The organism is Spongiactinospora rosea (assembly GCF_003315795.1).
GTDB lineage: Bacteria > Actinomycetota > Actinomycetes > Streptosporangiales > Streptosporangiaceae > Spongiactinospora > Spongiactinospora rosea.
Window position 1 is genome coordinate 499,026 of the sequence record NZ_QMEY01000001.1, and the last position, 56,721, is coordinate 555,746.

Here is a 56,721-nt window from a genome sequence, read left to right on the forward strand (position 1 = left end):
CGCGGGCGCGCTCGCCGGATTAGGTTCGGCGGCGGCCCGCATCGGTGCCGCCGCCGCGAGCGCCGGGGTGGCGATCGGCGCGCTGGCGGCTGCGGCATCGGCGGCGACGACGGGGGTTGCGGGCCTGGTCGCGGCGCTGGCTCCGGCGGCCGGCGCGCTGGCGGCGCTGCCTGGGGCCGCGCTGCTGTGGAGCGCGGCTCTGGGCACGTTGAAGCTGGGCCTCAGCGGGATCGCGGATGGCTTCGCCGCGGCGATCAGTGGCGACTACCTGAAATTCATGGAGGGCACCAAAGACCTCAGTCAGGCGGCCTCTGAGGTGGCCTACGAGCTCTTCCAGATGGCGCCGGCGTTCCAGCGGTTGAGGGACACGGCTCAGGACGGGATCTTCGGTCCGCTGGTCGGCCAGATGTGGTCGCTGTTGCCGTTGTTGAACGTCTTGAACGCTGGCATTGGCGAGGTGGCCGCCCAGTTCGGCCAGGCGGCGCTGGCCATCTTGGAGTTCATCAGGGCCGCCGAGACCGTCCGCGCGGTCGAGATCGTTTTTCGCGCGACCCGCGATGCCATCGCGGCTCTGATACCGGCGATCCGGCCGGTGCTGGACGGGCTGCGTGATCTCGGCGTGGTCGGCGCGGTCTGGCTGTCGGGGCTGGCGCCCGGGATCGCGGACGTCGCCAGCCGCTTTGGTCAGTGGATGTCCGCGATCGCGGCATCAGGACAGGCCCTGGCCTGGATGGACGGTGCGCTGGTCGTGCTGCGCCAGCTCGGCGCGCTCCTGGCCGATCTCGGCGGGATCGTCGTCGGCGTCCTCCGCGCGGTCCAGGCGTCGGGGAACGGGGTGCTCGGCGTCCTGGGCCAGCTCGTTGATGCGGCGCACGCGTGGGTGGACTCGACAGCCGGCCAAGAGGCGCTGGTCGCCGTGTTCAAGGCATTGGCGCAGATCGGAGCCACGCTCGTCCCGGTCGTCACCCTGATCGCAGCCGGAATCGCGCAGCTTGCGCCGTTGGTTGCTGAGCTGGCGGTCGCGGTCGGCCCGCTGCTCACCGCGGCGATCTCCGGGCTCATCCCCGCGCTGGCCGCCGTCGCACCGGGGGTCCTCGCGCTGGTCGGCGCCTTGACGGCCGCGGTGCAGATGATCGGCCCTGCCTTGGCCCCGCTGGGAGCCGCGCTCGCCAGCGGCCTCGCCTCAGCTGCACCCCTGCTGGTCACGCTCGGAGCCGCGGTCACCGCACTGCTGCCCCACCTCCAGGCGTTCATCGTCGCCGTCGGCAGCGTGTTGAGCCAGCTCAGACCCGCTGTATCCGCTCTGCTGCCCGCCGTGGCCACTGCATTGGACGCGATCGGGGAGGCGCTGGCCATCGCGGCGCGGGCGGCGCTGCCGCTCGCGCAGGCCGTGGCGGGGATCGTGTCGGCCGCCGCGCCGCTGGTCTCCCTGCTCGCGCAGGTCGCGGTGGCCGCCGTGTCGGCTTTCGGGCCGGTGGTCGTCGCCGCAGCGAACGGGCTGGCCGGAGCGATCTCCGCTCTGGCGCCCGGGGTCCTGGCGGTGATCGACGGGATCGCGGCCGGAGCGCGGGCGATCGTGCCGGCGCTGGCTCCGCTCGGGCAGGTACTGGGCGGCATCCTGTCGGCCGCCGGGCCCCTGCTCGCCCAGATCGGCGGGGCGATCGCCGCCCTGCTGCCCGGCATCCAGGCCCTGGGGAGCGCCCTGGCGGCCGGGATCGGCGCGATCGGCCCGGCCCTGGCTCCGATCGCGGGCGCCTTGACCAGCGTGGCCACAGCAGCCGCCCCGCTCGTCCCGCTGCTGGCGGAGGTGGCCGTTCTCCTGATCGGCAGTCTGGCCTCCGGCATCCAGACGATCATGCCTGCGGTCGTCGCGCTCGGCCAGGGGATCGCCGCCCTGCTGCCCGGAGCGCAGGCCCTCCTGTCGGGGCTGGCGACCGGGATCGCTGCTCTCAGCCCTGCCCTCCAGCCACTCGGGGAGGCGATCAGCGGCGTCCTCGTCGCGCTCGCGCCGCTTCTGCCGATCGCCGGGGAGCTCGCAGCGGTGATCACCACGGCGCTCACCGGCGCGATCCAGACCCTGACGCCCGCCTTGGTGCCCGTGGTGGACGGGATCGGCCTGCTCGCAGCCGCGATCGGGCCGCTAATCGGGCAGGTGCTGCAACTCGCCGCCCAATTCCTGAGCGCGCTGCTACCCGCCTTGGCGCCACTTCTGCCGACACTGGGCCAGCTCGCCCAGGCCGCCCTTCCCGTCCTAGTGGCGATCGTCCAGGCCGGCACCCCGCTGCTCGGCCAGCTCAGCGACATCCTGCGTGCGGTCCTCCAGGCGATGTCGCCACTGCTGCCGGTGATCGGCCAAGTAGCCCGCATCCTGGGCGAAGCACTGATCGGCGCGATCAGCACACTCCTGGAGGCCGTGCGCCCGCTCATCCCGCTGATCTCGGATCTCGCGAACACGGTCGGAGCACAGCTACTGTCTGTCGCGGTCGCGGCGGCGCCGGTGCTCACTCAGCTTGCCGAGGTGGTCGCCGGGCTCGTCACCGCGGCCATGCCGCTGCTGCCGATCTTGGTCAAGATTGCAGCGGTGATCGGGACCACCGTGCTCACGGTCCTGTCCACCCTGCTCAAGGCGATCGTTCCGCTGCTGCCGTCGATCGGCCGGCTCGCCGAAGTGGTCGGCAACTTGCTCCTCATGGCCGTCCAGACCGTCGCGCCGTTCATCATCAGGATCGCGGAGGCGATCGCCCAGCTCCTCCCGATCTTGACCCCGGTGATCGACCTGGTGGCCAAGGTCGCAGGGCAGATCGGCGAGATCCTGGTGACAGCGGTCGGCCAGCTCCTCAACGCTCTGACGCCACTACTGCCTGTGATCGTCGATGTCGTCACCACGCTCGGGACGAGCCTGACCGACGCCCTGACCGCCCTTGCACCCCTGATCATCAAGGTCGTCGAGGCATTCGTCGGATTGCTGCCCATCGTGACGCCTTTGATTCAAATTGTGGCCGATTTGGTGCAGGCTTTCATGCCGCTCATCCAGGCGATTCTGCCCGTGATCGTCGATCTCGCAAAGGCGCTATCGCCATTGATCGAGACGGTCGCCAAACTTTTCGGCGACCTGCTGAACGCCGTGATGCCGCTTGTCAAATCGCTTGCGGACCTGATCGTCGCGATCCTGCCTATCCTTGACCCGCTGATCCAGCTAATCAATACAATTCTCCCGTTCCTTATCGACCTCGTCGTGAAGCTCGCGGACTTCCTGGTCAAGATCCTGGTTCCGGCTTTCGAGCTTATCGTGAACATCGTGAAATGGGTCGTTGATGTCGTCGCCGGTGCATTCAGATGGCTCTATGATGTTCTGGTCGGAAATTCGATCATTCCCGATATGATCACGGCGATAAAGAGCTGGTTCGACAAGGCCCTCCAGTGGATCACCTCGATCGTCACCGGTATCCGGGACGTCATCGTCCGGGTGGTCACGGCGATCTCGGACTGGTGGGGCCGCACTTGGGAATCCATCGTCGCATTCGTAACGCGGACCTGGGATCGCATTAAAACAGCGGTCAGCAACGCGATCGAAAACGTGCGGACGATCATCTCGACCATCATGGGCAATGTCCGGGATCGATGGTCTGAGGCGTGGGAGCGTGTGACCGGCGCGCTCGGCCAGGCGTGGGAGGCGATCCGGCGCTCCGTGTCGGACGGCATAAATACCGTGCTGAACTTCTTTCGTAATCTTCCGGGCCAGATCGCCGGGGCTCTGGGCAATCTCGGTGGAACTCTATTCAATGCGGGCCGTGACCTCATTAATGGGCTCTGGAATGGGCTTGTCTCGATGTGGGAATGGTTCAAGAACGCCATTTACAACTTCTTTTCCTCGATCATGCCGCAATGGGTCAAGGACGCGCTGGGAATCAAGTCGCCCTCGAAGCTGTTCGCGGAGATCGGGAAGATGCTGCCCGCCGGGCTCGTCGCCGGTATGGACGGCGCGCTCGGCATGGTCACCGCGGCGGCCGACCGCATGGCCGCCGCGGCGACGGTCGGCATCACCGGGACCATGGCCATGGCCGCCGCGACACCCGCCACGATGTTCGCCGGCGCCGTCCCAGCGCCCGTGGCGGTCGGCGGCGGCCGGGCAGGGGGGAACGTCATCGAGAACCTCAATCTGACCGTGAACGGCGCTGACCTCGATTTCCGGAACGTCAGCGGCACGGCCCGGAAGCTCCTCATCGAGGTCCGCGAGGGCCTGCGGCAGCTCGACAAGGAGCAGGAGTGATCGTCGGCCGTACGGTGCTGACCGAGCCGCACGCCGTGGACGAGACCGGCGAGGCGGCGATGACCCTGTCGGGCCGTGAGGCGTGGCCGATCATCACGCGCGGGGCGGTGCTGGCCCGGCACGAGGCGGTGCTGGGCCTGCGCGGCGCGCTGGTCGCCGTGCGGTTCGGCCAGAAGTGCGAGCGCGACGGCTACTACATGGTGGTGAGCAGCTCGTCGAACCTGACCGACCTCGCCGGGTACTCCGGCTGGGCGGACTGGTCGCTGTCGCTCCTGCGGCACGGCCCCGACAACGTGGTGGACCTGGAATCCCGGCTGACCGGCGCGGTGCGGGCGAACGACTTCTCGCTGAGCGGCGAGCGCTGGCACGCGCCGGCCATCGGCGCGTACGGCTACTACACCGGATCGACGACGCCGAGCACGGTGACCCGCACCGGGGAGGACGGCCCGATCATCGTCTACCGGCAGGTGCCCGCCGGGGTGTCGCCGCGGTGGGGGTGCGCGGTCGCGGACTACCTGCGCGGCCGGGTCCGGATCCGGACCGGCTACCCGCCACGCGAGCTGACCGGGCTGACCGCCGCGGTGGACGCCGACCAGTGGGAGCTGTCCAACGGGCTCGTGCGGGCCAGGCGCTCCTACACCGCCGGGTCGATCGAGGTCGGCAGCTACACCGGCGGCTGGAAGCCGAAGGTCTGGCACATCGACATCGGATCGGGGCCGATCACCTCATGGGAGTCGGCGACGATCCTCCGAAACGACCCGGAGGCGGCGACGCTGCGGCTCACCGAGTCGCGCGCGCCGGGCCGGGTCGCCGTAGACCTCACGGTGCGCAGGGGGTCTCGCACCGTCGAGGTCTACGTGCAGCGTGGAGACAGCGGGACGATCAGCGTCTACTTGGCCAGCGCCGAAACGATGATCGACAACGCGTCGTACGTGGTCCGCTCGACGAACGACGGCGACGGGAACCGGGCGATCGCCGGGTCGGCGAGGAACTTCGACCCGCACGTCAACGGCGGGATCACCCGCACAAGCACGACGGTGCTGGACTGCTGGCTCGGGGTGGTGGCGGGAGGGGGGAGCGCGGTGTCCGGCGACCAGGCCGCCCACCTGCGCGACCAGTACATCGGCGCGCTGCCGGAGGTTGTCGCCGCGGTGCGGCGGTGACCCGCGGCGCAGCGGGTCACTCGTCCTCGCCTGGAGTGGGCTCGCCCGTGGTGAGTTCGAGGGACTTGCGCCCGCGCATGATCGTGGCGATCGCCCGCCGGTCGATCTCCTCGCTGGGCATGTTCTTGTTCTCTTCCGCGATGCGGACCCATACGCCCATCACGGTCTCCTGATCGACGCCGTACTCTTTTGCGACCGCGAAGAGCCCGACGCGGCTCATGTGATGGGCGGCGATGCCGCCGCCGCGCCCGAGTTGCTTCGAAACCTTGTCCAGGGTTCGCGACAAAGATTGAGGTGATCGTGTGGCGGTGACGGAGGTCGTCCAAGGGCTCGGCTCCTGGGCCCTCACCCTCGACGGATCCCCGCGAGAGATCACCGACACCCTGCTCTACTTCGGCCACGTGGCGATCGTCCCCGGCCGCGTCGCGCCCGCGCAGTACGGCGACCAGCTCCTCACCATGGCCCGCTACGTCGGCGTCCTCACCAAGCGCGACAGCGACGACGACCGCATGGCCATCGCCGGCCAGGGCATGGAGGTCTGGCTCGGCGATGGCGACGACAAGGGCGAGATCTTCGAGTCGCCGCTGAATATCACGGGCCAGTCCTTCGCGAACAGCATCAGGGCGATCCTCGGCTCAGGTACGGCGGTCGTCGAGGGCACCCTGCACTCGGTCCCTGGCGCGTACACCGGCCGGCACCAATGGGAGTCACGCCGGTCGGCGATCCGCTACGTGTGCTCGACCTTCGGGGCCGAATACCGCGTCAACGGCAACGGCACACTCGACGCGGGCACCCAGGCGCAGCTCTACGCCGCGACACCGACGTGCGTGATCGTACGGCGGGGAGCCGAGGGCCGGGATCTGGCGCTGACGGCTCTGCCGGGGGAGATGCAGCTCTCTCGCGACGTCGAGGACTTCACCACGCGGGTCGTGCTGCTCGCCGAGGGCGAGGGGGCCGCCACCGCCACCGGCGCGGCGAACATCGCCTCGAACCCGTATCTCGACCTGCGCGGCCAGGCCGTCAAGCGTACGCGACTCGTCTCCGAGTCCGGCACGGTGACCGGCAACGCCCAAAGCCGCGCGCAGCTCCAGCTCAACCGCTTCACGGGCACGCGCAACGCGCTGAGGCTGGGCGCCGAGGACTTCGAGGTCCGCGGCAGCTTCCGGCCGGGCGACATGGTGTACGTCTACGACCCGGACGCTGGCCTGTACGACCCTGCGAACGAGGTGACCTTCCGCGGCCAGCGGATCAACCCGATCGCCCTGCGCAGCGTCGAGGCGAGTTGGCCGATCGTCGAGGGCATGACGGTCGCCTACCGGCATCAGTCCGGGGCCTGGCTGGACTTGACCGACTTCGTGCGGTGGGAGACCGGCTCGACGACGGTCGGCGTGGGAGAGCTGGGCCGGTCGCTCACTTCGACCGGGTTCGAGCCGGTCGGGCCGCGGCCGATCCCGGACAGCACGATCCCAGACGTGGTGAGCTGGGTCCTGCCGTTCCAGAGCAGCGTGTACGTGGACGCCGAGGGCAACACGAGGGCGAGCATGCTTCTGGCGTGGGACCTGCCGCTCAACGCCGACGGCAGTACGATCCTGGACGGCCACCACTACGAGATCGCGTACGGCGTGAGCCCGGCGGCCGAGTGGCAGACGGCCTACGCGCCGTGGGGTGAGCTCCAGGCGGTCGTCAACGACCTGTCGCCGGGCGTGGTCTATGACTTCCGGATCCGCGCGGTGGACACCTCGGCTAACGTCGGCGCGTGGTCGGTCACGGAATCGGCGCTGGCCGAAGCCGACACGATCCCGCCGAGCACGCCCGCGCCGCCGGTCGTCGCGGCGAGCCTGATCGCCATCCAGATCACGCATACCCTCGGCAAGGCGTCCGGTGGCGAATGGAACCTCGAACTGGACCTCGACCACCTGGAGGTTCACGTCGGTGCGAGTTCGGGCTTCGCGCCGGATGCCACCACGCTGCGAGGCAAGGTCCCGGCGAACGCCGGGATGATCCAGGCCGAAATCGCCGCCGTTGGTACGGTGCCCGAGCCGGACACGACGCTCCGGCACGTCAAGGTCATCGCGGTGGACCGAAGCGGCAACCGGTCGCCCGCGTCGAACGCGGCTCCGGTGACGGCCCTGCTGATCGACAACGCGCACATCAGCGACCTGAGCGTGTCCAAGGTCACGGCAGGCACCATCTCCGCGAACTGGCTGATCGGCGCGTCCATCCGCACGGCCAGCAGCGGCCAGCGCGTCGAACTCAACGCCACCGGCCTGCACGGCTACAACAGCGCCGGGACCGAGCTGGTGACCCTCTCCAACACCGGCTCCTTCACGCTGCGGTCGGCTTCGTCGGGCGCCCGGGTCGAGCTCGACGCGTCAGGGGTCCGGGCCTACACGAGCAGCGTCCAGACCGTGAACATCTCGTCCGCTGGCACCTTCTTCATAAGGTCGGGGGTTTCGCCGAGCGCGCGCGCCGAAATGGACGCTGCGGGCCTCCGCATGTACAACTCTTCCAATCAGGAACTGGTCAATATTTCCTCGGGCGGTACGTTCGCCATCCAAACTGGTACATCGGGCGCGCGTGTCGTGCTGAGCGGCGCTGGTGTCGAGACGTTCAATGGCAGCGGCGGCCGTACTTTTTTTGCCAACGCGAGTTCCGGTGATGTCGAAATGACCGGGCGGCTGACCAGTACCGTCAGCGGGTCGGCCGCACGCCTCGTCATCAATCCGAATTTCGGGGTTGACCCTGAGATTCGGATGTATGAGGATGCGACGAACTATCATTACATCACGTCTTTTGTGGCCGGTACAGGGCTTCAGATCGGCACGACGACGATCTTCAATCGCAAAGCTGTGATCAACATGTCCGACACCGGATGGCAGGTCAGCCTCCTCGATGGGGCTGGGGTCAATCGCACCGGCGGGTATGTCGCGGCTGGTACCGACCTGGCGGAACTCGGCGTGCAGGGCGGCGCGGCGCTGCGATTCCAGGCGACACATCAGATCCGCCTGTACGGGGACTGGGGACACAACAATTCAGAGTCAGCGATCGTATCGTTCACGATCGACCCCGGCGGGCCCGCGAATAGCTGGGGAATCAGTTATGGCGTGACCCTCCAGACGCTGCCGGGCGTATCGTTCACAGCGGACACCGGATCGGCTTTTGATGGTACATGGATCCAGGGCCGTACCAACTCCGGCGTGACGCTGCGGACGCAAGGCGTCGGCTTCATTATCGCCCAGATCTGGGCTTGGCAGAACTGAGAAGTGATATGGGTAAGGAATGGAACGTTGTAGCCGTAGAGGAGACCGCGGCGAATAATGGCGCAATTCCGATGTGGCGGGTGGTATTCGAGGTCCCCGAAGAGGTGGGTGTCGGGCCGCTGTTTCGCTGCCTGTTCCCCAAATCGATCTTCGCCCAGTACGCCGCCGAATACGGAATCGACCCCGACGACGTGGACCTTTTGCTGGACATCGTGCTCCACGAGTTCCAGATGCGCCCAGAGCAGGCCGCGGGCCGGATGCCGATCCCCGTCCCCGGCCGCACGAACGAGGACGAGGCGCGGGTCGCGATGCTGGCCAACCTGAAGACCATCAAGGCGCAGCGCGACGGCGGCGTCGTCCAGCGCGCCTCACCCCTGCGCGCCCGCGGCGACATGAATGCCACCCAGGACCTGCTCGCCCCGATCCGGAACACCACCCGCCTCGACCGGCAGGCGGTGACCGACAAGCAATGGGAGATGGACATCATCCGCCACAACCGCGGCGTCGCCGTCCAGCGCGAGCGGTTCGCCAACGGCGCGACCGCAGAGGAGTTCGGCGCGGCCCTGCGCGCGCTCAACCAGATTGGAAGGAAGACGTCACGTGACTGACCACACGGTGGCCGTCGCCCAGGTCCTGGACGTGGTGCGCGGACAGCGCAACGCCGCCCTGGACGAGGTGGCGAAGCTCACGGCGGCCGTCGATGACTTGCTCGCCGAGAACAACAAACTCCGCGCCGAGAACGAGCGTCTGACGCGCGGCGACACCGCGCCGACCGTCGTCTCAGGGACCGTCGAGTCCTAACGGTGCCGCGTGATCGTCGTCCCCCGCCGACGGCGTAGCCACACCCACGGCCACAGCAGTCCACACGACAGCACCACGGCCAGGACCTGACCGATCGTCCACGCCGGTTTCGTCACACTCCTGCCGACCTGCTGGACGCGCACGGGCGGTTCGTTGTTCCTCACACATCTGTGACGCGCCCACCGCCGCTCTAGTTCACCTCACCCCGTGTCCACATCCGGACACCCGATACCAGGAGGCCGCGTGACGATGCCCGGTGAAGAGCCGACGATCGGCGAGGTCGGCCGGACACTCTCGTCGTTCGTCCTGGACACCCGCGAGAGGTTCGCCCAGTTGCGAGCGTCGATCGATGTCATGGTCACCCGCGACCTCTACGAGGCGCACCGTACCGCCATGCAGGAGGACATCGTGCAGCTCCGCGAGGAGCTGCGCACCGAGCGGGAGCGCAAGGCCGCCGACCGGCGCATGGTCGTGGCCGCGCTCATCTCCGCCGGCCTTTCCTTGGTCGTCGCCATCGTCGCCGCCGCGCTGCTCCTGGCGCTCGGCATCAAGTAGACCGGCGCAGCAGCTCGGCCTTAGCCGCCTCGAACTCGGCCCGAGTCAGATCACCGGACCGAACCAGCGCGCCGAGCCGCTCCAACTGGGACACGAACGCCTCGCCGCCGCCCGTGACACCCGTGGGTGCCGACACCACAGGGACCATGGCCTGACGGGCGGCATGCTGCTCGCGTAGCCGTGCCTGGTGGCTGGCATGGTTGATCGCCTGCTGAACGCCGCGCGGGTCGTGGACGGACTCAAGAGTGATCATCTCGGGGCCGGTCGGCCGCTGGACGTGCACGATCACGTCTCCGACGCCGCGGGTCTTCTGGGCAACGCCCTGCTTGACGTCGATGTCCACGACCTCGTGTACGAGCACCTGCTGGGCGTCGGTCCGGAGCAAACCCCGCTCCCAGTACAGGTGGTGCGTCGTCAGCCGGTAGCGCGGCGCCATCCGGCCGCCGGTCGCGGCCGACATCAACGAGGCCGAGGTGCCCTCCCAGATGACCTGTTCGGGCATGGCGTGCGGCGGGGGATAGCTCACGGCAGCTCCTGATGAAGGGCTCGTAGGACGCTCCAAGCATCGCCGCTCGCGCCCCGCCGCGACAGGCCGACATGACTTTCCGCGCCTCGATTGTGCCGTGGCCGCCGCCACCCCGACTCGGCTTTCCGCCCTGTCCACGCGAGGCGTCCGCGCGTGCCCGGTAACGATACAAGGAGATGGTTTGAAGAAGTCACGTGCCATCGGTGCGGTGGCCCTGCTGGCGGCGGCGCTGGCGGTCCCTGGGACGGCCAGTGCCGATCCCGACTGCAACGGCAGCAGCCACTGCTACGCGCTCGCCCACACCGCGATCAACGCGACGCAGATCAACGCGGTCGGCCTGGGCATCTGGACCGAATGTCTGCACGTCGCCGACCCGGTCGGGGATTTCGCGACGAACGAGATTTGGATGTGGACCGACGACGATCCCGTCTACTTCATCGAGGGCGGATACATCCGCGGCCTGGTGTACGGCCATTCACAGCAGAGCTTCCGCTGGTTCTGGGCCGAGGCCGCACCCAGCGGCTTCTACACCCACTACATCCAGGAAGCAGCCAGATACGAGTTCAAGAACCTCAGCTTCTATAAGGAACCGACGCAAGGCGACCGGTGGTCGATCCGCCTCGCCGGCACCACGGTGGGCCTGTCGGACCAGAGCGCGAACGGCGGCATCTACGTCCAGGTCGGCGCCGAGACGACCGACCCGCAGGTAGAGGACCACGGCAAGTCCATCGACCTGCGGTACCGATACAACGGCGCGAGCCTGTGGACCGTAGGCACCTCCTACGCGACCGGGGCCACCGCCGGCGTCTACACCATGGCCAGCCAGCCGAACGTGGGCGGCGACGGCACCGAGCACTGGTCGCTCCAGGACCTGTGCGGCAGCGGCCCCATGGCCGCGGCAAAGGCCGCCGCCGTGGCGCCGAGGATGAGCGATCTGAAGGCGAACTCCCTCGCCTTTATCGCGAAGCTCGGAAAGGGCAACGCCGAGCAGAAGCCCGCCATGCGGATGGTGAAGAGCACGAGGAGGGCAGCGCAGCCCGGTGCCCGGCTGACCTCCGACCAGGCCACGTACGTAATCCAGGCCACCGGCAAGTTCACCGCCGACCTGGCCCCCCGGCCCCCCAAGGCGCCAGCGCCTACCGGAACCGTTCTGACCATGGTCGTCGATGCCCAGACCGGTGAACTGACCGACTGGAGCCTTACCAAGAAACTCCCGCGTGATCTCGCCAGCCTCGGCAAGGTCAGCGACTTGTAGGAGGTCGAGATGAAGCTCGTCACGCGCGCAGCGCTCAGCTGGCCGCCGTCCGCCGCCGACCCCGCCAGCCCGAGCCGTGGGCTGGTCATCCACTACGACAGCAGCGATCAGGGGCTCGCCCGCAAGCCGCATTCCGCCTGTCTGGCGTACTGGCGGAGGACCCGGGCCTTTCACATGGGCCCGTCCCGCGGCTGGAGCGACCTGGGCTACTCGTGGGGGGCCTGCCCGCACGGCTACATCCTGGAGGGCCGCGGCCTGGGCCGCTACCAGGCCGCGCAAGGCACGACGGCGGGCAACCGCGACTGGTACTCGGTGACCCTGATGTCCGGCCCGAACGAGGACCCGACCCCCGAGCAGATCGACGCCGTCCGCCAGCTCCGGGCCTGGCTGATGAGCAAGGGCCTCGGCGCGGCAGTGAAGGGGCATCGCGACTTCTTCAGCACGAGCTGCCCCGGCGACCGACTGTACCGCCTGGTCAAAGGCGGGACATTCAGCAGATCACCCGAGGAGGGGGACGACGACGTGAGCGCGAAGGACGTGTGGACCTACGAGATCAAGGTCCCGTTCGGGACCAAGGAGAACCCGGAGTGGCAGGCCAAGAGCTTGCTCCTCAACAACAACGAGCGGATCCGCGGCCTGGAGGAGAAGGTAGGCGAGCTGACCGCGCTCGTCCGCGAGCTGCTGAAGGAGAAGTCATGAGCGATGCGAACAAGAAGGCGATCCGGACTGCGCTTCAGACGGCGGTGGGTATCGCCGTGGCGCTGCCGGCCATCGTCGCGGCGTCCGGCATCCCAGAGGCGCTGCCGTGGGTGGCGGGCGCCCTGGCCGTCGCGGGCGGCTTCGCGCGGGTGATGGCACTGCCCGCGGTCCAGCGGCTGCTGCCGTCGTGGCTGCGGACGGACGTGCCGCAGGGGTAGCCTGACGCCAGGATTCGATCGCCCCGATCGAGCGCCATCGGCGCGCTGCTTCGGCCGAGGGGAGCATGAGGCCCCGGTCCTCTTCGGAGGATCGGGGCCGTCTTTCGCTATGGCGCAGGGAAGTTATCGACCTCGGTGAGGGTCGCCAGATCCACGATCTTGGCCACCTCCTGCACGCTGGTGCAGTATGCGATCAGGTAGCGGACATCGCCGTACCAGCGCTGGACACGTAGCATCGACCGCGAGTCGAGCACGACCGCCTCGACCTCGTGGCCGTCCTGGCTGACCCAGCGCCCCATCCGGACAGGATACGAAGCCCGACACGACGTCGTTCCTCGCAGGTGCAGGGGTCTTACGCGAAAGCCATTGCCCGGCCTATCGCGTAGCCGTACTGTCACGCTAGGCAGTTGACCTAGGCGAGGAGATCACCGCCATGAGCGCAGCATGGGGCAAGCACGAGGACCCGGACAGCCCCAAGGACGAACCCCTCGACGCCAGTTCTGGCGGGACCGGCAGCAACGACGACGAAAACCGCACTAGCACCGGCAAACACGGTAAGGACGACAAAGGCGGCGACGGTACGAAGTGACCGAAGCCAGGACCGACCACCGCATCGATCGACTGATCACCGCCCTCGATCCGGAGGGAGATATCAGCGACAGCGTCAAGGCCGCAGTCCGCGCCGTTTGGCGGGATCAGTTCATCCCCCCGGTCGGGCTCATCGCACGGCCACAGCCCCACCTGATCGACCGCGACACCGACCCGGACGAGTGGTGGGACGCCGTCTACTCCGACACCAGCATCGTCACCCAGCTCGACGACGGCGCGACCGACCTGAAGACCCTGTCCAGTGGCTACACCTCATCGGCCTCCGCCCCTAGCACCGTCGCCGATCTGCTCCAGCGCCTCGATCTGCAAGCCGGACACCGGGTTTTGGAGATCGGCACGGGCACCGGGTGGACCGCCGCCTTGTTGTCCCACCTCGTCGGCGAGCAGAACGTCACATCGATCGAGGTCGATGCGGCGGTAGCCGAGCAGGCCGCGAAGAACCTTTCCGCCGCCGGCCACACCCCGCATCTGATCCTCGGAGACGGCACCCAGGGCGCACCGGATCGCGCGCCGCATGACCGGGTACATGTCACCTGTGGCATCCGCAGCGTGCCGTACGCGTGGGTCGAGCAGACCCGCCCCGGCGGTGTCATCGTCGCCCCTTGGTGCCCGAACTTCGGCACCAACCACCTGGTGCGGCTCGTCGTCGTGCCAGACGGCACGGCGCACGGCCGGTTCCCCGGTTTCGCCTCCTACATGCCGTTGCGGTCTCAGCGGGCCGTGGCCGACCGCGCCGCTCCCAGCGACGAGTGCAAGCACCACTTCACCACGCGGGTAGACCCCCGGACCATCGCCTACGCACCGGCCGGGGCGGACCTGGCGATGGCGGCGCTGACCGGGCTCACCTCACGCAGCGCCTCTGGCAGCGACGACGACGGCGAACTGCACCGCGTATGGGTTTCAGACCCGGCCTCGGCGTTCTCGTGGGCGGCGGCCGTGTGGCGTCCTGGCGCCGAAGAGTACAAGGTCTACCAGGTCGGTGACCGGCCACTATGGGATGAGGTCGTTGACGCCTACTTCCGGTGGGTGGCATGGGGCGAGCCCGGCCGGGACCGGTTTGGGATGACCGTCACCCCGGACGGACAACAGGTGTGGCTAGACACCCCTGAACAGGTGATCGGGTAGCAAGTGCGCCGCCCGCGAGGGCGGCTGCCGACCTCCTCGTTCCCTGGTACGACAACGGCCCTGCGCCGTAGCCTGATGATGTCGAAGCCGTCAGGAAGGGCAGGGCCATGAACGACGCTAGCACGACCATCGGACAACGTCTCCGATCCCTCCGTGCCGCGCGAGGGCTGACGCAAGCCGAACTCGCCGAGGCCGCCGAAGTCTCAATCGACCTCGTCTCCAAACTCGAACGCGACGTACGCGAAAGCATGAGCTGGGCCAGCATGGCGAAGCTGGCGCGGGCGCTCGACGTGGACCCCGGGGTCATCGCCGGGAAGGGCAGCCGTCTCAACCCGGCGCCCGGCGGTACGGTCCTCACTGTGCGGGATCTGGTCATCGCCCCTGATCTTCTCCCAGACGTCGCGCCGACGCACGACGGAGAACCGCCAACGGCTGAGGAGCTGTGGCGCCTCGTGGAGCGCGCTTACGGGGCGTACTTCAGTGGAGAGTTCGGGGTGCTCGCCGCGGACCTCCCCGACCTCGTCGCCCGATGCCGCTGGCTCCAGGCCGCCGACCTGGTCGCCGCCGCGGGCCCCCTGGCGCACGCCTGGCAGCTTGCCGCGTGCCTCCTGGTTCACACAGGCCGCGACGATGCCGCATCCATCGCCGCGGAGCGCGCCATCTACGCCGCGCGGCACGGCGATGACGAGTGGCGGTCGGCCACCATGTACGGCACCTACTCATGGGTGCTGTTGCACCAAGGGCGCCTCACCGAAGCGGAGCACCTCGCCGCCACGCAGGCCGACAAGATCGAGATCGCGATCTCCCGGGCGCAGCCGCAGCAGATCACCGCGTGGGGTGGCCTGATCCTTCATGCGGCCGTGGCCGCCGGAGGACGCGGAGACGCGGACCGGGCGCTGGATTATCTGCGGACCGCGGCGGCCGGCGCCGCCCGCGCTGGGGAGGACCGGCACGACTACTGGGTGTCGTTCGGACCATCGCACGTGGCGGTACAGCAGGCGCACATCATGACCGCGCTGGGCCGCCCGGAGGCCGCGCTCAAGGCCGCCCGCACCGTGGACAGTGGGTGTCTCTTCACAGTCCAGCACGGCCGTCACCTGCTCAACGTCGGCCGGAGTCTCTTGGAGCGGCGGCGGGTCGATGATGCGGTGGAGGTGACGGCGAGGGCGCAGTCCATGAGTCCAGAGTGGTTCCGCCACCAGCAATTTGCGAAGTCTCTGGCGCTGGATCTGGCCGACCGGAAGAGCCGAATCACCGGCCCCCTTCGTCAAGTCGTCCGGGCGTTCGATCCGGTGGTGTGACCCGGACAGCATGTCCGGGTTCCGCTACTGAGCGCGATCGAGAGCTGACGCGCTGTCCGTGTTCCTGATCCGGCTGCGGGCGTACTGTCCTGCCATGAGCACCCGGGACACGGACCTCCACGGCTGGCCGGCCGAAGAAGAAGGCGAACTCGGCCAGCTCCAGGCCCGCCACCCGAAGTGGCGGATCTGGCGGGGACTCGATGACCGCTGCCGGCCCACAGGCTGGCACGCGACACGAGAGCCCGGCGAACGCGTGGACGCGGAGACCTTCAGGGAGCTCGACAGGATGCTCACTGGGCAGGAATCCACCGGAGAGATCACATGACCCTCAATGCGACGGGATCTCTATCTCGACACGGTCGGCTGGGAACACCTGGACGGCTCCGCTGCGATCCAGCACGATCACCGGCACACCCTCGTCCATGCGGAATTGCCGCCGCTCCTCCGGCGTCGGCATCCGCACTCGGAGACGCGCCGGGCCCTCGACTCGTTCGACCTCCGGCTGCGCGGGTTCGCGGACATATGAGCCCTGACCGCGGACCGTGCGGATCAGTCCTTCACCGCGCAAGATCTGAAGAGCGTCACGAACGGTGTCCTTGCCGACGCCCCACTCGCTCGCAAGACGATCCTCGGCGGGCAGTCGCTCGCCAGGGCGCAGGGCGCGAGACGTTATCCGCTCGCGCAGGTCGTCGGCGATCTGGCGGTAGGCCGGTACGTAGGATGCGGGGTCGATCGGCACTCCGTGATCGCATCATGCCTATTGGCTGCTTCCCGTATTGGCCAATAGGCCAATACGGTGACCGGCCGAGGGGAATCTCGTGATCGCGCTTCCTCACGACGATGACCTCCTCCTGGTATGGGATGTGGAGGCGGGCGAGTGTGGGGGAGGGGGCGTGCACGACTCCCGCGACGCAGCCGAGACAGCGATGCTGGACACCCTCGACTCCCACCCGGAGGGCCGCGGACGCGTCCGGTACGCGCGGCTCGTGCCCGCCCCTCACGGAAGCATCGGCGACTACCGGTACGGCTCGACCCTCATCACCGCGCACCGGGCGGACGGCGAGACCGTCTCCGTCGTCGGCGACGCATGGGAGGACACCCCATGATCGGGTACGGCGGCGTGGCGCGGGCATGGGCGCCGCCGTACCGTACGGCGGGCCGCCGAGGGCCCGCCCGGCGCGGGCGGGTACGAGATGACCTCCCCGCCCGCGCCCACCAGACTGCGCGGCAGCCCCACCCACCCCCGGGTCCCTGCCGCGCCGCACAGGGAGCCATCGACCCCTGTGCCCGCGCGGGCGGGCGGCCCTCCACACCACGACCCGCCGCCCGCCCGCGCACTCCCCGGCGAGGCGTGCAATGGACCCATTGACCCCCACTCAGCGCGCCCACCTCACCTCGATGGAGAACACCTTCCCCGGCTGGGCCCTCCTTGTACGCGACGGCTGGTGGTGGGCCACCCTGCGTGTCCCACCCACACCGGAGCAGAAGGCGGCCGGCGTACTCCACGACTTCGCTCGGGCAGGGCCAAACGAACTCCTGGCCGCCCTCATTGTGCAGCGCGGCATTCTGGTCCGCCTGGGCGCCACCTGACCACGGAGACCGAGCAACGTGACCATTGGTCCAAACGATTTTTGTGCGACATGTAGACACATGACGTGCCGCGGCCCCGGAAAGTGCCGGGACTGTCCCCTCTGCAACGGAGCTTTCAAAAAGAAACCCAGCATTAAGAAGCAGTTGAAGAAGCTGCCCCCGCCGAAACCACCGAAGAAGTAGGACGTATGGGCATCCAATGGGAGCAGCTACCGCAGCAGCTCCGCGACGACGTGGAAACACACCTCGGAGTGGTCCTCAAGACCGCCGCCCCGGCTCGCGGGCACGTACCCGCCGCAGGGATCCGCCTCCTACACGAGAACCGTAGGAGCACGTGGCTCAAGGCGTGCCCCGCGCGCCACCCCATCGCCCGCATCTACGAGCGGGAGCGCCAGGTCGGCCTGGTCCTGCCCGTCGCGGTGCCCGCTCCGCGGATGCAGTGGTCCAGCACCGCGCATGGATGGATCGCGATGGTCCACACGTTCGTCGAGGGGCGGCAGGTGGATCTAACGCCCGGGTCGCTGGACGTTTCGACCGTGCTGGCGGAGATCGCGCGCCTCGGCGACCTACTGACGCCATGCCCGCCCGGCGTGCCGTCACTGTCCGACCACATCGGCAATCTGCTCGGACGAGCCCACGCGATACTCGATGATCAGACCGTCATGCCCGCAGGCGACCGGGCGATGTACGCAGACGTGCTCGACGGATTCGACGTAGAAGCCCTGAAGGGCGACACACTGCTGCACTTCGCGCTGCACCCCGGCGTGCTCCGCATGGTCGGTTCGCCCGGGGCCGGCCCCAGCATGTTCATGTTCGACTGAGGCTTCGCCTGCCAGGGCCCGGCATGGGTCGAGCTCGTGATGTTCGGCCCCTGGTTGATCTATGCGGGCCACACGGCGCGGCGGACCGAGTCCCTGCTGGCGAACCTCGCCGTGTGGCAGGCCGCACCGGATGATCAGGTGACCAGGCTGATCGCGCTGTGGACGCTGTTCCGCCTCTACAAGGCCGCGGTGGGGCCGGCGTCCAGCCAGGCCACGTACCAGCATGCGGCCCGGTCCGGCCGCTCGTGGCTGCGACATCGGATCGCCTGACGCCACCGCCCGCCATCGTCCGGCCGCGCCTGTACTGGCCCGCCGGACACCGACTGATCAGAGACCCCCAGGATACGACCTCATGACTACAAATTCCCGCCGCCCGCGAATCGGCAGGCCGAAGCGGATCGTCTCGTTCGCTGAGTACGCCGCGCATCATTACGCTCAGCGCCGCAGCATTGCCCAACGGTTCGCCCTCGTCTATGGGACACCACTCCTGTGCGCCGGCCTCGGAGCCCTGCTGCGCCTGCTCGCCGACGGCGAATATCGTTCTGCGGCCTTGGTGTTAGCCGCGCTGGTCGCGTGCGAGGTGATCGCGTACGCCTTCAACGGGAAGGCGCTCAAATCGCGGCTCGCCATCGAGGACTCCAGCATCCTGCCCTATCAAGCCGGCCTCTCCATCACGCTTTCTGGGCCGGTGCGGGAGGCGTGGGACAGGGCGAGGGCGGTGTTGTCCCAGGGCCGCCGGGGTACCGCGCTGCTCTACCAGGCGGATGCCCCACCCGGCCACACTCATGACGGGATGTGCCTGGCCCGCTGGTCGGTTGTGACGCTCTCCGTGAAGGCAGATGGGGCCTTCCGCAACGTGATGATGGTGGGGCATGATCTGCTGCACCAGGCCGACCTGGCGCTGCTGCGGGTCGTGCTGGCCCGCGGGGCACGCCGCGCCATCCTCAGCGGGTGGTGGGCCATCGGATACCTGCTCCTGAACGTCTTCGGGTACTTCGCCGTCGGCGTGCTGGCCCCCGCCTCACCCAGAGAAGCGATCACGCTTGCGATCGTGGTACGTGTGGCGTTCCTGGCCCACGCCTGGGGAATCGAGCTGGCCAGCGACAAGGCCGCGATCGTGGCCCACGGTGACCATATCGCCGACCTCGTGGACATCCAGGCCCGGTGCGCACGGTGCCGGCGAGCGGAGCCATGGTGGCGGCGCGTCGTGAGCGCGCTGCTCGCGCCCCAGCCCATCGTCCCACCCGCGTGGCTGCGCATCTGGCACGGCCACCGCGTCCGTCGCGCTGCGTCACCCACCTGAGACCCCTCGGCGGGGTGCATCACGTCCCAGGCTCCGCACCCCGCCGAGGCCAACCAAAGTGCGAGGCGAGACCATGCGGCCAGTGCCCTATCCATACGCCTTCGGGCCCAGCGACCGCCTCGCCACCTGCCGTCACTGCGGCCGAGACATCTACGGGATCTACACGCCCTACGCCTACAACTGGCGACTCGCGGGCGCAGACCAAAACGGTCATCCGATACCGCTTCTGAGCGAGGACACCTGCGTCCCGGGCCAAAGCCAGCCGCCGACGATGCCACTCCCGCACGAACCGGAGAAGGAAGCAGACCCCTCGGCAGCTCGGCCTGGGAAGTTGAGCGTCGAGGGGCCTACTTCGGTGCAGCCACTGTAGAACAGCCGTACTACCCCCGACTACCCCAGAGGCTAGCTATGGCTGGGTAGAGGCGGACGCATAGGCTCTGCCCATGATCGACAGGGAGGGGCCGATCCCGCCGTACCAGCAGATAGCCGCAGCGTTGCGTAAGCGGATCGAGGCCGGAGAGATTCCGCCGGGCCGCCGTATCCCATCCCTGGTAGAGATGGAGCAGGAGTTCGGCGTGGCCCGTGACACCCTGCGCAAGGCCGTGCAAGTCCTCAAGGACGAACGCCTGGTGGAGACCGTGAGCGGCATGGGCATCTATGTAGTCCAGCACAGCGAGGACGGCGGAGTGCCGGGTGCTTCGTGAGTTGGGCCGCGCGGCCGGCGCCTGGGACGGACTTCCCGACCGCGCGGGGCCCTCGCCTATTCGCCTTCTGGGCGAGACAGGATCGTAACGAGCGCTCGGTTGAGTCGGCATCCGTAAATGTGCCTATTTCTGCGCATTATGCGCTACCGGATGGCAGTAGCGAACACGTCAGGGCCGTCCTCCCCCAGACTGCGAGCCCTTCGCCAAACCAGCCGGCCAAACCGTACCGCGAGCGCCAGGAGGACGATGGTGCACTTCATGTCGTCTCCCCCTGGAGGAGCTCGCGGGCCCGGGCGTGTGGACAGCGAGGTTCGGTCTGTGTCCAACCGTGCGCCTTGCAGTGGCCGTGGTGGTCGTACTGGCACTCGTCCGGATCGGCGAGGTCGCGGACCAGGGTGCGCACCCGCCCGATCTCGGCGAGCAGGCCGGGCAGCATGTTGCGCGCGGCGGCGATCAGCTCGGCGATGTCGCGTCGCAGGTCGTCATCCTCGCCGTCCCGCTCACCACGATCCCATGTGTCCACGTAGCGCTCGTACAGGAGCTGGCTGGCCAGGTAGGCACTCGGCGTGCTGTACCCGGCGATCTCTCCGCGCGCATCGCGGGTGATGTGAGTCAGCGCGGACTCCTGCCACACTTCAATCCGGCCCTCACAGTCCGTGGCGTGCCACGGGCCGACCGGGAGCCGGTCGAGTAGCGCGCGCAGCTTGTCGAGCTGCTCGGCGGTCGGCGCGGTCATCGAGCACCTCCTGCGGGGAGGTCTCGCCGCCTGATCTTCGTCATTGCGGCGTCTCCTTGTTGGGCGGTGTCTCCTCGGTGGCGAACGCCTCGTTGAGCACGCTGTGCGGGACGCCGTTGAAGTCGCTGGGGTCGCCCTGGTGCCCAGTTGCGCAGCGCCTCACGAGGGTGACCGCGGTCCTGTGGAGCCGATCGGCCCGGCGGCGGAGGTTGGTGTGCCGTGCCTCCGAAATGAAGATCACGGCCAGCGCGGTGAGGAGCATCCACCATCGCCAGTCTGTATGGTCCAGAGTCCAGGCGGTGGCGACGATCGCGCCGATACCGGCCAGGTATAGGAGTAGGTCAAGGGCTCGCGCTCCACGTGTGGTCATGCTGTCTCCCTGCTTTGTGTCTGAGCGGCGCGCTCGCGCCGGTAGAGGGCCGTGCCAACGATGGCCAGCGCAGTGCCGACCGCCATCGTGGCGCCATTCGTGGTCATATTGGTCCCGCGGGCCAGATCGGCGGCGGCGAGCGCCACGCCCAAGAGCGCCGACAGACAGCCTGCGAACAGCAGGTACGACACGAGCCTGTCCATCAGCTCTCCCCTGCGGGGTGGATCACGCGCCCGTCACGGACCACCATGAGGGCGCCGGGGCCGGCCTCCATCCACGCCTCCATGATCGGGTCGTCGGGCATGCCGGGGGCGTAAGCTCCCGCTGCGTCGGCGTCCTGGGCGGTGTGCGCCAGGAGGAGCAGCTCCACGCCGAACCTGCCGCCGGTCACGAGGTATGTCTCGCCCCATGCGGCGACGTCCAGGGCCTCGTAGTGGACGTGCAGGATGTCTCCGGCGCGGGCCGGGTACCACGGCGCGGACGTGAGGGCCTCGTAGCCGTCCTTGATCGCGCCGAGCTCGCCGTCGATGTCGCGACGGCGCTTGGCATCATCTGCCCGTGCCAGCGGGCTTCGCTGATCGGTCATCAGGGTCTCCTTGAGGAAAGGGCCGGACGGCGGTTGCCGCTCGGCCGGACGGTCAGGCGGCGAGACCGCCGCCGGTGTCGATCCGCGAGGAAGCGTGGCTCGCGTTGATCACTCGTACGACTCGCTGGATGGTGATGGTCGTCGGAGCGGGCGATCACGCTGGCGGTAGTTCTCTGCGCGTACGGCTTCGCGGGGCCATGCGGCGCGGCGGCGGGGGCGGATCGACGCGTTCCGCGGTGATGTGGATCGGCGATGGGGTTGCCCTTGGCGGGTAGTCGATGGCCAGGAGGGTGAACACTTGCCGCCCACCCCCTTCACGGTGACGCAGGCGGGTGACGGTGCCTACGGTGAGTCGCGGGTCGGCGGCGAGCAGTGGGAGCAAGATGGAGAGGATGTGCTCCACATAATCGGGATCGTCGTCCATGATCCGAATCTGCGGCATGATCAACCCACCTTCCGCTCACGTACACCGGCCTCGACGAGGCGTACGCGGCGGCGCTCGCGTAGCGAGACCACCCCAAGCCGGGCGCGCTGTTCCTCCAACAGCGCCTTGCCCTTCGCCATGAGCTGGTGGACGGCCTGCTTGCTGACCCCGAGGATCCGGCCGATCTCGCCGATCGAGTAGTCGCCGCCTTCCCGTGCGGCCCGGCCCGCGCGGGCGATGGCCCGCAGCTTCGTCTCGCGCAGGGCCTCGGCGAGCTCGTCGATGTAGACGAGGTTGGCCGGGTCGGAGGCGGCGTGGTCCTCCATGCGCCTCAAGAAGCGGACGAGATTGGCGGCGAGTTCGGCGGGCTCGGTCACCCGGTCGCGGCGACTCATGACGCAGTCCGGCCGTTGCGGACGACAGCGAGCAGCGCCGACGGGATGACCCAGCGGTCCCGCTTGAGCCGGGCCGCCGGGTTGCGGTCGCACACGTCGTCGGCGTTGATCCGCAGGCGAACGGTGAGGCCCGCGATATCACCGCGCACGCACAGCCGGGCACGCTCTACGCCGCGGACGAGCTCCATCCTCAGCTCGGGATCCCGCATGTGCGCGACCACATCCAGCGCCACCCGAAGCTGGTCGGTCGGCGGGATGAGGGGGCGCCCGTGGGGGCTGAAGTCGATCTCGATGGACCGCCACGGCAAAGGCGATGGACCGCCACGGCAAAGGCACCGCAGGGTTGGCGTCCAGCAGATCGGCCAGGGCCCGCAGCCCGGCGGTATAGGCGGTGCGTTCGGTCACGATGTAACTCCCCGCTGTGTGACCGGCGCGGGCCGCTGATCGCAGCACTCTTCGACGAAGCGACCGTGCGCGCACATCGATACCGGGTGGCTGCCGTCGGGCTCCTGGTACTTGAGCAGGAGCCAAGCCCGGGTGCCCAGTTCCTCCGCGAGCGCGAAGTTGTGGTTGCGGCCGACCGGGATGGCGAAGCGCACCCTCCCGTCCGCGTCCGCGGGCACCGCGCTGATACCGTCGTGGTGGTCCGTGATGCCGTAGACGGCGTATCCCCGCGAGATGAACTGGGCGGCGATCTCGCCGCTGAACATGGCCATCAGCGGACCACTCCGGCGTACCGCGCGCCGTACCTGCTGGCCACCACGCGCGCCACGTCCTCGATGCCGACTTCCGGCGGGATCTCGTCGGCGACCCCCCAGACCTTGCCGCGGCGGCCGTCATGGCACTCGACGATGCCGAACTGCCCGGCGGCCTCGGGTCGGCGGATCTTGCGGGCCGTGTCGGCGTCGATCGTCTCGACGATGATGCAGTGGCCGGTCAAGTCCGGTCGGCGCCTAGCGCGGGCCAGCGCGCGCATCCGCGCGCCCTTGTCGATACGGGCCAGCTCGCGGCGAGCCGTCTTGATCGGTCCGCCGAGCGCGTCGAGGACGGCGCGAGCCTCGCTGGCGAGGCCGGCCGTGTCGCCGCGTTCGGCGAAAGGCTGCCATTCGCCGTCGGCGGTGCGATGGTGGATGAGGTCGGTCATCGCGCTCACGACCGGCTGGATGGCCTCGAAGACGTGGTCCCGGTCGCCAGGGCTGTAGTCGGTGGTGGCGATGGCAGTGGGGGACTTGCCCATCGTCGGTCCTCTCAAAGGCTTGTGTTGGTGTTATCTAGTCATTGATTGACCTCCTTCAAGCCTTGAACACAGGCCACGAGGGCGGCTGCGGCACCTTGCACGCCAACGCCGCCGCCGACGTGATGCCCCGCCTCGAAGCACTGGCCTGCGCGGCCGGACTCAGCCGTGAAGCCGTCCACAGCCAGGTCGCCGCCGCCCTCGACGTCGTCGTACACCTGGTACGCGACCACGCCGGCGGGCGCCGCAGAGTGGCCGAAATCGGCCTGCTCAGCCGCCACCCCTCCGGCCTCGTCACAGTGGAGCCCGCCCTGACCTTCCCACCCGACGGCCGAGTCATCCCTGGCCCCAGCCTCCCCGCCCTCACCGACCGGCTCCCCACCGGCGCCCTCACAGACCTGCGCCCCTCGAACATCCGCTTCCCAGGGGCCGCCCCGGCGGCCCCGCGGCATCCGACAGACGACCGTATGAACCTAGGGCTTTGGGCAGCCGACCCTGCAGGTCCGCAGCCGCCAAAGGGTGATCCTGCACGGCCGCGTTTCTCGAACGGGGATCCCAAGGTCCCGCGGCTCCGGCAGAGCGATCCCGCAGGCCTGCGGCGATCAGAGGAAGCTCCTCCGGAGCTCCGGCTCCCAGAGGGCGGTCCCGGGAGCCCTCCATCTCCGGTTACTGACCGTATGGGCCCATGGCTCCCATCTGATCTTGTGGGGGCGGGGTCTCTAGAGGGGGATCCCAAGAGCCCGCAGCTTCGAGACGTTGATCGCATGAGCGGGGGGCTTCGGCAGGGTGATCCTGCAGGTCTGGGGCGATCAGAGGTAGCTGCTCCGGAGCTTCAGTTTGCGGAGGGCGGTCCCGAGGACTCCCGATTTCCGGTTGCTGCTCGTACGGCTCGGTGGCTTCCGGCTGGTGATTCTGCGTGGCCGGGGCCTTTAGAGGCAGATTCCAAGAGCCCGCAGCTTCGAGACGTTGATCGCATCAGCGGGGGGCTTCGGCAGGGTGATCCTCCACGCCTGCGGCCATCAGAGATCGCTCCTCCGTACGGCCAGCTTACGGAGGGCGGCCTTGCTGAGCGTACGAGTCCATGGCTTCGGGCTGGCGATCCTGCGGAGCCGGCGCTTTCGGAGCGCGATTCGGCGAGGCCAGGAACCCTGGAGGGTGGTTCTCAGGACCCATGGTTTGCAGACGACGGTGATGGTCCGGGGTGCTCGAGGTTTCCGGAGGAAGATGACAGAAGTCCGTGGTTTCGGGCGAGTGATCTTTCGGATTCGCGATCTTCCGGGAGTGCTCCCGCGAGATCAGGGAAACCGGAGGGTAGCCCTCCAAGTCCGTGGTTTGCGGATAACGGTTCCCCGAACCCACGGCTTCAAGATGGAGATCCTTTCGGCTATCGGTTGCCAAAGGGGGGACCGGACGGCTCGCGGATTCTGGAGGGTGATTCTTCGAGTTTGCGATCTTCGGAGGCTGTTCCAGTGAGGTCAGAGGCACCGGAGAGCAGCGCTCTGAGTCCGTGGTTTGCGGTCGACGGCTGCTCGAACCCACGACTTCAAGATGGAGATCCTCCGGGGCTTCAGCTTCCCAAGGGCGGTCCCGGTGGCTCACCGCTTCTGGCCACTGATCGGACGAGTCCGTGGTTTCGGGCTGGCGATGCTGCGGAGCCGGGGCATTCAGAGGTTGATTCGGTGAGGCCGGGGGTTCTGGAAAGTGGTTCTCCGGTTCCGTGGCTTGTGGATGACGATTGCCCGAGTCCACGGCTTCCAGACGGCGATCATATGAGCCCCGGGCTCCGACAGGATGATCCTCCGGGGCTGGGGTCTTCGGAAGGTGATTCGGCGAGGCCGAGGCTTCGGGAGAGTGGTCGGGCGAGTCCGCACTCGCCGGACGATGATCGTAAGAGCCCTGCGCTTCAGGAGGGCGAACCCGTAGGCGTACGGCTTGCAGACGTCGATTCCGCGCGCCTGCGTTTTCTGAAGCGTGATCGCACAGGCCCACAGTCATCAGAGGTCAACTACGCGGCCCCGCAGCTTCACGGCGACGTCTCCGCGTCGCGGCGTTCCCTGCGGGATGACCCCACACTGCGGCCGACAGCAGATGAACCCCCGCACCCGAACCCTCCGGAGGCGACCTCATGAGCGTCATGGCCATCGCCGCACTCGCCGCCCTGGCGGTGTGGATCTGGACCATGCCCGGCCCCGCCGCCGCCAGACTTTCCCGCCTCATCCCCGCCCGCCCTCCCCATTCACCTGATCCAGAAACCGCCACCCCTGATCCCGGCGGATTCCCGTCCCTCACTCCTCGACCGACGGTTTCCGGCACCCATGAATCCTTCACCGGCCGCCTATGGGGCAGCAGAGAGATGACCTCCACCCCCAGAACCCCCGCTTCTCCTGCACAGGGGCTGGTCACAGGCTCGGACGGGAGTTCTCCGCTCAAGGCGGCAGTGCCCCCATCTCGTGACCTCACCACGGCGCCGCTCGCTCAGACAGGCGGAGTTCCAGTCCCCACGCGGGCCGTTTCCATGGCGCTGCGCTCCCGCGCCGGCGCAGCGTCCCTCATTGGACCGCCCCCGCCGATCGGCCGCGCACCGGCCATAGATGCGTACAGGCATCCGATGGCGACTGCCGCACCCGACCCGCTCTTGTCCCTTGCCCGACGTCTGGCCATAGGTCTGCACGCCCGTGCGGATACGGCCCGAGCACCCAAGCCGGCCGTTTCCTCTGCTCGACAGTCGGCGACAGGACGGTACGGCCCTGCACACATGGGGCTCATCCCCAGACCCCCGGGTTCCGGTCCTGAACAGGCAGCCCCCTACGAGATCTCGATGGAGTCCGCACGGGGTGATCCCGGCCTCCTGGGCGTGATCCGCCTCGTGATCCAGATCGGTGCACCGCTCATAGGGCGGCTGCCCTTCGCCGACCGTGTGGGACGGAGGTCGGCCCGAGCGAAGGCCACCGCGCTGTGGCACACGGCCTGTATCGAGTTATGCCACGGCCTCGGAGCCGAACTCGCGGCCGGACGCAACCCGGCCGAGGCCCTGTCCCGAGTGGTGGCATGGGTGCGGTTCCCGGAGCCTTCGGTGGCTCAGGCGCTGGACACGGCAGCGCGCAATGGCGGCGATGTCCCGGCGACCCTCCGGGCCGTCGCCCCAGAGGAGGGCGGCGCAGGTTTGCGCCGGCTCGCAGCGTGCTGGCAACTGAGTTCACGCGTCGGAGCGGGCTTGTCAGCCCTCATCGATCGCGTGGAGACCGGGCTCCGGGCCGCGCAGGCGCATCGCCAGGACACAGCCGCCCAACTCGCAGGCCCGCGAGCCACGGCGCGCCTGCTGGCCGCTCTGCCGCTCCTGGGGCTGCTCTTGGCCACAGGTATGGGAATGAACCCCATCGGCTTTCTCTTCGGCGGCCCCATGGGTTTCGGCTGTCTCCTCGTCGGCCTGTCTCTGAATGCGTGCGGGCTCTGGTGGACCAACCGCCTCGTCGCTCGTGCCGAGCGCGCATGAAGCGAGGCATCCCGCAGGCCTGTTGAATTCCGTGCCACGCCAACCACACCACATTTTCCAATCCTGGCAATACATTCAGATCGTGTCCCACCGGGCGATGAAAGTGGAAATGTCTGAATCGCGCATCGCGCCGACCAATCACTTCGGCCGCCGGGAAGCGCGACCCCTTCGGGGATGCGATTCACATCACCGAGAGCGGGTCGTGTGCGAGTACCCATAGCCTGGGCGGCCGATTCGGCGCGCTCGGCAGCATAAAGCCACTGCCTATTCTTCCGTGAGCATCGAATAGAGGAGTCGTCATGCGGAATTGGCGCCAGGGAGCGTCGTTTCTCCTGCCGCCGGCACTGGAAATCGGGCCACAGGCCGAGGAGGTTCGTTGGTAGACACGAATGTTCGCAAACCTCCGCCCTGAACCGGGCCCACAGGCAGCTGCCAACGGAACTCTCCCCGTTCGGTCATCTAATCGGTGCGGGGCCAGATGGTGACGGCGAATCGCGTCCCGTGGAGCGTTGCAACTTTTCTAGCGGCGGGACCTGTGTGATATTCGGTTTGAACAATCCCGCCTGCACCACTCGGCAAGACACGATCTGATGGCGCTTTGCGAGGTGGTCTGAACTTCGCGCAGCGGCCTCGGATGTGACGGGCGTGCTTGCCGGTACCTCGGCACACGAAGCGGGCGAGCACTGTCGCAAAAATTCCACCATAAGGTGGGGATCGCGCCTCATGGGGTGGCGAAACTCTCTCGCAGCCTAAGGGGGCCGACCTGCGTGATATCCAATTTGGACGTTGCCATTTACATCGCCCGGCGGGACATAGCGAATCTGTATAGGCTCCATTCTTATGTCCAGGTGTGGAGTGCGTTCCAGTACATCTGCTTGACTAGTAATCGTGCCGCGACATCGGCTTCAGCCTAGGCTCGAAAATCCAATCCCTGACCTGCGCAACGCGACCGACTGGAGGTACTGGGGCGGTCACATCAAAAAAGGTCAGGGCGGCGGAGCGAAGTAGTTTCGGTATGAAATTTCCCTCTTCCAGGACGTCACCTCTGACCTCTCCTGGAGTGACTTCTGCTGAAAGTGAGGTTGAACAGTGGCATGGATTCTGCTGGCGGTAGCGGCGAGCTCGACGGCGATGTGGCTGTTGCTTGCCGCGCCAACGGCTGCAGATCGCTTGCTGACGATCCGCGGCGCGGATCAGCTACGCCGCCGGGCGCGCTCTGGCTCGCCTCTGGGGGCTCGGCCCGGTCGGCACCACCCTCCGGATGCCCTGGCACTCGATACGACCGTGGACATTGGGCGTCGCCTTGGCATGCCCGCCCTCGTAGAGGAAAGCGGCCTGGATCGGCATCACCCAGAAGCTTCCACCCATGGTCTCGAAGATCAATCGCTTGGCGGCCTCATGACCGCAAGTGCTGCTATCCCCGGTGTCCACCCCTATCGCCGCGATGCCGGCCGACCGGCTACCAAGATCGAGGCAGGCGTGCATGCCATCACGGACAGCGCAGAGCATGGCACTTCACGATCGCCACGATCCAGCGAAGCGGGAACATCCCGCCACACACCCCCTGCGGGCTTCGGTACCGGTGAATCGGCACCCTCAAGGGCTCGTCCGACCCCTGGGCGGAAGGTGCATGGGTCGGCGCACGGCCCCGGCAGGGGCAGCAGGGCGCAGTCGGACACCGTCAGCCGAACACCGGTTGTTGCGGCAGGACGCTCCTGGTCATCTGAAGGCCAAGACTCTTCTTCGGACAGTGCTCTCCGCCGACACACGGGTGGTCGCTCGCTGAGCGATTTCATCCAGCGCCTGGTCCGGGGCCGGAGCGGTGAGAAGGAGGCGGTTCGCCGTGTCGATCGCCCCCGGTCGTTCTTCATGCGCTGCGCGCTGCTGGGCCGCGACCGCCATGTACCGACGTTCATCAGGCGCCGTCCACCAGTCGTCGCTCAAAGCCCTCTATCAGGAGCTGCGGCGTCGGCCAGGAAAGGGCACCGGGCAATGCCTGCGTCGCACAAGCCCGCGGTTGCGCTCGCCGGCCAGCGGGGAGCGGCCGGTATCCGCGAGTTGGCCATGGCGAGCGGGGTGGCGCTCCTCGGGATACTGATCTTTGGTACCAGCGTTACAGGTGTGCTCGCAGGTGGCGTTGCCTTCGGCGGGGCCATTCTGATCCTCCGCGCGCGAAGGGCGCCGGAGTCCCGCCAGGAGACGGCGCAGCTCGGCGATGACCTGCCCCTTGCCGCCGATCTGATGGCCGCCTGCCTGCGCGCGGGCCAGCCGATGACCAGCGCCGTAGAAGCGGCCGCGGCCGCCATAGGCGGCCCCCTCGGCGACCGGTTGAGCTGGGTGAACGGCCAGCTACGGCTGGGTGCCGCGCCCGATTACGCCTGGTCATGGCTGCTACGGGAGGACGCCACCGCCCAACTCGCACGAACCATGATCCGCGCCGCGACCACCGGCTCTCCCGTTGCCGAAGCCCTCACCCGCCTCGCGGACGACGCCACCGCAGCGGCCAGAGCCGCCGCCTCCGCCGCAGCCCGCCGAGTCGGTGTTCAGGCCGTGGCACCGCTCGGGCTCTGCTTCCTGCCCGCCTTTGTCTGTCTGGGCATCGTCCCGGTGATCGCCGGACTCGCCGCCCAAGTATTGACCTTTTGAACAAAGGAATTCCTGCCTTTGGAGGTGCGTAGTAGTGGAGCTTCGGAGAGATCGCTTGAGTGAGCGGCCACAGGGAAAGTAGAATACTCGACGTGTTGAACTCATGCTATTCATCAAGGGCGCCCAGGTCGATGCCCAACTACTCGGCCTGAGTGCTATTTCCTGACCCCAGCCTTGTTTTATGACTGAGGAGCCCGCTGGAAGGCGGACCAGCACCGCAAGGTGAAGATCAGGCTTCAGTATTGGAAGAATGCAATGGTCGGGTCGACGCCCGGAGAGCGTGATCTGCGGTTGGTGACGGCCCTCCAAAGCGTAAAAGGAGTCGAACCTCTCCCGGTTCGGTGAAAAGCTGGGCCTGTGAGCGACATCCACACTGTGGTCCTGGTCGAGGGCGCAAGCGATAGGTCGGCCATCGAAGCTCTGGCCAAGCGCCGTGGGCGGGACCTTACGGCCGAAGGCATCTCGCTCCTCGCCATGGGTGGTGCCACGAACATCGGGACGTACGTCGGCAGGTACGGCCCTCTCGGCCGCGACCTGCGGCTGGCCGGTCTGTGTGATGCCCGGGAGGAAGGTGACTTCCGCAGGAGCCTGGAGCGCGCCGGCCTTGGAACCGATCTCAGCCGAAGCGGCCTGGAGGCGCTCGGCTTCTTCGTGTGCGTCGCAGACCTGGAAGATGAGCTGATCCGCGCCCTTGGGACCGCGGAGGTCGAGCGCGTTGTCGACGCAGGCGGCGAGCTCAGCTCATTCCGGACCCTCCAAAGGCAACTCGCATGGCGCGGAAGAAGCACTCACGATCAGTTGCGCCGCTTCATGGGCTCGGGCAGCGGCCGCAAGATCCGCTACTCCGGCCCGCTCGTCGAGGCCCTTGACCTCGACCGCGTACCGCGGCCACTGGACATGCTGCTGACCTACCTGTAGGCAGCCGGAGAAGCGAGGACGGATTCGCTGTCAGAACCAGCGGGCGTGGATTAGCGTCACGACGGATCCCGCCGACTGGTGGAGATAGGCACGTTCAAGTCGGGCCATCGTGCAGGTCGACCACCCTGAGCTGCGGGAAAGTTCCCACGAATCCGCAGGACGCGATCTAGTGGCACCTCCTGGAAACATGGAGACGGCCGTTGCCCACGCGTGTCCTCGGAAGGACCCGAGGCTGCCCTCTTCTGATCACGGAGACATGCGGATGTGCAGTCCGTCGTTGGCCTGTGCCCTCGGGCGAGTCTTATAAAAGTCGGTGACCCTCACACAGGGCCTGGCCGGGGATGGAACGGTGACGATGCATGTACGCGATCTTGAGCGTGCGCCGAATGCCTCGGCTACCGCGCCTATCGACGTGTACGGCCCCATCTGCGACACCAAGTTCACCGCTCCTGGTACCGAGCGGCGGTGCAGTCCGAGCCGCGGTCCGGCTAGAAGATCACTTCGTCCCGCCGCCGCGTCCGACTCACCGCCACCTGTAGTGCGGGCAGACGGTGGGGCAGCGTGATGCCCTCTGCTGATGAGGCCATGCCCGACGGCTGCCCGGAAGGCAGTGCCGAGTGTGGCGCGCGCCTGCGCCGCGGCGGAGCTAGATGAGTCCGTCCCAATCTGGGTCAGTGGTCGTAGGTGATCAAGGACCGGGTGATGGGCTGGCCGGTCGCGCGGTTGTGCCAGATGGCCGCGGTCAGGGCCAGAATGCGCTGAGCGATGCGGGCGCCCACCCCGATCGGTGTCGGGCCTCCGTGTAGTTCCGGGTCGAGCTGGCCTTTGAGGGTGTCGTTGACCGACTTGATGAGCTGGCGTCTGGGTTTGAGCAGGGGGCGCGCCCGGGCGGGGCGGGCGGTTGCGGTAGGACGGGCGCAGCAGCCGCACGCCGCGTTCGGCCAGGAAGGCGTCCAGGGCCGCGGAGATGTCCCCCTGGTCGGCGATGATCACCAGGCTGGGACGCTCCGCGAGCAGGTGCGGGACCGTGGTCGCAGATGGTCATCAGCACCTGGCGTTCATCGATGTCCGGGGTGGTGGCCAGGGGCCCAGGTGGGCGGTAGCCCGGCGGGGGTGCAGATCAAGTGCAGACGCAGCCCGCAAAAGCAGCAGGAGTGCGAGCGGCGGTAGCCGTATCCGGCCCGGCCGGCCAGGTCCGAACGCCGGGCGGTGGGGCGGGAACGGCCGCACTCGATGGGTGGAGTCGGCGGTCCATACCGGGTCGGGCCATAGGTCGGTGTCGGCGGCCAGCGCCCGGATCGCGTGCTTGAGCAGGGGCAGGGCCTTGTGCAGGCGTTTGTCGTAGCCGGATTGGCCGGGCAGGTAGGGGAAGGCGCCGGGCAGGTGCGCGGGTACGTAGCGCAGCTGCGGGCTCCGGAGTGGATGCCGAGCAGTGCCTGGGCGGCCAGGGTGAGTAGTTCGACATCGGTGAGCTTCGGCGGGTGTCCGATCCGGGCCGGGCGGCCGAGCCGGTCATCGATCCTGACGTACAGCGCGGTGAGAAGGGTGTTGAGGTCGTTCGTCACAAACCGATCGTCAACACCCTTCGCCATTCCCACACTCCACGCGGCAGCGACTTAGGACTTACTCGTCTAGGGCAGCCCTAGGGCCGTTTAGCTGTGTACGGCGCGAGCAACGGCGTCACTCCGTATAAATCGACGCTCCTGCAGCAGATCGAGCTCGTACGAGGACGGCCGAGCTGAAGGCATCGGTGGTGGAGATATCGGCGGGCCGCAGAGTGATAGGGCCCAAGGTGAGCGGAGCTTGTGCTGGCGGAAATACGGCTGGCGGGCCGCCGCTTCTTGGTGATCTCATGGCGCTGAAACGTTTTCCACAGGGCCAGATCCAGGCGATCTTGCGGTTATCCACAGAACCAGGTTCGGCCGCTTGGCGAGGGCGAGGAATCGGCGATTCTGAACACGTTGTCGCCGGGCGAAGGGCCTGGGGCCGGAGAGCGGGAGGCCGCGATGGACAGGGTGATGACGGTGGCCAGAGGGATCTGGCGGCGGTCGGGCGAGGTGAGCGCGCTGCGGGTCGGCCATCGAGCATGTGCTGCGGTGGTGTCACTGGCGGCACGCTGCGTAAGACGGGTCGCGTTCGCGGCGAAGGGCGGCTCGGAGCGTGGCATGTCCACGGCGGAATACGCGATGGGCACTCTGGCGGCCTGCGGGTTCGCCGCACTCCTCTACAAGGTGGTGACCGGGACGGAGATTCAGGAGGCGCTGATGAGTCTGATCAATAAGGCCCTTAGCAGCGCCGGCTAACGCCATGACCCGCCGGGGGTGTCCGGGACTGAGGGGGCGCGGCAAGGGCCCTCGGAGGGAGGTATGGATGCATGTCTCGATCTCCAAGGTGTCGGCCTTCTTTGCAGGCTCGGACACTCCCCATGATGGTGTCCCACCGAATGGTGTGACTGGGGACGTTCGATTCGGATATCCCGCAGGTCGGCCACTCCAGCGCAGGACAGCTCCACCACTCCGCAGGACGCGATTCATGGCTGGTGGGTATGGCGAATGTCGACGAGGTCATCCCCTGATGCAGGGGCGCCGTTGCGGCCCTGTTGAGCTCGGCCTCTGCGGCGGTGGCCGTTCCTCCAGAGCTGGAAAGTTCCACGCTCGATATAGAGACGCTCGTCGCACCTGCCTGCGGAGTCCGCCGGGCGGGCGTGATGGTCGGGCAGCACGGTGAAACTTCATGGGCCGAGTCGCTGCGCGGCGGCGCACGCTGCGATCAATGACGCTCCGACCGCATGTGGCGAGGCACCCGCGGAGCGTCGTGTGTGAGGGCCGCCGCGCGGAGTTCACGCCACCTGGCAGGACTCCACTGTCGGCCTCGGTGATGGCGTTCCAGGGGCCGTCGCTACTTCCTGCTAGTGGGAGGGGCTGCCAGCGGATGCCTTAGATGTGCGGTGGATTGATCCCGGTGCGTGGTTCGCCGGGGCTTGTGAAGGTTCGTAGATGGTTAAGGAGGGACGACGTGGGTGGTCCACAGCGTGTTCGAGGTGGCGCTTCTATGAAGGGGACCGGGAACGGCGAGTCCAGCAGCGGTCGTGCGTTGAGGACGGTCGCGGCCGGGGCGCGCGAGGGTGGCTTGGGTTGCGGCCGAAGTCCCGGTAGCGCGCGTGCGTCTCCTCCAGGAAGGCGGCAGCAGGGGCGCCTGCAGCATCGCCCTCTAGGAGGCATGGTTGGCGTGTTCCTCGGAAGCACGGTGAGTAGCCGCGTTCGTGTGCTGGGTCGGCATTCGGCTCTTTCACACCGCAGGCCTGTTCTCCGCCCCTCGTTCGCGCCCTGGGCCGTAAGCGTGCCTTCGGCCCAGGGCGCGAGACGGACAGGTGCGCGCTCAGACGTCCTGCTACCGGATTGCGAGAGGTCCCGAGGGTCGGTGACCGCTGAGACCGCGGCCGTGCTGCCATCACTGATGGTGGTTTTGGCCGCGGCCATATGGGCGGTGGCCGTGGTCGGGGCTCAGCTTGAATGCGTGGACGCCGCCCGAGCCGGCGCCCGTGCGGCGGCGAGGGGTGAGTCGATCGATCAGGTTCGCCAACTGGTGGCAGATCTTGCTCCTGACGGCGCGGAGGTCGCGGTACTGCGGGATGCCCACACCACCAAGGTGAGTGTGTCCGCTCAGGTACGTCCGAAATGGGGTGAGCGGCTTCCTGCGGTCTCAGTGGGGAGCGATGCTGCGGCGGTGACAGAACCGGGTGCTGACGAGGCGACATTAGGGCCGCCTGAAACGCGTATTCGGGCGGCCGAGCCTAGATGGTCGGATCGCGTCCCGCGGAGTGGTGGAACTTTCCGTGGCCGGACTGGCTGACCTGTGCGATGTCCGATGTGCAGGGATGCCCGGGAGTGGTGGATCTTGTAGGGGAGAGCCATGGCTGTGTGCCGGGACCTGCGCAGATGGCGTCCCCACGAGTGGTGGAAATGCCGCCTGGCTCCGCGTTCCGGCGGACCGCCGTTGGCGGGCGCCGGGCACCGCCGTCGTGCGTCTCGCCGTTGCGGCGCCCGTGGTGGTGCGGCCGGGCGGTCATGATCCGGCGGACCGCGGCCGTTCTTGCCGGTCCACGAGGTATGACCGTGATCGCTGGACTTTACACCACTGAACCTTTTTCAACCTCAGGTTCCCAGGTCAGAGGCGGTATGCGAGATGCCGTATCCGCTTGACCAGGCGTCCTGCCGCGGCATCAGGCCCGGCCTGAGCCCGATGGAGACGCCCCTGACCTGGTCCAAGCGACCGGTTGAAAAAGGTTCACTAGGTGGGACGCCATCCCTGCGCAAGTGCGGTTCACCATCCCCTCCCCTTTCCCAGGGCGGAAGCCCGCGATTCAACGTTTCTATTTACATCCGCTCGGCAGGAAATCATCGATGCCGGTTCGATGGGGGAGTAGGTAGGTGCGCCCGGTTGGCGGGATACGGGGTCGGCTTCGTCGTGCGAGAGGAGTTTTATCTGGCGTTGGCTGACTAAGGGGGGGAGGTCGGGAGATCGCGTCCTGCGGGGTAATGAAATTCCTGCGGCCGGAGCGGCTGGCCTGCATGATGCCTGAACCTTTTTCAACCTCAGGTTCTCAGGTCAAAGGCGGTATGCGAGATGCCGTATCCGCTTGACCAGGCGTCCTGCCGCGGCATCAGGCCCGGCCCGAGCCCGATGGAGATGCCTCTGGCCTGGTCAAAGCGACCGGTTGAAAAAGGTTCACTGGTTTGAGCGTTCCTGTTGAACTACTCGGCGGTACAGCCTCGGTCGGGGCCTGGCTACCTCGGCGGGGTAAGTCTCGCGTAGCCGACTGAACGACCACCTTGTGGTCTTCCGCCTAGGGGCGTGAGCAGGGGCCTTTGCTTGCAGCGCTGGCTCCATCGGTGCGTTCGGATGTTTGCGGAGTACGTTCTGCGCTCTTCGCCTAGGGAGATTCGGGCCGGTGTCACGGTGGATGCCCTGTGGGCCTGAGGTGGAGGTCGTTTCGGTTGGGGTGGGCTTTGAGGCGAGGTCGTCTGCTGTGGGTTTCTTGGTGGGTGTGATCTGGGCAGTTGTCATGACTTCGGTCCTTGGCCGATGAATTTGGCTAGTGCCTGAAGTGGTGTGGATTTCGCTCGACCGTCCTTATAGGGGGACGCAAAGGAGATGTGGCGGTGGAAGAGCGGGGGTCGGCGACGTTGTGGGTGGTTGCGTTCATGGGGGTTTTGATGGCGATGGCGATGGGCGTTGCTTATGTGGGCATGGCGCGGGTGGCGGTACATCGGGCTCGAAGTGCTGCCGACCTTAGTGCGCTGGCTGCTGCCCGGGTGGTCGTGCGGGGGAATGATCAGGCCTGTGACGAGGCGGAGTCGGTGGCGTCGGCGAATCACGCGGTGCTGGAACGGTGCCGGGTCGATGGGCTGACGGCGGAGGTCTGGGTGTCCGTACGGTACGCGTTACCCGGTTTGGCCGAACGCCGGGTTACGTCCCGGGCTCGGGCAGGGCCTGTTCGTCAGCCGTCCGCGCCGATATCGGCCGGTGCGAGCGGAACGGGCCGGGCATCTCGCGCTGTGATCAACCTCTGATGCCGTGAGGTCTCCCATGCGATGGGGGCCTATGCCGATGGCAGTGCATGTCGGCCTCTGGTGGGGTTTTCTGCCTCGCTGTCTGGTGGTCGGGTCAGGGGGTGGAGGTGAGGAGGGCGTTGAGGAGACGGACGGCGCCGCGCTTGTCCAGGGGTTCGTTGCCGTTGCCGCACTTGGGGGACTGGATGCAGGAAGGACATCCGAAGTCGCACTCGCAGGACTCGATCGCCTCGCGTGTGGCCGTGAGCCATTCAGCGGCGCGGGCGAAGCCGCGTTCGGCGAATCCGGCGCCACCCTCGTGGCCGTCATAGACGAAAACGGTGAGGAGGCCCGTGTCCGGGTGGAGTTCGGTGGACACGCCACCGATGTCCCAGCGGTCGCAGGTCGCGAAGAGGGGGAGGAGGCCGATCGAGGCGTGTTCGGCCGCGTGGGCGGCTCCGCCGATGTGCAGGTTGTACTCCTCCGCCAGGGGGGTGACGAGCGCCGTGGGCAGCGTCCACCAGACGGCGCGGGTGCGCAGCGTGCGGGGTGGGAGGTCGAGTGGTTCGTCGCCGAGCATCTCGCCGGTCTGGAGGCGGCGCTTGAGGTAAGAGACGACTTGGCGGGTGACCTCCACCGTGCCGAAGTGCAGTTCGCCGGAGCCGAGGGGGTGTGAGCGCAGGGAGTCGAGTACCGCGATGTCCGTGACGTCGCGTGCGTAGGTGGTGTAGTCGGGCTGGGCGGCGGTCACCAGGGCGATGTCCTCGTCGAGGTCGAGGGTGTCCACCAGGAAGGTCTCTCCCTGGTGGATGTAGACGGCGCCTTCGTGGACCGTGGTGTGGGCGGACGGTTCGTCCACCGTCCCGAGAAGACGTCCGGTCGATGTCTCCACGACCTGGATCGGCGCTCCGCCGGAGCCCCGGATGTCGGCGAGGTCGGTGGCGCGTTCGCGACGTGTCCAGAACCACCCGGAGGTGCGCTGCCGGAGCATGCTCTGCCGCACCAGGTCCTCGATCACGTCGGGGGCGGTGGGGCCGAAGATGGGGAGGTCGCTTTCGGTGAGCGGGATCTCGGCGGCGGCGGCACAGAGGTGTGGGCCGAGGACATAGGGATTGTCCGGGTCGAGAACGATCGCCTCGACGGGGCGGCCGAACAGGGCCTCAGGGTGGTGGACGAGATAGGTGTCCAGGGGGTCGTCTCGTGCGATCAGTACGGCGAGCGCGTCCTGGCCGTCACGCCCGGCGCGGCCGGCCTGCTGCCACAACGAGGCCCTGGTGCCCGGCCAGCCGGCGATGAGCACGGCGTCCAGGCCGGACACGTCGACGCCGAGTTCGAGGGCGTTGGTGGTGGCGAGTCCGAGAAGTTCGCCTGAGCGGAGGGCCTTCTCCAGCGTTCGACGGTCCTCGGCGAGGTACCCGGCCCGGTAAGCGGCCACCTTACTGGGGAGGTCGGCGGGCAGGTCCTCCCACTCGGGTGCGGCCGCTCCAGCGCTGGGGGCCTGCTCCGGCATGCCGGTGTCGTCCTCGGCGCCGCTGCTGGGGACGACCCTTGGGTTGTGGAACGCCTCGTCGGTGTCGGTGGGGTGCGTGGTCGGCTTGGGAGCGGGCTGGGTGCGATCCAGGGAGGTCTCTGGCTGGCCTGGGTCGGCTTGGGGAGTCCCGACGCCGCTGGGGTCGGTGTGGTGGGCAGGCGGGATCGGCCCGCTGAGGGTGTCGGGATGGGGGCCTGCCTCTCCGGGAGGGCAGGTGTCGTCGCCGTTGTCGTGATCTGAGGCCGCCCTGACGGTGTGGGCGTCGGCGGGAGCGGAGTGCGGATCGGGTGTGGCGGTCTGGGGTTGAGGTGCAACTGTAAAGCGGTGAGGTCTTGCGATGTGGGAGTGATGAACGAGTCTGGCGGGCGTGCCGTCGGCAGGTATTGCGCTGCGGGCGTCGGTAGGCGGGGAATGGGGATCGGGCGCTGGGTCCTGGCCTTGAGGTATGGCGGACTGGGGCGGGGAGTGGGTGGTAGCGGGCTCTGGGTGGGGTGCGGCGGTTTGGGGGTCGGCTGGGTCGGTCGGGTGGGCCGACGTGGGGGAGTGTGGGTCAGTTGTGGACGTGTGGGGGTGAGTTAACGCGTCGTGCGGGTCCGGAGTAGCGCCATGGGGAGCGGGTGTAGGGGCTTGGGAGGGAGCGACGGCGCTCGGGCTGTGGGTGTGCGGTGTAGCGCCATGGGGGGGTTGGGCGGGGGCGATGGCGTTTGTGGAGGTGTGGGGGTGGGCCGGGGCGTCGTGGGGATCCGGGGTGGTGCCTTGGGGGGCGGGTGTGGTGCTTGTGGTGGGGGTGCGCGGCGGGGCGGACTGGGGGTGGGTCAGGGCGTCATGGGGGTGGGGGGTGGGGGGGAGGAGGTCCTGGAGTTTGGAGCGGGTGGTGAGGGCGAGGGTTTCGGCGGCGCGGCGGGAGCGGACGAAGGCCAGGGTGCGGACTCCGTCGACGACGAGGTCGGTGAGGAGGTCGGCGGCCTCGGCGGTGGCGGTGCGGCGGACCGGGGCGCCGCCCTCGCCGCGCAGGTCGGTCAGGGGCGGCTCCCAGAGGGCGAAGGTGGTGGCGCCCCGGGGGGAGGCGTCCACGGCCACCTCGGCCATCTGGAGGCCGGTGAGGCGGGTCGCCGCGGCTCCAGGGTCGCCCGCGGTGGCGGAGGCGAGGAAGAAGACGGGGTGCCGTCCGTAGCGGGCGCAGACGCGGCGGAGGCGGCGCAGGATCTGGGCGACGTGGGAGCCGAAGACGCCCCGGTAGCCGTGGCACTCGTCGACCACGACCATGCGCAGACGCCGCCAGAAGGAGGACCACTGGGCGTGTCGCGGCAAAAGGGTCCGGTGCAGCATATCGGGGTTGGTCAGGACATAGTTGGCGTGCTGGCGGACCCACCCCCGTTCCTCGAAGGGGGTGTCCCCGTCGTAGCAGGCCGCGCGCAGCTTGCCGAGGTGCAGGGCCTTGAGGTTCTGGAGCTGGTCGGCGGCCAGGGCCTTGGTGGGCGTGAGGTAGAGGACGGTGCCGCCGTCCAGTACTTCCGTGAGCGCCGGCACCAGGTAGGCCAGGGATTTCCCGGACCCGGTCCCTGTGGAAATGATCACGTTTTGGCCACGGTGGGCGTGCTCGGCGGCCTCGTACTGGTGAGGCCACAGTCCAGTCACCCCGAGTGGTCGCAGCGCGCTGACCAGCGGCTCGGGCGTCCAGTCGGGCCACCGGGCTTGACCGGCCTGACGTGCTGGAACATGCTCCACATGAGTGACGCGCTCGCGGCGCGCCGTGAGCGCGAGCAGGCGGCCCAGCAGCGCGTCTGCTCGATGCGAGGAGGAGGCAGAGGGAGTCACTGGTTTCCAGTCTGGCATCTGCGGGCAGAGTCGCCGGGACTCGTGATTTCGTATAGACACTGAGGCAGACCGTGGTTGAATGCCGCGCGTCGGGGTCTGGTGTTCCGGAGTCCCACCTCCGGGGCGCCAGGGATGGAACAATACTTTCGCAGGCAAGGCGCTGGAGGATCAGTGGATCTGAAGTTGGACCACCGTACCGAGGATCGGCTCACCATCGTCGAGGTCGAGGGTGAGATCGATGTCTACACCGCGCCGAGATTGCGTGAGCTCCTGATCGACCTGGTCAACAAGGGCAACTTCCACCTGCTCGTCAACATGGAGAAGGTCGACTTCCTCGACTCGACCGGCCTTGGTGTGCTGGTGGGCGGCCTGAAGCGGGTGCGGGCGCACGATGGCTCGCTGGAGCTCGTCTGCACTCAGGAGCGCATTCTGAAGATCTTCCGGATCACCGGGCTCACCAAGGTCTTCGGGATCTACGCCTCGGTCGACGAGGCCAAGGAAGCCCACGGCCGAGACAAGTAGTCATGGCGACCGTCGAGCTCACGTTCAGCGCACTGCCTGCGCATGTGCGTACGGCGCGCCTGGTCGCCACGGCGATCGCGCGCCGCACCGGTGTGGAGGAGTCGCTGCTGGACGAGGTGCGGCTCGCGGTGGGGGAGGCGTGTTCCCGGGCCGTGGAGGCGCACCGCCTGCATTGTCCGGGAGAGCCGATCCGCATCGAGCTGCGCGACGACTCGGGGCGTTTCGAGGTGATCGTGACCGACGTGGCCCCGAGCGATGACATGGAAAACGACCTCTCGCCTCTGTTGAGCGGGCCGGGCGGTCATGGCGGCCAGGGCGATCAGTTCGGCTTGATGTCCGATTCCCTCTCTTCGGGCTTCGGGATAGCCGTCATCGCGGGGCTCGCAGACGACGTCGAGGTCTACCCCAGTCCCAAGGGCATGCGGATCAGGATGAGCTGGCCCGCAGCGGCGAACGGGACCGCTTCCATTTAGTCCCGGGGTTTCGGTCACCCGAAACCCCGGTTTTCTCTTAGAGCGAAATCTGTCCGATCTTCGCCACGAAGCCAGTCATGCCGTGTCAGATCGCCCGTCAACCTGGCGTGGTTACGCTCGATAGCCGACTCGTAGCCAATTGACCAGCCGGAGAGGCTTCATATCCGCGGCACCGCTGCGTAGACTCCCGGCACCGGCCAAGGTTTGTCCCGCCACGCGCCACCTCCGCGGTAGGTATGCGGACTCAACCGGAAGCGGCACTGCCTACCGACCCGGATGGCGCGCCGCCAAAGCCCGCCGAGTGATTATCGCAGCGCCGTCCGGGCAGGACGTACCCGTCTTGCCGAGGAGAACGGATGTCTGTCCCAAATCTAGCCGCTGTGGAGGGCACAGCGGTCTCCCTGAGCGGTTCCCATCTCACGATCGTGATCGTGGTGGCCGCCGTAGCACTGCTCGCACTCGCCGTCGCAGGCGGTCTGGTGCGCGAGGTGCTCGGTGCCGGTCAGGGGACCGAACGCATGCAGAACATCTCGCGAGCCGTACAGGAAGGGGCCGCCGCGTATCTCGGGCGGCAGTTCCGGACGCTCGCGCCATTCGTCATCGTCATTCCACTGGTCCTCCTGCTGCTGCCCGCGCATTCGACCAGCGTGCAGATCGGGCGGTCGGTCTTCTTCGTGGTCGGTGCGGTCTTCTCCGCGCTGACCGGTTTCATGGGCATGTGGCTGGCGGTGCGGGGCAACGTCCGCGTCGCCGCCGCGGCCCGTGAGGCGGGCGAACGGCCCGCGATGCGCATCGCGTTCCGCACCGGCGGAGTCGCGGGCATGTTCACCGTCGGCCTGGGCCTGCTGGGCGCGGCCATCGTGGTGTTCATCTACAAGGGCGACGCCCCGACCGTGCTGGAGGGCTTCGGCTTCGGCGCGGCGCTGCTGGCCATGTTCATGAGGGTCGGCGGCGGCATCTTCACCAAGGCCGCCGACGTCGGCGCCGACCTGGTCGGCAAGGTCGAGCAGGGCATCCCCGAGGACGACCCGCGCAACGCGGCGACCATCGCCGACAACGTGGGCGACAACGTCGGCGACTGCGCCGGCATGGCGGCCGACCTGTTCGAGTCCTACGCCGTGACGCTGGTCGCCAGCCTCATCCTGGGCAAGGCGGCGTTCGGCACGGAAGGTCTGGTCTTCCCGCTGATCGTCCCGATGATCGGTGTCATCACCGCGATCATCGGCATCTTCGTGACCGCCCCGCGGGCGGGCGACCGCAGCGGCATGTCCGCCATCAACCGCGGCTTCTTCATCTCCGCGATCATCTCCGCGGTGCTGGTGGCCGTCGCCGCCTACGTCTACCTGCCGGGCAGCTTCGCGGACCTGACCGGCGTCAGCACGCAGATCCAGGCCCTCGGCGGGGACCCGCGGATCATCGCGATCGGCGCGGTGCTGATCGGCCTGGTCCTGGCCAGCGCCATCCAGATCCTCACCGGCTACTTCACCGAGACCACCCGGCGTCCGGTCAAGGACATCGGCGAGAGCTCGCGTACCGGCCCGGCGACGGTCATCCTGTCCGGCATCAGCGTCGGCCTGGAGTCGGCGGTCTACTCGGCGCTGCTCATCGGCGGCGCGGTGTACGGGGCGTTCCTGCTCGGGTTCGGCAACACGACGGTCGCGCTGTTCGCGGTCGCGCTGGCCGGTACCGGCCTGCTGACCACGGTCGGCGTCATCGTCTCGATGGACACCTTCGGCCCGGTCTCCGACAACGCGCAGGGCATCGCGGAGATGTCCGGCGACGTGGAGGGCGAGGGCGCCAAGGTGCTCACCTCGCTCGACGCGGTCGGCAACACCACCAAGGCGATCACCAAGGGCATCGCGATCGCCACGGCGGTGCTCGCGGCGACCGCGCTGTTCGGAGCGTTCCGGACATCGGTCGAGGAGCAACTGGCCGGGTCCAGCGTCTTCAGCCTCAGCGTCGATTCACCGAACGTGCTGGTCGGCCTGATCATCGGCGCCGCGGTGGTGTTCATGTTCTCCGGCCTGGCGATCATGGCGGTGGGCCGCGCGGCGATGCGGGTGGTCTTCGAGGTACGCGACCAGTTCCGCAACAAGCCGGGCATCATGGACGGCACCGAGACGCCCGAGTACGGCCGCGTGGTCGACATCTGCACCCGCGACTCGCTGCGCGAGCTGGCCACTCCCGGTCTGCTCGCGGTGATGACACCGATCGCGGTCGGGTTCGCCTTCGGGTACGCGCCGCTCGGCTCGTACCTGGCGGGCGCCATCGCCGCGGGCACGCTGATGGCGGTCTTCCTGGCCAACTCCGGCGGCGCCTGGGACAACGCCAAGAAGCTCGTCGAGGACGGCCACCACGGCGGCAAGGGCTCGGAGGCCCACGCGGCCACGGTCATCGGCGACACCGTGGGCGACCCGTTCAAGGACACCGCGGGTCCGGCGATCAACCCGCTGATCAAGGTGATGAACCTGGTCGCGCTGCTGGTCGCGCCGGCGGTCGTCACCTACGCCGACAACGTCGCGCTGCGCGTCGGCGTGACGGCGGTCGCGGTGGCGGTCGTGGTCGGCGCGGTGGTGATCTCCAAGCGGCGCTCGGTGAGCGACGCGCCTTCGGAGGACAGCGAGAAGCGCGAGCCGCAGCCGGTCGGCAAGTAACCGGACCGGTTCCGTTCGTCGGTACGGCCTGCGGTTTCCCCGGAGGGGACCGCAGGCCGTACCGTGTCACATGGGTGGAACACTGGTGGAAAACGAACGGAGGAGCGCCACGGTGAGCCGGTCCGACCAGCCCTCGAAGGAAAGGCCGCAGCCCGCGGGCGGCAAGACCCTCGGGCTCATCCTGCTGGCCATGGTGTTCGTGCTCGCCGTGCTGGTGGCCCTGTCGATCTGGGCCTCCGGTGCCTGACACCGGGGTGCGCACCCTGGTCGTGCTGCGGCACGCCAAGGCGGCGCACACGCCCGGCCTGGCCGACCGCGAGCGGCCGCTGACCGGCCGGGGCGAGGGCGACGCCAAGCGCGTCGGTGAGACCTTGCAGGCGCTGGGGCTGAGCCCCGACCTGGTGTTGTGCTCGCCCTCCCTGCGCACGCGACGTACGGCGGAGCTGGCCCTCGCTCAGCTCGCCCCTGACGCGCCGGTCGATTTCGATCATGGGATCTATCAGGCGTACGCGGACGAACTGCTGGAGCTGGTCCGGCGTACCGATCCCGGTGTGCGGACGCTGCTGCTGGTGGGGCACAATCCGGGCGTCCACGAGCTGGTCCTGGACCTCACCGGAGGCGAGGGCGATCCCGGGTTTCCGCCGGGGGCGTTCGCGGTGATCGAGTCCGCGGTTCCCTGGGAGGAGCTGGAGGCCGGGCGGGCGGTCACGCTGTGGACCCCCAAATCCGCCGGCTGACCCCCTCTGACCTGGCCGTCTTGTGACGCGGCGGCCTGACTAGGCCGGGCCGATCCGGGCACAACCCCGTGGAGCGGAAAACGGGGGGGCGGGGATGAAGCGGGTCGCGGGGGCGCTCCGCGAAGCGGCCGATTCAGCACGAAACGCACTCGGCCGAGCCCGCCGCGCCCTGCGCCGCGACCCTGCCGAGCGCGATCAGGACCTCGAAACGTCCCGCGAGCGCGGCCCGGGGGCGGTGAAACGGCCGTTTCCCCCATCGCTTCGCGATCATGTCGCTCGTGACGCGGAGCGCGGCCCGCGCCGCCGACGTGGCGGGCGTGAGGGGGAGTCCGGGAGTGAGGAAGGGCGCACCAGAGAGTCCGGGAGTGAGGAAGGGCGTTCCGGGGAGGCCGGGCGGGCGGTCCGTGCGCTGCGCGCCGGGCGAGCGGGAACCCGGCGGGTGGCAGGGGCGGTGCGGGAGGCGTTCCGGATTCCCGGGCGGCCCGCGTGGGGGTACGGGGCGCTGTGCGGCGTGGCGATCGGCGTACTGCTGCTCGCCGGGACCTTCACCGGCCACATCCAGGAGGGCTCCGCGGCGGCCCTGGGCGCGTACCTGACGGCCTTCGCCGACGACCCCGCCATGCCGTACGGCAGACGGGCCCGGCGGCTCCTGCGCAACACCCTGTTCGTCACGCTGGGCACCGGGCTCGGCACGCTCGTCGCCGCCGACCCCTGGATCGCCGTGCCGGTGATCGGCCTGGTCGCCGCCGCGGGCGCGCAGTGGCCCGTGATCGGCCTGCCGCCGACGCTCGCGCTGATCCTCAGCTACTTCCAGGGACAGGTCTCCTACGGCGCCGTGGTCCACATGGAGCTGGCCGCGGCCGGGGGCCTGTGGATCACCGCCATCGTGCTGCTGGCGTGGCCCGTACGCAGGCTCAGGCCGCTGCGGGCGTCCCTGGAGGCGGCCGGGGTGGCGCTCGCCGACCTGCTCGACGCGGCCGAGTTCCAGCCCGACGCGGGCAATGCCGAGGCCGAACGCGACTGGGAGGAACGCCGCAAGGCCGCCGAGGAGGTCCTGGCGGAGGCCCGTACGGCCGTCGCCCACTACACCGCCGTCGAACGCGAGGAGGAGGACGACGACGACCCCGGCCCCGGCCGGATGCTGGACGCGCTCACCCGGATCTTCCACGAGACCGTCGCCCTGCACATCCTGCGCGACGGCGTCACCGGCCTGACCGACCGCCGCGACTGGGTCGAGGACCTGGACACCGCGACCGGCGCGCAGGCCAAGGCCCTCCGCGAGGCGATGACCGAGGACAGCGCGCTGGCGGTGCCGCGGGCGCTGGCGTGCGCCGCGAAGTTCGCCGACCGGGTGCAGGCGATCCGCCGGTCGACCCTGTCGGGCGATGAGCCGCTGGCGGTGTCGGCGCTGCTCGGCCAGGTACGCCGCTGTCTGGACCGGATCGGCCTCGCGGTGCGTTCGGCGGCGCTGATCTCGGCGGAGGGCGTGGCGGTGGGGCCGCGGCTGCCACGGTTCACGCCACGGCCCGGCGGACGCCGCCGCCACGGCCAGCGCATGGAGCACTACGCGGCCCGGCTGGCGGTGGTGACGGTCGCCGCGATCGTGCTCGCGGAGGTCTCGCACGAGCAGTACGCGAAGTGGTTCGTGGTGACGGTGGTGGCGAACCTGCGGCCGACCTTCGGCGACACCGTGGAGCGGCTGCTGTTCCCGGTGCTCGGCACGGCGGTCGGGGCGACGGCGGCGTCGTTCATGCTGGCGCTCACCCCGGGCCATGTGACGCTGGCGCTGGTCATCACCGGGCTGGCGGTGGTGGGGTACGCGCTGGGCACGCTCAGCTTCAACTGGTGGACGGTCTTCGCGACGCCGCTCGGCCTGCTGCTGGCCGACTACGCGCTGCCGCTGTCGTGGAACGCCGCCGTGTGGCGGGTGGGGTTCGCGGTGGCGGGCGGCGTCGCGGTGGTCGGCGCGGCGCGGCTGCTGTGGCCGAGGGGCGAGCGGGTGCGGATGTCCGGGCGGGTGGCGGCGCTGCTCGACCAGCACGCCCGGCTGGTGCGGGCCCTGGTCGAACAGCAGCGGACGGACGTCACCGAGCGGGTCGAGGAGGCCGCCGAGTCGGCGCGGCGGCTCGACGAGTCGCTGGAACGGCTGGCGAAGGAGCCCGGCGGCGCGGTGCCCCGGGCGCTGCGGGACACGGTCGAGCACGCGGCGCGGATCAGGGCTGACGCGCTGGCCCTGTACGCGGTACCGGCCCCCGTACCGGGGGAGGAGGACCAGGCGGGACCGACGGCGGCGGTGCTGGACGCGGTGGCGGACCGTCTGTCCGGCGCGGCGGACGCCGTGCGCACGGGCGATTCCGAGGGCATTCCGGACGACCTGGACCAGGCGATGGACACCCTGGCCACCCACGTTGAGGAACTGACCGCGCAGCGCCTCGACGAACTCGCGGAGGGCGCGGCGGAGGAGTGGACCGCGATCAGGTACGCGTACATGCACGCGGCCTCCGCGCACCCGGCCCTGGAAGACCTGGTGGCCAACGCGGGGCGGCTGAGTCGCGCGGCCACCTCCGAGGAGGCCGCGCTCGCGTGACCGGGGCTCAGGGGCGGGCGGCCGGTGGGGGGCCGAGGCGGGTGTGGTGGAGGTCGTGGGTGAGGCCGTCTTCGGCGTCGGCCGCCTCGACCTCGGCCCGGGGGATCCCGAGCAGGTAGAGGATCGAGTCGAGGTAGGGCGCGGTCACGGCGGTGTCGGCGGCCTGGCGTACGACCGGCTTGGCGTTGAACGCGATGCCCAGCCCCGCCGCCGCGATCATGTCGAGGTCGTTGGCCCCGTCGCCGATCGCCACGGTCTGGGTGATCGGGATGCCCGCCTCGGCGGCGAAGCGCTCCAGCGCGCGGGCCTTGCCCGGACGGTCGACGATCTCGCCGACCACCCGCCCGGTGAGCTTGCCGCCGGACACCTCAAGGGTGTTGGCCGCCGAGTAGTCGATGCCCAGCTCGGACACCAGCGCGTCGGTGATCTGCGTGAACCCGCCGCTGACGATCGCGAACCGGTAGTCGAGCCGCTTGAGGGTGCGGACCATCGTGCGGGCCCCGGGCGTGAGCACGACCTCCGCGCGGACCCGGTCGAAGATCTCCTCGGGCAGCCCGGCCAGTAGCGCGACCCGCTCTCGCAGCGACTCCGCGAAGTCGAGCTCGCCGCGCATGGCGGCGGCGGTGACCTTCTCGACCTCGCCCAGGCACCCGGCGTGGGCCGCCAGCAGCTCGATGACCTCGCCCTGGATGAGCGTGGAGTCGACGTCCATGACGACCAGCCGCTTGGCCCTGCGCTGCAGGCCGGAGCGCTGCACGGCCACGTCGACCTGCTGGGCGGCGGCCTCGGCGGCGAGGTCGGCGCGCAGCGCGTCGGGGTCGGCTCCGGAGACGGCCAGCTCGACGCACGTCACCGGGTAGTTGGCCAGGCGCTCGATGCGGTCGATGTTGGCCCCGGCGGCGGCGATGCGCCCGGCGATGCCCGCGATGGCGGCGGGCAGCAGCGGCGCGCCGAGGACGCTGACGTGCAGCCGCCCGCGCTTGCGGTGCTCTTTGGCGGCGGTGCTGGTGGACAGCTCGACGTCCATGCCGAGGTCTTCGGCGATGCGCTCGACGGCGGTCCACAGGGCCCCGAGTGTGCCGCCGGTGCCGGTCGGACGTTCGCCCGCGTAGGCGACGAGCACCCCGAGGGTGAGCCTGCCGCGGATGACGACCTGCTCGACGTCGGCCACCGTCACCGGGAACCCGGCCAGGACCGCGAAGAGCCGCGATGTCACGCCTGGCCGGTCGGGGCCGGTCAGCGTGATCAGTAGCGTGCGTTGATTCATCTCAGGTCAACGGTACTTGGCCGCTCGCGGTGGCCGACACGCGGTTCACCATAAGGTCGCCCGGCGTTCAGACCAGCACGAACGCGCCCTATGGCGAACCACGCAGAACGCCCGCCCCATACAGGGGCGGGCGCCGTGTCACGCGTGGATCACTTGACGATCTTGGTCTTCACCGTGCGGGTGAAGTCCCAGCCCTTGATGCCGCCGATGCGCTCCAGCTCCTCCTTGCTGAGGTCTTCGGCGCCGTGCGGCACGTCGTAGCTGAGCACGCCGAGCTTGGCGCCGGCGGTGCCCTTCACGCTCTTCTTCAGCTTGAACTTCAGCTTGAGCGAGTCGGTCTCACCGACCTTGAGCACCCAGTCGCCCCAGCACCAGAAGCCGGTGTCGTCCCAGTCGCACTGGGTGCCGTCGGGGGCCCAGTAGGTGACCTTGCCGGAGATGCCCTTGGGCAGCCGGCCGCCGATGAAGTAGGCGTCGGCGGCGTGCGGGCCGACGTTGGTGGCCTTGATCGAGTAGGTGATCGTGCCGCCCGCCTTGGCCTTCTTCGTGGCCGCGAGGGCGACCTTGAAGCTGGAGTACGGCTTGTCGGCGGCGGTCGCCGCGGCCGTCTCGGCCACGCGGGCGGCCTTGAGGGCGGTGGCGGTGCTGGTGGAGCTGCCCGTCCGCAGGGGGACGAGGTCGTCCGAGGGGGTGAAGGAGTCCGCGAGGGCCGGTCCCGCGGTGAACAGCATCGCGCCCGCCAGAGGAACGGCGAGGGCGGCCGTGGCCATTCGTGCCATGGGGTGTCGCATGGAGGGCTTTTCTCCCGGGGGTTAGGGGGTCCGCGGGGCGAGGGGTGCGAAATGGGGTTCTTACGCGGCGGGGGCGGCACGGAAGACCGTGCGCGCCCTGACGAATCTCCGCCGCTGATCCCAGGTGCCCTACGGAGGATTCGCTGCGCTCTATCATGATCTACGACCCGCCGCGTAGAGCCGATTCGTGGTTGAATCCTGATGCATTTGTTATTCAGGTGGTTGCGGGGGCAATAAGGTGCTTTTCACCGCGCCAGGATCAGATGCGCGTCCCCGAACTCATGCCACAGGTACTCCTTCGCCAGCGCCTCCTCATAACCGCGGGCGATGAGGCCGGCCCCGCCGATCGCGGCGAGCATCATCAGGTGGGTGGAGCGCGGTTCGTGCAGACCCGTCACCAGCCCGTCCACCGCGCGGACCCCGGTCTCCGGGGTCACCACTCGGCCGGTCCACCCCGCGGCGGCCCGTACCTGACCGTCGTCGCCCGCGGCGGACTCCAGGGCGCGTACGACGGTGGTGCCCACCGCGATGACCCGCGCCCCCGACGCGCGCGCCAGGTTCACCTGCCGCGCGGTCGCGGCGGGCACCGAGAACCACTCCTCGTAGGGCGGTTCGTCACGTTCCGGCGAGGCAACACCCGTGTGCAGGGTCACCGGGGCGATGCCGATGCCGCGCACCACGAGCGAGGTCACCAGCCGCTGGCTGAACGGCCGGGCCGCGCTCGGCATCTCCGCGCTGCCCGGTACCCGCGCGAACACCGTCTGGTAGTCGGCGAGCGGCCGGTCCCGCGCGATGTAGGAGTAGCGGATCGGCACGCCGTGCTCGCCGAGGTAGGTACGCACGTCCCGGTCCAGGCGGGCCCGCCAGAGCCGGGGCGTCTCGCGTTCGATCAGCCGCAGGGTCGCCTGGCCGGGCAGGGGGAGCCACTCACCGGGCGCGCCCCCGCCGTACGGCCTGGTGCCGCCGGCCTGCGTCCGGTGGCGCAGCTCCACCAGCCAGGATCCGTCCTCCCGTTCGGTCGAGAAGTGGACGGCCAGCTTGTCCAGGCGTACCGCCGCGGGCAGCGTCGCGGAGTCGTTGACCACCAGCAGGTCGCCCGGGGCGAGCAGGTCGGGCAGGTCGGCGAATCCGCGGTGGGCGATGTGCCCGGTGTCTCGCCACGACACCATCAGCCGTACGCCGTCCCTGGCCAGGCCGCGCGCCTCGGGCGGCTCGTGCGCCTCCAGCGCGGCAGGCAGGTCGAAGTCGAACGCGAACGCCTGGACGGTCATCGGTGGACCAGCCTTCCGCTGCCCGGGCGTTCACCGACCAGCCGCAGAATCGTGGGCACGACGGACTCCGGATCGGGCGCGCCGCCCGCCTCCTCGCGGCCCACCGCGTCGGCGAGCATCGCGGTGTTCATCTCGCCCGGGTCCAGCCACCAGACGGCCACGTCGGGCTCCTCGATCGCCAGCACGTTGGAGAGCTGGTCGAGCGCCGCCTTGGTCGCGCCGTACCCGCCCCAGCCCTGGTAGGGCTCCACGGCCGCGTCGGAGGAGATGTTCACCACCGCGCCCCGCCGTTCGCGCAGGCCGGGCAGGACGGCCTGGGTGAGCGCGAGCGGCGCGATGACGTTGGTGGTGAACAGCCCGGTCAGGTCGTCGATCGGATGGTCGGCCAGCGGCGGCAGCGGGGTGGTGCCGAGCCCGCTCGCGTTGTTGACCAGCAGGTCCAGGCCGCCGAGGCCGTGCGCGGCGTCGGCGAGCAGCTTGCGGTGCCCGGCGTCGGCGACGTCCCCGGCCAGCGCGGTGACCTGGGCGGACCCCAGCTCGGCGGTGACCTGGTCCAGGGCGGCCACGCCGCGCGCGGTGATGACAAGGCGCCAGCCCTCTGCGACGAGGGCCCTGGTCAGAGCCAGTCCGAGTCCCCGGGAGGCGCCGGTGATGAGCGCGTTCTTCGTCATGGTGCCGACGCTAGGCAGGCCGCGCCCGCCGTACATCGGGCCGCGGACCCCGTTGGCCTGGGCAGATGGACGTAGGACCAACGTGCCAGTGGCACTCGGACCGGGGGTACGACCTAGGGTGAAGCTGTGCAAGACGAACCTGAGGAGATACTGCACGCCGTGAGTTCGGCGGTGCTCGCGGTCACCCGCCACCTGTCGGTGCGCGAGGTCCTTCAGGTCATCGTCCGCTCGGCGCAGCGGCTGCTGGACGCCCGGTACGCGGCCCTCGGCGTGCCCGACGAGCAGGGCGCGTTCGGGGAGTTCGTCGCGGAGGGCATCTCCGACAAGCAGTGGGAGGCCATCGGGCCGACGCCGCGCCAGCACGGCATGCTCGGCGCGATGCTGCGCGAGGGCGCCCCGGTACGGCTGGCCGACATCCGCAAGGACCCCCGCTTCGAGTGGTGGCCGCGCGCCCACCCGGTGCTGAAGGACTTCATCGGCGTGCCGATCCGCGACGGCGACGAGGTGCTGGGCATCATCTTCCTGTCCAACAAGCGCTCGCCGGGCGGCTTCACCGAGGCCGACGAGGAACTGCTGACGCTGTTCGCGGCGCACACGGCCATCGCGCTGACCAACGCGCGGCTGTACGAGCGCAGCCGCGAGCTGGCCATGGTCGAAGAGCGCACGCGGGTGGCCCGCGAGCTGCACGACGCGGTCACCCAGAAGCTGTTCTCGCTGCGGCTGAGCGCGCAGGCCGCCGGGGCGCTGCTGGACACCGACCCGGGGCGCGCGGCCGGGCAGTTGGACCAGGTGCAGCGGCTGGCCGGAGAGGCCCTGGCCGAGCTGCGCGCGGTGATCGTCGAACTGCGCCCGGCCGAGCTGGACCGGCACGGGCTGGCCGAGACCCTGCGCAAGCACGTGGCGCTGCTGGACCGCCTGCACGCGCCGGAGGTCTCCTTCGAGTCGGTCCTCGTGCCCTGCGCCGATCATGTCGACCGCACGCCCTGCCCGGAGGTCGAGGTGGCCGTGCTGAGAGTGGCCCAGGAGGCGCTGCACAACGCCCTGCGGCACGCGAAGGCCGGGTCGGTCACCGTACGGCTGGTCGAGCGCTGCGGGGCGCTCGCGCTGGATGTGAGCGACGACGGCGACGGCTTCGACGCCACGGCCCAGAGCGACCAGGGATTCGGCCTGACCACGATGCACGAGCGGGCGCGGGAGGTCGGCGGCTCGGTCGTGGTGCGGTCGCGGCCGGGTTCCGGGACGACGGTCCGCATGGAGGTCCAGCCTTGATTCGCGTGGTGATCGCCGACGACCATCCGGTGGTCCGTCAGGGACTGTGCACCTTCCTCGGCCTTCAGGACGACATCGAGGTGGTCGGCCAGGCGGGCGACGGGGCCGAAGCGGTGGAGATCGTCGCCGCGCACGCGCCCGACGTGCTGCTGCTGGACCTGCGGATGCCCGTGCTCGACGGGCTGGGGGCGCTGGAACTGCTGGCCGAACGCGGGCTCGCGGTGCGGGTGCTGGTGCTGACCTCGGTGAGCGACCGCGCCGACGTGGCCCCGGCGATGCGGGCGGGCGCGGCCGGGTTCCTGTACAAGGACGTCGATCCGGGTTCGCTGGTGCAGGCCATCCGCGCGGTGGCCGCCGGTCAGGTACTGCTCGCGCCCGAGGCGGCGCGGGCCGTGCTGGACGGCGGCGGGCCCGTCCCCGCCACGCAGACCGCCGGCCCGCTCACCGAACGCGAGCGCGAGGTGCTGGGCCTGATCGCCGCCGGACGTTCCAACCGGGAGATCGCCAGAGAGCTGTCCGTCGCCGAGAAGACCGTCAAGACACACGTGTCGAACGTGCTGATGAAGCTCGGCGTGCAGGACCGCACCCAGGCCGCGCTCTATGCCGTACGCCACGGTATGGGCTGAGATCGTTTCGATCGGGGAAAGGCTGCCTCGACACGACCTTCGGGGCATCTCGACCGGCGTATTGTGTGGACCCGTCGACACATACGGTCGGGTCTTCGCGTACGCCGTGAGTGCCCATGTTTCCGGCATTCGCCGGAGGAGGTGTGCATGCCGCTCGCCCGATCCACCGAGGCGGGTGATCCCGGCCCGGCCGCGCCCGGCGGCCTCGGCGGCCTCCGCCTCACCGGCCGCCTCGGCGAGGGACGCCAGGGTGTGATCCACTCGGCGGTGGACGCCGAGGGCGTTCCTGTGGTCGTCAAGCTCCTCCACCCGCGCTTCCGGCTGACCGAGGACGGCGGCGGGCGGTTCCTGACGGTCATGGACGGCCTGCGCGGCGTCGCCCACCCCAACACCGTCACCGTGCTCGACGCGGGCATCCACGACGGCCGGCCGTACGTGGTGAGCGCGCTCGCCGACGGCTTCCCGCTGTCCACCAACGTCTCGGCGGAGCGGCTGCGGCCCTTCGCCAGGGACACCGCTCGCGCGCTGGCCGCGCTGCACGCCTCCGGAGTCGTCCACCGCGATGTCAAGCCGGGCAACATCATGCTCGGCGTGGACGGCCCGTGGCTGCTGGACGCGGGGATCGCCGAGGCGCTGGAGGCGGGGGCGACGGTGTTCAGCGCGACCATCGGGACGCCCGAGTACCTTTCGCCGGAGCAGATCACGGGGGAGACTCCCGGCCCGGCGTCCGACGTGTTCGCCTGGGCGGCGACCGTCGCGTTCGCGGCCACGGGGCGCAACCCGTTCCTCGCCCTGCCCCGGGCCCTGGCCGATCCGCTGGCGGACGACCTGGTCGACGACTCGGTGGCGGCGGTGATGGACCGCGTCCTCACCGTGCCGCCGGACCTGGACGGCGTGCCCGACGACCTGCGCGACCTGCTGGCCCGCTGCCTGGCCAAGTCGCCGGACGAGCGGCCCGCGTTCCCGGAGATCGTCGAAGCCCTCGCCGTGGACCCACCCGAACCAGAGCCCGAACCCGAGCCCGAACCTGAACCGGAACCGGAACCCGAGCCAGAACCGGAGCCGGAGCCCGAGGTTCAGGAGCCGGTCGCCGAAGAAGCCGAAGAAGCCGAAGAATTCGAGGTGCCCCAGCCCGAGCCGCCACGGGAGGTCCCCAGGCGGAAAGGGGGCTGGAAGCGGGTGACGGTCGGCCTGGCCGCCGGGGTCGCGCTGATCGTCGGGGTGCCCGTCTGGCTGATGTCCGGCGGGCCCGGCGGCGGAAAGCCGGAGGCCCTGCCCACCGTGGGCATCGTCAAGCGGGCCGGCGAGGCGCCCCGCACCCCAGAGCCCCCGACGCCGGAACCGCCCTCCCCGGCGCCGCCGTCCCCGCGCGGCCCGGTGGTGGCCTCGCCCGCGACGGTCACGAAGACCGGATGGCTCGGCTACGGCTACCGGATCAGGTCGGTGAAGACCGGCAGCGAGGTGCGCGCCACCGCCGTGACGTCCGTGCGCGGCGACGCGGTCGTGGTGACCGGCGGCTCGGACGGACGGCTGCGGCTGTGGGAGCTGGAGAGCGGCGAGGCGATCGGCGGGAGGTTCGCCGGGGCCCGGCACCGCGGCGGCGTCGAGGCGGTCGTCACGGCACGACTCGGCAAGCGCCCTGTGGCCGTCTCAGCGGGCCGGGACGGCACGGTGAAGGTCTGGGACCTCACCGCCCGCCGCGCGGCCGGAAAGGCCATCAAGGCGCGCGGAGGCCGCATCTCCGCGCTCACCGTGCTCAACTCGCGCGGCCGCACCCTGGTGGCGGTCGCCACGCGGGACAAGCGCATCCGGCTCTACGACCTCGCCAAGCGGCGCCTGTCCGGCAAGCCGCTGCACGGCCACAAGAAGCCGGTCACCTGGCTCGCCGCCGGGAAGTTCCGCTCCGGCAAGCCCTACCTCGCCTCCGGGGCGGGCGATGAGACCGTCCGCCTGTGGGACCCGGCGCGGCGCAAGCCGTACGGCGGGGCCTACCGCAAGCACACCAAGGCGGTCCGGGCCCTGGCCACCGGCACGGTCGGCGGGCGCGCGGTGATCGCGTCGGCGGCGGGCGGCGAGAAGGGCGTCCGGATCTGGGACGCCGCCAGCCGCAAGGCCGTCAGGAAGCCGATCTCCGGGCCCAAGGGGTCGATCGAGAGCCTGGCGTTCACCGAGCTGGGCCACCGCAAGACCCTGGTGGCGGCGAGCGGTGACGGCGTGCTGCGGGCCTGGGACCTGCTCACCGGCAAGCTGCGCGGCAAGATCGAGGACGCGCACCCGGGCGGCGCCGCGTCCGTCGTGCCCTACGTGGACGACGAGGGCAGGTTGATGCTCGTCTCCTCCGGCCGGGACGCCGACGGTCTCGGCATCTGGCGTTTCGGGGCGCTCAACTAGGCGGCGAGAGGTCACTGGGCGCGGGATTCGAGGATCGCATGGTGGGCGGCCACCCAGGCGCGGCGTACGGCGCGGTCCAGGTCGCGCAGCACGCTGCCCCTGGCGGTGACCTGGCCGGAGGTGAGCCCGCGGTCGTCGGCCAGGCGCAGCGCGTGGGCCAGCCGCGCCGACAGCGCCGCCACCCGGTGGGCGCGGCCCGGATAGCCGGGCGCGAGCGTGTCGTTCGCGCCGGACCCGGACAGCGCCGCCCCCGGGTGGGCCTGGCGGGGGCCTTCGACGCTCATCAGCGTCTCGGTGGCCGAGAGCATCGCGGTGTTCAGCTCGCGTTCGGCCTCGGCCAGGGACGGCAGGTCCGGTACGGCCGCGGCGGCCTCCACAGCCGTCCAGCGGACCCCTCGGTAGGACGAGCCGCGCAGGTCGGCCTCCGGGATCAGGCCGACGCACCGGCCGGGCAGTACGCAGATGGCGGCCTGCCCCGCCTCGATCGCGGCGGAGTTGAAGGCGGGCGGCCCGGTGAGCCCCAGCGGATCTCCGGCCACCGGAAGCGCCAGCCGCAGCGCGGTCAGGCCGGAAAGCCGCAGGTCGGCGAGGTAGCCGCGGAGCGCCGCCTCGCGGGCGCCGCCATCCGAAGGAAGATCATCGGAAGGTGGGCGGGCGACGATGCCGGGCCCGGCCGTACGCTCGATGTGGTCGACCGCCTCGTCCAGGCCGATGTGTCCGGCGAGCCAGGCGTTCCCCCAGCAGACGAGCGCGGCCGCCGCGAACGAGTTCCGGTGCGATGAATCCAGGTGCACCCGATCCACGATAAGCGGTGCCCCTGCAATAGGTTTTAGGCGAGCGACACGTGAGGGAGTGATCGGGGATGGGCGGTCAGGTGCTGCACCTTCGGGATGTCGCCGTCCGCAGGGACGGCGCCGCCCTGCTGAGGGGCATCGACTGGACCGTCGGAGAAGACGAGCGCTGGGTCGTCATCGGCCCCAATGGCGCGGGCAAGACCACGCTGTTGCAGGTGGCCGGGGCGATCCTGTTCCCGACCGAGGGCACCGTGGAGATCTTGGGCGAGCCGGTCGGGCGTACCGACCTGCAGGAGCTGCGCACCCGGATCGGCATGGCCAGTTCCGCCCTGACCGAGCGCATCCCGCCCCAGGAGAAGGTCATCGACCTGGTGCTCACCGCGTCGTACGCGGTGCTGGGCCGCTGGAGCGAGGAGTACGACTCGCACGACGTCACCCGGGCCGTGGAGCTGATCGACCAGCTCGGCTGCGCGCACCTGATCAGGCGGCGGTTCAACACGCTGTCGGAGGGCGAGCGCAAGCGCACCCAGATCGCCCGCGCGCTGATGCCCGACCCCGAGCTGCTGCTGCTCGACGAGCCCGCCGCCGGGCTCGACATCAGCGCCAGGGAAGACCTGGTCCGCCGCCTGTCCGGGCTGGCCCACGACCCCAAGGCGCCCACCATGGTGCTGGTCACCCACCACGTGGAGGAGGTGCCCTCGGGGTTCACCCACGCGCTGCTGATCCGGCACGGCTCGGTGATCGCCCAGGGGCCGATCGAGGTGG

Annotated in this window: 56 protein-coding genes and 1 pseudogene (2 of these 57 running past the window's edge); 36 read left to right on the plus strand and 21 right to left on the minus strand. The window is 69.2% G+C overall.

The features are described 5' to 3' along the window. Both DP939_RS02630 and DP939_RS02635 read left to right on the plus strand, forming a co-directional pair. Nucleotides 1-4,270 carry the 3' portion of a hypothetical protein gene (locus DP939_RS02630; RefSeq protein WP_147267840.1) on the plus strand. It extends 323 nt beyond the left edge of the window, so the window shows 4,270 of its 4,593 coding nt (coding positions 324-4,593); its start codon lies beyond the left edge, outside the window; the stop codon is at nt 4,268-4,270. Then, on the plus strand, nt 4,267-5,433 hold the full coding sequence (locus DP939_RS02635) for a hypothetical protein (protein ID WP_113978436.1): 1,167 nt from the start codon (nt 4,267-4,269) through the stop codon (nt 5,431-5,433). Before DP939_RS02630 ends, DP939_RS02635 begins: the two co-directional genes overlap by 4 nt. A 16-nt stretch (nt 5,434-5,449) precedes the next feature. Here the strand turns inward: DP939_RS02635 and DP939_RS02640 are convergent, their stop codons facing one another. After that, nucleotides 5,450-5,719: a hypothetical protein gene (locus DP939_RS02640; protein ID WP_113978439.1), complete on the minus strand. Its 270-nt coding sequence runs from the start codon at nt 5,717-5,719 to the stop codon at nt 5,450-5,452. A gap of 22 nt (nt 5,720-5,741) precedes the next feature. Here DP939_RS02640 and DP939_RS02645 point away from each other — a divergent pair, with 22 nt between their 5' ends. From DP939_RS02645 to DP939_RS02660, 4 genes are all read left to right on the plus strand, one after another. Continuing rightward, complete coding sequence (locus tag DP939_RS02645) at nt 5,742-8,693, plus strand: phage tail protein (protein ID WP_158578438.1); 2,952 nt, start codon at nt 5,742-5,744, stop codon at nt 8,691-8,693. Next, a complete protein-coding gene (locus tag DP939_RS02650; RefSeq protein WP_147267841.1) occupies nt 8,681-9,301 on the plus strand; it encodes a hypothetical protein in 621 nt (206 codons plus the stop codon). The genes DP939_RS02645 and DP939_RS02650 overlap by 13 nt, the downstream gene beginning before the upstream one ends. Further along, on the plus strand, nt 9,294-9,494 hold the full coding sequence (locus tag DP939_RS02655; protein ID WP_113978447.1) for a hypothetical protein: 201 nt from the start codon (nt 9,294-9,296) through the stop codon (nt 9,492-9,494). Before DP939_RS02650 ends, DP939_RS02655 begins: the two co-directional genes overlap by 8 nt. A 243-nt stretch (nt 9,495-9,737) precedes the next feature. Then, nucleotides 9,738-10,049, plus strand: coding sequence for a hypothetical protein (locus DP939_RS02660; protein WP_113978449.1), 312 nt, complete (start codon nt 9,738-9,740; stop codon nt 10,047-10,049). On the opposite strand, the gene DP939_RS45965 is transcribed toward DP939_RS02660, so the two are convergent. Next, nucleotides 10,042-10,575, minus strand: a complete 534-nt coding sequence (locus DP939_RS45965) for a PH domain-containing protein (RefSeq protein ID WP_158578439.1) — start codon at nt 10,573-10,575, stop codon at nt 10,042-10,044. The genes DP939_RS02660 and DP939_RS45965 overlap by 8 nt on opposite strands. 181 nt (nt 10,576-10,756) lie before the next feature. Between DP939_RS45965 and DP939_RS02670 the strand changes: the two genes are divergently transcribed. Genes DP939_RS02670 through DP939_RS02680 form a run of 3 tightly spaced genes read left to right on the plus strand, consistent with a single transcriptional unit; the run spans nt 10,757 to nt 12,747 of the window. After that, a complete protein-coding gene (locus DP939_RS02670) occupies nt 10,757-11,830 on the plus strand; it encodes a hypothetical protein (protein WP_147267842.1) in 1,074 nt (357 codons plus the stop codon). 9 nt (nt 11,831-11,839) lie between these two features. Further along, complete coding sequence (locus tag DP939_RS02675) at nt 11,840-12,529, plus strand: peptidoglycan recognition protein family protein (RefSeq protein WP_113978455.1); 690 nt, start codon at nt 11,840-11,842, stop codon at nt 12,527-12,529. Next, nucleotides 12,526-12,747: a hypothetical protein gene (locus tag DP939_RS02680; protein ID WP_113978457.1), complete on the plus strand. Its 222-nt coding sequence runs from the start codon at nt 12,526-12,528 to the stop codon at nt 12,745-12,747. The genes DP939_RS02675 and DP939_RS02680 overlap by 4 nt, the downstream gene beginning before the upstream one ends. 107 nt (nt 12,748-12,854) lie before the next feature. Here the strand turns inward: DP939_RS02680 and DP939_RS02685 are convergent, their stop codons facing one another. Then, nucleotides 12,855-13,046 (minus strand): transposase, encoded by a 192-nt coding sequence (locus DP939_RS02685; protein ID WP_113978460.1) that lies wholly within the window; start codon nt 13,044-13,046, stop codon nt 12,855-12,857. Between the two features lie 134 nt (nt 13,047-13,180). On the opposite strand from DP939_RS02685, the gene DP939_RS45970 reads away from it, so the two are divergent. The 4 genes from DP939_RS45970 to DP939_RS02700 all read left to right on the plus strand — a co-directional run bounded on the left by DP939_RS45970 (nt 13,181) and on the right by DP939_RS02700 (nt 16,107). Beyond that, a complete protein-coding gene (locus tag DP939_RS45970; RefSeq protein WP_158578440.1) occupies nt 13,181-13,336 on the plus strand; it encodes a hypothetical protein in 156 nt (51 codons plus the stop codon). After that, on the plus strand, nt 13,333-14,481 hold the full coding sequence (locus DP939_RS02690; protein ID WP_113978463.1) for a methyltransferase domain-containing protein: 1,149 nt from the start codon (nt 13,333-13,335) through the stop codon (nt 14,479-14,481). The genes DP939_RS45970 and DP939_RS02690 overlap by 4 nt, the downstream gene beginning before the upstream one ends. Nucleotides 14,482-14,588: 107 nt before the next feature. Then, the gene (locus DP939_RS02695; protein WP_113978465.1) at nt 14,589-15,782 is read left to right on the plus strand and encodes a helix-turn-helix domain-containing protein; all 1,194 of its coding nucleotides are present in this window, start codon (nt 14,589-14,591) and stop codon (nt 15,780-15,782) included. Between the two features lie 94 nt (nt 15,783-15,876). Next, complete coding sequence (locus DP939_RS02700) at nt 15,877-16,107, plus strand: hypothetical protein (RefSeq protein WP_147267843.1); 231 nt, start codon at nt 15,877-15,879, stop codon at nt 16,105-16,107. Nucleotides 16,108-16,110: 3 nt separating this feature from the next. Here the strand turns inward: DP939_RS02700 and DP939_RS02705 are convergent, their stop codons facing one another. Continuing rightward, nucleotides 16,111-16,521, minus strand: a complete 411-nt coding sequence (locus DP939_RS02705; RefSeq protein WP_113978471.1) for a GntR family transcriptional regulator — start codon at nt 16,519-16,521, stop codon at nt 16,111-16,113. 79 nt (nt 16,522-16,600) lie between these two features. Between DP939_RS02705 and DP939_RS02710 the strand changes: the two genes are divergently transcribed. From DP939_RS02710 to DP939_RS02735, 6 genes are all read left to right on the plus strand, one after another. Next, a complete protein-coding gene (locus DP939_RS02710) occupies nt 16,601-16,888 on the plus strand; it encodes a hypothetical protein (RefSeq protein ID WP_113978473.1) in 288 nt (95 codons plus the stop codon). Between the two features lie 250 nt (nt 16,889-17,138). Next, nucleotides 17,139-17,372 (plus strand): hypothetical protein, encoded by a 234-nt coding sequence (locus tag DP939_RS02715; RefSeq protein ID WP_147267844.1) that lies wholly within the window; start codon nt 17,139-17,141, stop codon nt 17,370-17,372. 188 nt (nt 17,373-17,560) lie between these two features. Beyond that, entirely contained in the window at nt 17,561-18,193 is a 633-nt protein-coding gene (locus tag DP939_RS02720) for a hypothetical protein (RefSeq protein ID WP_113978477.1), read from the plus strand. A gap of 39 nt (nt 18,194-18,232) precedes the next feature. After that, nucleotides 18,233-18,463: a hypothetical protein gene (locus DP939_RS02725; RefSeq protein WP_113978479.1), complete on the plus strand. Its 231-nt coding sequence runs from the start codon at nt 18,233-18,235 to the stop codon at nt 18,461-18,463. Between the two features lie 82 nt (nt 18,464-18,545). Beyond that, a complete protein-coding gene (locus tag DP939_RS02730; protein WP_113978482.1) occupies nt 18,546-19,496 on the plus strand; it encodes a hypothetical protein in 951 nt (316 codons plus the stop codon). 443 nt (nt 19,497-19,939) lie between these two features. Continuing rightward, on the plus strand, nt 19,940-20,200 hold the full coding sequence (locus DP939_RS02735) for a GntR family transcriptional regulator (RefSeq protein WP_113978485.1): 261 nt from the start codon (nt 19,940-19,942) through the stop codon (nt 20,198-20,200). 256 nt (nt 20,201-20,456) lie between these two features. Here DP939_RS02735 and DP939_RS02740 read toward each other — a convergent pair whose 3' ends face one another. The 9 genes from DP939_RS02740 to DP939_RS02780 form a co-directional block, all read right to left on the minus strand. Continuing rightward, nucleotides 20,457-20,936 (minus strand): hypothetical protein, encoded by a 480-nt coding sequence (locus DP939_RS02740; protein ID WP_113978487.1) that lies wholly within the window; start codon nt 20,934-20,936, stop codon nt 20,457-20,459. Nucleotides 20,937-20,976: 40 nt separating this feature from the next. After that, complete coding sequence (locus DP939_RS02745; RefSeq protein WP_147267845.1) at nt 20,977-21,306, minus strand: hypothetical protein; 330 nt, start codon at nt 21,304-21,306, stop codon at nt 20,977-20,979. Further along, nucleotides 21,303-21,509 (minus strand): hypothetical protein, encoded by a 207-nt coding sequence (locus DP939_RS02750; RefSeq protein ID WP_113978492.1) that lies wholly within the window; start codon nt 21,507-21,509, stop codon nt 21,303-21,305. Before DP939_RS02750 ends, DP939_RS02745 begins: the two co-directional genes overlap by 4 nt. Next, nucleotides 21,509-21,892: a hypothetical protein gene (locus tag DP939_RS02755; protein WP_113978495.1), complete on the minus strand. Its 384-nt coding sequence runs from the start codon at nt 21,890-21,892 to the stop codon at nt 21,509-21,511. The genes DP939_RS02750 and DP939_RS02755 overlap by 1 nt, the downstream gene beginning before the upstream one ends. A gap of 154 nt (nt 21,893-22,046) precedes the next feature. Next, entirely contained in the window at nt 22,047-22,334 is a 288-nt protein-coding gene (locus tag DP939_RS02760) for a hypothetical protein (RefSeq protein ID WP_113978497.1), read from the minus strand. A 2-nt stretch (nt 22,335-22,336) separates the two neighbouring features. Continuing rightward, on the minus strand, nt 22,337-22,711 hold the full coding sequence (locus tag DP939_RS02765) for a hypothetical protein (RefSeq protein WP_147267846.1): 375 nt from the start codon (nt 22,709-22,711) through the stop codon (nt 22,337-22,339). Next, nucleotides 22,708-23,019 (minus strand): hypothetical protein, encoded by a 312-nt coding sequence (locus tag DP939_RS02770; RefSeq protein WP_113978502.1) that lies wholly within the window; start codon nt 23,017-23,019, stop codon nt 22,708-22,710. The genes DP939_RS02765 and DP939_RS02770 overlap by 4 nt, the downstream gene beginning before the upstream one ends. A 93-nt stretch (nt 23,020-23,112) precedes the next feature. After that, nucleotides 23,113-23,427, minus strand: coding sequence for a hypothetical protein (locus DP939_RS02775; protein ID WP_113978504.1), 315 nt, complete (start codon nt 23,425-23,427; stop codon nt 23,113-23,115). Continuing rightward, nucleotides 23,427-23,948: a hypothetical protein gene (locus tag DP939_RS02780; protein ID WP_113978507.1), complete on the minus strand. Its 522-nt coding sequence runs from the start codon at nt 23,946-23,948 to the stop codon at nt 23,427-23,429. Before DP939_RS02780 ends, DP939_RS02775 begins: the two co-directional genes overlap by 1 nt. 95 nt (nt 23,949-24,043) lie before the next feature. Here DP939_RS02780 and DP939_RS49210 point away from each other — a divergent pair, with 95 nt between their 5' ends. From DP939_RS49210 to DP939_RS02805, 4 genes are all read left to right on the plus strand, one after another. Beyond that, nucleotides 24,044-26,074: a hypothetical protein gene (locus tag DP939_RS49210; protein WP_404828573.1), complete on the plus strand. Its 2,031-nt coding sequence runs from the start codon at nt 24,044-24,046 to the stop codon at nt 26,072-26,074. 689 nt (nt 26,075-26,763) lie between these two features. Continuing rightward, entirely contained in the window at nt 26,764-27,438 is a 675-nt protein-coding gene (locus tag DP939_RS02790) for a type II secretion system F family protein (protein ID WP_113978509.1), read from the plus strand. A 1,992-nt stretch (nt 27,439-29,430) separates the two neighbouring features. Further along, nucleotides 29,431-30,084 (plus strand): type II secretion system F family protein, encoded by a 654-nt coding sequence (locus DP939_RS02800; protein ID WP_225878007.1) that lies wholly within the window; start codon nt 29,431-29,433, stop codon nt 30,082-30,084. 357 nt (nt 30,085-30,441) lie between these two features. Then, the gene (locus DP939_RS02805; RefSeq protein ID WP_113978514.1) at nt 30,442-31,002 is read left to right on the plus strand and encodes a TOPRIM nucleotidyl transferase/hydrolase domain-containing protein; all 561 of its coding nucleotides are present in this window, start codon (nt 30,442-30,444) and stop codon (nt 31,000-31,002) included. 671 nt (nt 31,003-31,673) lie between these two features. On the opposite strand, the pseudogene DP939_RS49635 reads toward DP939_RS02805, so the two are convergent. Then, a pseudogene (locus DP939_RS49635) lies at nt 31,674-32,567 on the minus strand (IS982 family transposase). Between the two features lie 441 nt (nt 32,568-33,008). Between DP939_RS49635 and DP939_RS02815 the strand changes: the two are divergent. From DP939_RS02815 to DP939_RS49215, 3 genes are all read left to right on the plus strand, one after another. Further along, the gene (locus DP939_RS02815) at nt 33,009-33,305 is read left to right on the plus strand and encodes a DUF4244 domain-containing protein (RefSeq protein WP_318656259.1); all 297 of its coding nucleotides are present in this window, start codon (nt 33,009-33,011) and stop codon (nt 33,303-33,305) included. A 916-nt stretch (nt 33,306-34,221) separates the two neighbouring features. Further along, a complete protein-coding gene (locus DP939_RS47535; protein ID WP_225878008.1) occupies nt 34,222-34,854 on the plus strand; it encodes a TadE family type IV pilus minor pilin in 633 nt (210 codons plus the stop codon). Between the two features lie 1,310 nt (nt 34,855-36,164). Continuing rightward, the gene (locus DP939_RS49215) at nt 36,165-36,575 is read left to right on the plus strand and encodes an Rv3654c family TadE-like protein (protein ID WP_225878061.1); all 411 of its coding nucleotides are present in this window, start codon (nt 36,165-36,167) and stop codon (nt 36,573-36,575) included. Nucleotides 36,576-36,669: 94 nt separating this feature from the next. On the opposite strand, the gene DP939_RS47540 is transcribed toward DP939_RS49215, so the two are convergent. Further along, a complete protein-coding gene (locus DP939_RS47540) occupies nt 36,670-39,903 on the minus strand; it encodes a DEAD/DEAH box helicase (RefSeq protein WP_450097535.1) in 3,234 nt (1,077 codons plus the stop codon). Between the two features lie 171 nt (nt 39,904-40,074). Here DP939_RS47540 and DP939_RS02840 point away from each other — a divergent pair, with 171 nt between their 5' ends. The 5 genes from DP939_RS02840 to DP939_RS02855 all read left to right on the plus strand — a co-directional run bounded on the left by DP939_RS02840 (nt 40,075) and on the right by DP939_RS02855 (nt 44,289). Next, nucleotides 40,075-40,425 carry an STAS domain-containing protein gene (locus DP939_RS02840; protein WP_111171502.1) on the plus strand — a complete coding sequence of 117 codons (351 nt, stop codon included), beginning with the start codon at nt 40,075-40,077 and terminating at the stop codon, nt 40,423-40,425. A gap of 2 nt (nt 40,426-40,427) precedes the next feature. Then, nucleotides 40,428-40,898, plus strand: coding sequence for an ATP-binding protein (locus DP939_RS02845; RefSeq protein ID WP_113978519.1), 471 nt, complete (start codon nt 40,428-40,430; stop codon nt 40,896-40,898). Between the two features lie 356 nt (nt 40,899-41,254). Next, on the plus strand, nt 41,255-43,552 hold the full coding sequence (locus DP939_RS02850) for a sodium-translocating pyrophosphatase (protein ID WP_113978521.1): 2,298 nt from the start codon (nt 41,255-41,257) through the stop codon (nt 43,550-43,552). Nucleotides 43,553-43,664: 112 nt separating this feature from the next. Then, nucleotides 43,665-43,799: a hypothetical protein gene (locus DP939_RS48595; protein ID WP_263972288.1), complete on the plus strand. Its 135-nt coding sequence runs from the start codon at nt 43,665-43,667 to the stop codon at nt 43,797-43,799. After that, nucleotides 43,792-44,289: a SixA phosphatase family protein gene (locus DP939_RS02855; RefSeq protein ID WP_225878010.1), complete on the plus strand. Its 498-nt coding sequence runs from the start codon at nt 43,792-43,794 to the stop codon at nt 44,287-44,289. Before DP939_RS48595 ends, DP939_RS02855 begins: the two co-directional genes overlap by 8 nt. 133 nt (nt 44,290-44,422) lie before the next feature. Here DP939_RS02855 and DP939_RS45975 read toward each other — a convergent pair whose 3' ends face one another. Then, a complete protein-coding gene (locus DP939_RS45975; protein ID WP_158578441.1) occupies nt 44,423-44,560 on the minus strand; it encodes a hypothetical protein in 138 nt (45 codons plus the stop codon). Between the two features lie 168 nt (nt 44,561-44,728). Between DP939_RS45975 and DP939_RS02860 the strand changes: the two genes are divergently transcribed. Continuing rightward, nucleotides 44,729-46,876: an FUSC family protein gene (locus DP939_RS02860; protein ID WP_158578442.1), complete on the plus strand. Its 2,148-nt coding sequence runs from the start codon at nt 44,729-44,731 to the stop codon at nt 46,874-46,876. Between the two features lie 7 nt (nt 46,877-46,883). Here the strand turns inward: DP939_RS02860 and serB are convergent, their stop codons facing one another. From serB to DP939_RS02880, 4 genes are all read right to left on the minus strand, one after another. Next, nucleotides 46,884-48,143, minus strand: coding sequence for a phosphoserine phosphatase SerB (gene serB, locus DP939_RS02865; RefSeq protein WP_113978527.1), 1,260 nt, complete (start codon nt 48,141-48,143; stop codon nt 46,884-46,886). A gap of 149 nt (nt 48,144-48,292) precedes the next feature. Next, nucleotides 48,293-48,922, minus strand: a complete 630-nt coding sequence (locus DP939_RS02870) for a DUF11 domain-containing protein (RefSeq protein ID WP_147267847.1) — start codon at nt 48,920-48,922, stop codon at nt 48,293-48,295. A gap of 257 nt (nt 48,923-49,179) precedes the next feature. Beyond that, nucleotides 49,180-50,205, minus strand: coding sequence for an S-adenosylmethionine:tRNA ribosyltransferase-isomerase (locus DP939_RS02875; protein ID WP_113978531.1), 1,026 nt, complete (start codon nt 50,203-50,205; stop codon nt 49,180-49,182). Beyond that, on the minus strand, nt 50,202-50,876 hold the full coding sequence (locus DP939_RS02880) for an SDR family NAD(P)-dependent oxidoreductase (RefSeq protein WP_113979468.1): 675 nt from the start codon (nt 50,874-50,876) through the stop codon (nt 50,202-50,204). Before DP939_RS02880 ends, DP939_RS02875 begins: the two co-directional genes overlap by 4 nt. A 126-nt stretch (nt 50,877-51,002) precedes the next feature. Between DP939_RS02880 and DP939_RS02885 the strand changes: the two genes are divergently transcribed. The 3 genes from DP939_RS02885 (at nt 51,003) to DP939_RS02895 (ending at nt 55,162) form a co-directional block, all read left to right on the plus strand. After that, entirely contained in the window at nt 51,003-52,145 is a 1,143-nt protein-coding gene (locus tag DP939_RS02885) for a GAF domain-containing sensor histidine kinase (protein WP_199564904.1), read from the plus strand. Continuing rightward, the gene (locus tag DP939_RS02890; protein ID WP_113978534.1) at nt 52,142-52,771 is read left to right on the plus strand and encodes a response regulator; all 630 of its coding nucleotides are present in this window, start codon (nt 52,142-52,144) and stop codon (nt 52,769-52,771) included. Before DP939_RS02885 ends, DP939_RS02890 begins: the two co-directional genes overlap by 4 nt. A 147-nt stretch (nt 52,772-52,918) precedes the next feature. Then, nucleotides 52,919-55,162: a WD40 repeat domain-containing serine/threonine protein kinase gene (locus DP939_RS02895; RefSeq protein ID WP_113978537.1), complete on the plus strand. Its 2,244-nt coding sequence runs from the start codon at nt 52,919-52,921 to the stop codon at nt 55,160-55,162. 11 nt (nt 55,163-55,173) lie between these two features. Here the strand turns inward: DP939_RS02895 and DP939_RS02900 are convergent, their stop codons facing one another. Then, nucleotides 55,174-55,956 (minus strand): hypothetical protein, encoded by a 783-nt coding sequence (locus DP939_RS02900; protein ID WP_225878011.1) that lies wholly within the window; start codon nt 55,954-55,956, stop codon nt 55,174-55,176. A gap of 68 nt (nt 55,957-56,024) precedes the next feature. Here DP939_RS02900 and DP939_RS02905 point away from each other — a divergent pair, with 68 nt between their 5' ends. Beyond that, nucleotides 56,025-56,721, plus strand: partial view of an ABC transporter ATP-binding protein gene (locus tag DP939_RS02905; protein ID WP_113978539.1) — the 5' portion only. 101 nt of this gene lie beyond the right edge of the window; only the first 697 of its 798 coding nucleotides appear in the window; the start codon lies at nt 56,025-56,027; its stop codon lies off the right edge, out of view.

Bases quoted from the DNA above. Each gene is read 5' to 3' on its own strand.
- DP939_RS02675 (WP_113978455.1), top strand. From the start codon at position 11,840: ATGAAGCTCGTCACGCGCGCAGCGCTCAGCTGGCCGCCGTCCGCCGCC.
- DP939_RS02680 (WP_113978457.1), top strand. From the start codon at position 12,526: ATGAGCGATGCGAACAAGAAGGCGATCCGGACTGCGCTTCAGACGGCG.
- DP939_RS02685 (WP_113978460.1), bottom strand. From the start codon at position 13,046: ATGGGGCGCTGGGTCAGCCAGGACGGCCACGAGGTCGAGGCGGTCGTG.
- DP939_RS45970 (WP_158578440.1), top strand. From the start codon at position 13,181: ATGAGCGCAGCATGGGGCAAGCACGAGGACCCGGACAGCCCCAAGGAC.
- DP939_RS02695 (WP_113978465.1), top strand. From the start codon at position 14,589: ATGAACGACGCTAGCACGACCATCGGACAACGTCTCCGATCCCTCCGT.
- DP939_RS02700 (WP_147267843.1), top strand. From the start codon at position 15,877: ATGAGCACCCGGGACACGGACCTCCACGGCTGGCCGGCCGAAGAAGAA.
- DP939_RS02715 (WP_147267844.1), top strand. From the start codon at position 17,139: ATGGACCCATTGACCCCCACTCAGCGCGCCCACCTCACCTCGATGGAG.
- DP939_RS02720 (WP_113978477.1), top strand. From the start codon at position 17,561: ATGGGCATCCAATGGGAGCAGCTACCGCAGCAGCTCCGCGACGACGTG.
- DP939_RS02725 (WP_113978479.1), top strand. From the start codon at position 18,233: ATGTTCGGCCCCTGGTTGATCTATGCGGGCCACACGGCGCGGCGGACC.
- DP939_RS02730 (WP_113978482.1), top strand. From the start codon at position 18,546: ATGACTACAAATTCCCGCCGCCCGCGAATCGGCAGGCCGAAGCGGATC.
- DP939_RS02735 (WP_113978485.1), top strand. From the start codon at position 19,940: ATGATCGACAGGGAGGGGCCGATCCCGCCGTACCAGCAGATAGCCGCA.
- DP939_RS02740 (WP_113978487.1), bottom strand. From the start codon at position 20,936: ATGACCGCGCCGACCGCCGAGCAGCTCGACAAGCTGCGCGCGCTACTC.
- DP939_RS02745 (WP_147267845.1), bottom strand. From the start codon at position 21,306: ATGACCACACGTGGAGCGCGAGCCCTTGACCTACTCCTATACCTGGCC.
- DP939_RS02750 (WP_113978492.1), bottom strand. From the start codon at position 21,509: ATGGACAGGCTCGTGTCGTACCTGCTGTTCGCAGGCTGTCTGTCGGCG.
- DP939_RS02755 (WP_113978495.1), bottom strand. From the start codon at position 21,892: ATGACCGATCAGCGAAGCCCGCTGGCACGGGCAGATGATGCCAAGCGC.
- DP939_RS02760 (WP_113978497.1), bottom strand. From the start codon at position 22,334: ATGCCGCAGATTCGGATCATGGACGACGATCCCGATTATGTGGAGCAC.
- DP939_RS02765 (WP_147267846.1), bottom strand. From the start codon at position 22,711: ATGAGTCGCCGCGACCGGGTGACCGAGCCCGCCGAACTCGCCGCCAAT.
- DP939_RS02775 (WP_113978504.1), bottom strand. From the start codon at position 23,427: ATGGCCATGTTCAGCGGCGAGATCGCCGCCCAGTTCATCTCGCGGGGA.
- DP939_RS02780 (WP_113978507.1), bottom strand. From the start codon at position 23,948: ATGGGCAAGTCCCCCACTGCCATCGCCACCACCGACTACAGCCCTGGC.
- DP939_RS02790 (WP_113978509.1), top strand. From the start codon at position 26,764: ATGGAGTCCGCACGGGGTGATCCCGGCCTCCTGGGCGTGATCCGCCTC.
- DP939_RS02800 (WP_225878007.1), top strand. From the start codon at position 29,431: ATGCCTGCGTCGCACAAGCCCGCGGTTGCGCTCGCCGGCCAGCGGGGA.
- DP939_RS02815 (WP_318656259.1), top strand. From the start codon at position 33,009: ATGGACAGGGTGATGACGGTGGCCAGAGGGATCTGGCGGCGGTCGGGC.
- DP939_RS47535 (WP_225878008.1), top strand. From the start codon at position 34,222: ATGGTTGGCGTGTTCCTCGGAAGCACGGTGAGTAGCCGCGTTCGTGTG.
- DP939_RS02845 (WP_113978519.1), top strand. From the start codon at position 40,428: ATGGCGACCGTCGAGCTCACGTTCAGCGCACTGCCTGCGCATGTGCGT.
- DP939_RS02850 (WP_113978521.1), top strand. From the start codon at position 41,255: ATGTCTGTCCCAAATCTAGCCGCTGTGGAGGGCACAGCGGTCTCCCTG.
- DP939_RS45975 (WP_158578441.1), bottom strand. From the start codon at position 44,560: ATGATCGCGAAGCGATGGGGGAAACGGCCGTTTCACCGCCCCCGGGCC.
- serB (WP_113978527.1), bottom strand. From the start codon at position 48,143: ATGAATCAACGCACGCTACTGATCACGCTGACCGGCCCCGACCGGCCA.
- DP939_RS02870 (WP_147267847.1), bottom strand. From the start codon at position 48,922: ATGGCACGAATGGCCACGGCCGCCCTCGCCGTTCCTCTGGCGGGCGCG.
- DP939_RS02875 (WP_113978531.1), bottom strand. From the start codon at position 50,205: ATGACCGTCCAGGCGTTCGCGTTCGACTTCGACCTGCCTGCCGCGCTG.
- DP939_RS02880 (WP_113979468.1), bottom strand. From the start codon at position 50,876: ATGACGAAGAACGCGCTCATCACCGGCGCCTCCCGGGGACTCGGACTG.
- DP939_RS02895 (WP_113978537.1), top strand. From the start codon at position 52,919: ATGCCGCTCGCCCGATCCACCGAGGCGGGTGATCCCGGCCCGGCCGCG.